Source organism: Leptospira weilii serovar Ranarum str. ICFT (assembly GCF_000332415.1).
Taxonomy (GTDB): Bacteria; Spirochaetota; Leptospiria; order Leptospirales; family Leptospiraceae; genus Leptospira; species Leptospira weilii_A.
The window spans coordinates 145,001-202,671 of record NZ_AOHC02000026.1 but is presented as its reverse complement, the minus strand read 5'-3'; the positions used below and the strand labels follow the sequence as shown (position 1 = coordinate 202,671).

The 57,671-nt window shown below is 44.6% G+C and carries 52 protein-coding genes and 2 pseudogenes (2 of these 54 running past the window's edge); 41 read left to right on the top strand and 13 right to left on the bottom strand.

What is annotated here, in order from left to right; translation table 11 throughout:
• Positions 1–148: the beginning of a glycine--tRNA ligase gene (locus LEP1GSC060_RS08765; protein WP_003001215.1), read on the bottom strand. 1,247 nt of this gene lie to the left of the window's left edge; 148 of the gene's 1,395 nt are visible here — the first part of the coding sequence; the start codon lies at positions 146–148; its stop codon lies off the left edge, out of view.
• A gap of 114 nt (positions 149–262) precedes the next feature.
• Here LEP1GSC060_RS08765 and LEP1GSC060_RS08760 point away from each other — a divergent pair, with 114 nt between their 5' ends.
• From LEP1GSC060_RS08760 to LEP1GSC060_RS08745, 4 genes are read left to right on the top strand one after another with little or no spacing between them, the layout of a single operon-like run.
• Positions 263–1,945, top strand: a complete 1,683-nt coding sequence (locus tag LEP1GSC060_RS08760) for an energy transducer TonB family protein (RefSeq protein WP_003001213.1) — start codon at positions 263–265, stop codon at positions 1,943–1,945.
• Positions 1,942–2,712, top strand: coding sequence for a PrsW family glutamic-type intramembrane protease (locus LEP1GSC060_RS08755; protein ID WP_003000945.1), 771 nt, complete (start codon positions 1,942–1,944; stop codon positions 2,710–2,712). Before LEP1GSC060_RS08760 ends, LEP1GSC060_RS08755 begins: the two co-directional genes overlap by 4 nt.
• Positions 2,709–3,611 carry a 50S ribosomal protein L11 methyltransferase gene (locus LEP1GSC060_RS08750; protein WP_003000767.1) on the top strand — a complete coding sequence of 301 codons (903 nt, stop codon included), beginning with the start codon at positions 2,709–2,711 and terminating at the stop codon, positions 3,609–3,611. The genes LEP1GSC060_RS08755 and LEP1GSC060_RS08750 overlap by 4 nt, the downstream gene beginning before the upstream one ends.
• 4 nt (positions 3,612–3,615) lie before the next feature.
• Entirely contained in the window at positions 3,616–4,602 is a 987-nt protein-coding gene (locus LEP1GSC060_RS08745; RefSeq protein WP_003000981.1) for an adenosine kinase, read from the top strand.
• Between the two features lie 136 nt (positions 4,603–4,738).
• On the opposite strand, the gene LEP1GSC060_RS08740 is transcribed toward LEP1GSC060_RS08745, so the two are convergent.
• From LEP1GSC060_RS08740 to LEP1GSC060_RS08725, 4 genes and pseudogenes are all read right to left on the bottom strand, one after another.
• Positions 4,739–5,317 carry an MXAN_6521/LA_1396 family lipoprotein gene (locus tag LEP1GSC060_RS08740; protein ID WP_003000888.1) on the bottom strand — a complete coding sequence of 193 codons (579 nt, stop codon included), beginning with the start codon at positions 5,315–5,317 and terminating at the stop codon, positions 4,739–4,741.
• Between the two features lies 1 nt (position 5,318).
• Positions 5,319–8,269, bottom strand: a pseudogene (locus tag LEP1GSC060_RS08735) (efflux RND transporter permease subunit).
• Positions 8,270–8,275: 6 nt separating this feature from the next.
• Positions 8,276–8,890, bottom strand: a complete 615-nt coding sequence (locus LEP1GSC060_RS08730) for a hypothetical protein (protein WP_003001184.1) — start codon at positions 8,888–8,890, stop codon at positions 8,276–8,278.
• 294 nt (positions 8,891–9,184) lie between these two features.
• Complete coding sequence (locus tag LEP1GSC060_RS08725) at positions 9,185–9,787, bottom strand: TIGR04282 family arsenosugar biosynthesis glycosyltransferase (protein WP_003000828.1); 603 nt, start codon at positions 9,785–9,787, stop codon at positions 9,185–9,187.
• 385 nt (positions 9,788–10,172) lie between these two features.
• Between LEP1GSC060_RS08725 and LEP1GSC060_RS08720 the strand changes: the two genes are divergently transcribed.
• Complete coding sequence (locus LEP1GSC060_RS08720; RefSeq protein ID WP_003000934.1) at positions 10,173–10,376, top strand: LIC12338 family lipoprotein; 204 nt, start codon at positions 10,173–10,175, stop codon at positions 10,374–10,376.
• Between the two features lie 11 nt (positions 10,377–10,387).
• Entirely contained in the window at positions 10,388–11,566 is a 1,179-nt protein-coding gene (locus LEP1GSC060_RS08715) for an LIC_12337 family protein (RefSeq protein WP_003001103.1), read from the top strand.
• Positions 11,567–11,997: 431 nt separating this feature from the next.
• Here LEP1GSC060_RS08715 and LEP1GSC060_RS08710 read toward each other — a convergent pair whose 3' ends face one another.
• Both LEP1GSC060_RS08710 and LEP1GSC060_RS08700 read right to left on the bottom strand, forming a co-directional pair.
• The gene (locus LEP1GSC060_RS08710; RefSeq protein ID WP_003001017.1) at positions 11,998–13,326 is read right to left on the bottom strand and encodes a sterol desaturase family protein; all 1,329 of its coding nucleotides are present in this window, start codon (positions 13,324–13,326) and stop codon (positions 11,998–12,000) included.
• Between the two features lie 540 nt (positions 13,327–13,866).
• A complete protein-coding gene (locus LEP1GSC060_RS08700) occupies positions 13,867–14,430 on the bottom strand; it encodes a hypothetical protein (RefSeq protein ID WP_003001023.1) in 564 nt (187 codons plus the stop codon).
• 338 nt (positions 14,431–14,768) lie between these two features.
• On the opposite strand from LEP1GSC060_RS08700, the gene LEP1GSC060_RS08695 reads away from it, so the two are divergent.
• The 6 genes from LEP1GSC060_RS08695 to LEP1GSC060_RS08665 all read left to right on the top strand — a co-directional run bounded on the left by LEP1GSC060_RS08695 (position 14,769) and on the right by LEP1GSC060_RS08665 (position 21,528).
• Positions 14,769–15,368, top strand: a complete 600-nt coding sequence (locus LEP1GSC060_RS08695; protein WP_003001262.1) for a GNAT family N-acetyltransferase — start codon at positions 14,769–14,771, stop codon at positions 15,366–15,368.
• 111 nt (positions 15,369–15,479) lie between these two features.
• A complete protein-coding gene (locus LEP1GSC060_RS08690; RefSeq protein ID WP_003000961.1) occupies positions 15,480–16,463 on the top strand; it encodes a lipoate--protein ligase family protein in 984 nt (327 codons plus the stop codon).
• Positions 16,464–16,501: 38 nt separating this feature from the next.
• On the top strand, positions 16,502–17,749 hold the full coding sequence (glyA, locus tag LEP1GSC060_RS08685; protein WP_003001206.1) for a serine hydroxymethyltransferase: 1,248 nt from the start codon (positions 16,502–16,504) through the stop codon (positions 17,747–17,749).
• A gap of 177 nt (positions 17,750–17,926) precedes the next feature.
• Positions 17,927–18,568: a hypothetical protein gene (locus LEP1GSC060_RS08680; RefSeq protein ID WP_003000941.1), complete on the top strand. Its 642-nt coding sequence runs from the start codon at positions 17,927–17,929 to the stop codon at positions 18,566–18,568.
• A 10-nt stretch (positions 18,569–18,578) separates the two neighbouring features.
• The gene (locus LEP1GSC060_RS08675; RefSeq protein WP_003001077.1) at positions 18,579–18,875 is read left to right on the top strand and encodes a DUF8156 family protein; all 297 of its coding nucleotides are present in this window, start codon (positions 18,579–18,581) and stop codon (positions 18,873–18,875) included.
• A 223-nt stretch (positions 18,876–19,098) separates the two neighbouring features.
• Positions 19,099–21,528, top strand: a complete 2,430-nt coding sequence (locus LEP1GSC060_RS08665; RefSeq protein WP_003001123.1) for a DNA polymerase domain-containing protein — start codon at positions 19,099–19,101, stop codon at positions 21,526–21,528.
• 124 nt (positions 21,529–21,652) lie between these two features.
• Here LEP1GSC060_RS08665 and LEP1GSC060_RS08660 read toward each other — a convergent pair whose 3' ends face one another.
• The gene (locus LEP1GSC060_RS08660; protein WP_003000868.1) at positions 21,653–23,110 is read right to left on the bottom strand and encodes an AAA family ATPase; all 1,458 of its coding nucleotides are present in this window, start codon (positions 23,108–23,110) and stop codon (positions 21,653–21,655) included.
• 119 nt (positions 23,111–23,229) lie between these two features.
• Positions 23,230–24,048, bottom strand: coding sequence for a rhomboid family intramembrane serine protease (locus tag LEP1GSC060_RS08655; RefSeq protein WP_003000936.1), 819 nt, complete (start codon positions 24,046–24,048; stop codon positions 23,230–23,232).
• Between the two features lie 106 nt (positions 24,049–24,154).
• On the opposite strand from LEP1GSC060_RS08655, the gene LEP1GSC060_RS08650 reads away from it, so the two are divergent.
• From LEP1GSC060_RS08650 to LEP1GSC060_RS08630, 5 genes are all read left to right on the top strand, one after another.
• Complete coding sequence (locus LEP1GSC060_RS08650; RefSeq protein ID WP_003000999.1) at positions 24,155–25,111, top strand: MBL fold metallo-hydrolase; 957 nt, start codon at positions 24,155–24,157, stop codon at positions 25,109–25,111.
• Complete coding sequence (locus LEP1GSC060_RS08645) at positions 25,108–27,546, top strand: penicillin-binding protein 1A (protein WP_003001080.1); 2,439 nt, start codon at positions 25,108–25,110, stop codon at positions 27,544–27,546. The genes LEP1GSC060_RS08650 and LEP1GSC060_RS08645 overlap by 4 nt, the downstream gene beginning before the upstream one ends.
• Before the next feature lie 102 nt (positions 27,547–27,648).
• Positions 27,649–28,899 (top strand): 2-oxoglutarate dehydrogenase complex dihydrolipoyllysine-residue succinyltransferase, encoded by a 1,251-nt coding sequence (gene odhB, locus LEP1GSC060_RS08640; RefSeq protein ID WP_003001280.1) that lies wholly within the window; start codon positions 27,649–27,651, stop codon positions 28,897–28,899.
• 13 nt (positions 28,900–28,912) lie between these two features.
• Positions 28,913–30,316 (top strand): dihydrolipoyl dehydrogenase, encoded by a 1,404-nt coding sequence (gene lpdA / locus LEP1GSC060_RS08635; protein WP_003000939.1) that lies wholly within the window; start codon positions 28,913–28,915, stop codon positions 30,314–30,316.
• A gap of 23 nt (positions 30,317–30,339) precedes the next feature.
• A complete protein-coding gene (locus LEP1GSC060_RS08630) occupies positions 30,340–33,105 on the top strand; it encodes a 2-oxoglutarate dehydrogenase E1 component (RefSeq protein ID WP_003001143.1) in 2,766 nt (921 codons plus the stop codon).
• Between the two features lie 332 nt (positions 33,106–33,437).
• Here LEP1GSC060_RS08630 and LEP1GSC060_RS08625 read toward each other — a convergent pair whose 3' ends face one another.
• Positions 33,438–34,571 (bottom strand): hypothetical protein, encoded by a 1,134-nt coding sequence (locus LEP1GSC060_RS08625; RefSeq protein ID WP_036095872.1) that lies wholly within the window; start codon positions 34,569–34,571, stop codon positions 33,438–33,440.
• Between the two features lie 72 nt (positions 34,572–34,643).
• Positions 34,644–36,454 (bottom strand): annotated as a pseudogene (locus LEP1GSC060_RS08620) (HSP90 family protein).
• Positions 36,455–36,549: 95 nt separating this feature from the next.
• Here LEP1GSC060_RS08620 and LEP1GSC060_RS08615 point away from each other — a divergent pair.
• The 7 genes from LEP1GSC060_RS08615 to LEP1GSC060_RS08585 all read left to right on the top strand — a co-directional run bounded on the left by LEP1GSC060_RS08615 (position 36,550) and on the right by LEP1GSC060_RS08585 (position 40,142).
• The gene (locus LEP1GSC060_RS08615; protein WP_003001097.1) at positions 36,550–36,756 is read left to right on the top strand and encodes a hypothetical protein; all 207 of its coding nucleotides are present in this window, start codon (positions 36,550–36,552) and stop codon (positions 36,754–36,756) included.
• Positions 36,757–36,819: 63 nt separating this feature from the next.
• Positions 36,820–37,026 (top strand): integrase core domain-containing protein, encoded by a 207-nt coding sequence (locus tag LEP1GSC060_RS08610; protein WP_003001020.1) that lies wholly within the window; start codon positions 36,820–36,822, stop codon positions 37,024–37,026.
• A gap of 295 nt (positions 37,027–37,321) precedes the next feature.
• A complete protein-coding gene (locus LEP1GSC060_RS08605; protein WP_003001060.1) occupies positions 37,322–37,594 on the top strand; it encodes a hypothetical protein in 273 nt (90 codons plus the stop codon).
• An 87-nt stretch (positions 37,595–37,681) separates the two neighbouring features.
• Entirely contained in the window at positions 37,682–37,951 is a 270-nt protein-coding gene (locus LEP1GSC060_RS08600; protein ID WP_036095870.1) for a hypothetical protein, read from the top strand.
• Positions 37,948–38,499, top strand: a complete 552-nt coding sequence (locus LEP1GSC060_RS08595; RefSeq protein ID WP_003000775.1) for a hypothetical protein — start codon at positions 37,948–37,950, stop codon at positions 38,497–38,499. The genes LEP1GSC060_RS08600 and LEP1GSC060_RS08595 overlap by 4 nt, the downstream gene beginning before the upstream one ends.
• 112 nt (positions 38,500–38,611) lie before the next feature.
• Positions 38,612–39,235, top strand: coding sequence for a class I SAM-dependent methyltransferase (locus tag LEP1GSC060_RS08590; protein WP_003000846.1), 624 nt, complete (start codon positions 38,612–38,614; stop codon positions 39,233–39,235).
• A 322-nt stretch (positions 39,236–39,557) separates the two neighbouring features.
• On the top strand, positions 39,558–40,142 hold the full coding sequence (locus LEP1GSC060_RS08585) for a class I SAM-dependent methyltransferase (RefSeq protein ID WP_003001117.1): 585 nt from the start codon (positions 39,558–39,560) through the stop codon (positions 40,140–40,142).
• A 385-nt stretch (positions 40,143–40,527) separates the two neighbouring features.
• Here LEP1GSC060_RS08585 and LEP1GSC060_RS08580 read toward each other — a convergent pair whose 3' ends face one another.
• Together LEP1GSC060_RS08580 and carA are read right to left on the bottom strand one after the other, a co-directional pair.
• A complete protein-coding gene (locus LEP1GSC060_RS08580) occupies positions 40,528–40,716 on the bottom strand; it encodes a hypothetical protein (RefSeq protein WP_003001179.1) in 189 nt (62 codons plus the stop codon).
• A 2-nt stretch (positions 40,717–40,718) separates the two neighbouring features.
• Positions 40,719–41,810, bottom strand: coding sequence for a glutamine-hydrolyzing carbamoyl-phosphate synthase small subunit (gene carA / locus LEP1GSC060_RS08575; protein WP_003001009.1), 1,092 nt, complete (start codon positions 41,808–41,810; stop codon positions 40,719–40,721).
• A 193-nt stretch (positions 41,811–42,003) separates the two neighbouring features.
• On the opposite strand from carA, the gene thrS reads away from it, so the two are divergent.
• The 17 genes from thrS to cmk all read left to right on the top strand — a co-directional run.
• On the top strand, positions 42,004–43,920 hold the full coding sequence (gene thrS / locus LEP1GSC060_RS08570; protein WP_036095921.1) for a threonine--tRNA ligase: 1,917 nt from the start codon (positions 42,004–42,006) through the stop codon (positions 43,918–43,920).
• Between the two features lie 364 nt (positions 43,921–44,284).
• On the top strand, positions 44,285–44,824 hold the full coding sequence (infC, locus tag LEP1GSC060_RS08565) for a translation initiation factor IF-3 (RefSeq protein WP_003001187.1): 540 nt from the start codon (positions 44,285–44,287) through the stop codon (positions 44,822–44,824).
• A 32-nt stretch (positions 44,825–44,856) separates the two neighbouring features.
• The gene (gene rpmI / locus LEP1GSC060_RS08560; protein WP_002765180.1) at positions 44,857–45,060 is read left to right on the top strand and encodes a 50S ribosomal protein L35; all 204 of its coding nucleotides are present in this window, start codon (positions 44,857–44,859) and stop codon (positions 45,058–45,060) included.
• Positions 45,060–45,413: a 50S ribosomal protein L20 gene (rplT, locus tag LEP1GSC060_RS08555; protein WP_003001225.1), complete on the top strand. Its 354-nt coding sequence runs from the start codon at positions 45,060–45,062 to the stop codon at positions 45,411–45,413. Before rpmI ends, rplT begins: the two co-directional genes overlap by 1 nt.
• Positions 45,414–45,504: 91 nt before the next feature.
• Positions 45,505–46,143 carry a coiled-coil domain-containing protein gene (locus LEP1GSC060_RS08550; RefSeq protein ID WP_003001192.1) on the top strand — a complete coding sequence of 213 codons (639 nt, stop codon included), beginning with the start codon at positions 45,505–45,507 and terminating at the stop codon, positions 46,141–46,143.
• Between the two features lie 7 nt (positions 46,144–46,150).
• Positions 46,151–46,462 carry a cell division protein ZapA gene (locus LEP1GSC060_RS08545; protein WP_003001235.1) on the top strand — a complete coding sequence of 104 codons (312 nt, stop codon included), beginning with the start codon at positions 46,151–46,153 and terminating at the stop codon, positions 46,460–46,462.
• A gap of 120 nt (positions 46,463–46,582) precedes the next feature.
• Positions 46,583–47,113 (top strand): 5-formyltetrahydrofolate cyclo-ligase, encoded by a 531-nt coding sequence (locus LEP1GSC060_RS08540; RefSeq protein ID WP_003000811.1) that lies wholly within the window; start codon positions 46,583–46,585, stop codon positions 47,111–47,113.
• Positions 47,114–47,533: 420 nt separating this feature from the next.
• The gene (locus LEP1GSC060_RS08535; RefSeq protein WP_003001270.1) at positions 47,534–48,028 is read left to right on the top strand and encodes a chemotaxis protein CheW; all 495 of its coding nucleotides are present in this window, start codon (positions 47,534–47,536) and stop codon (positions 48,026–48,028) included.
• Positions 48,029–51,325 carry a chemotaxis protein CheW gene (locus LEP1GSC060_RS08530; RefSeq protein ID WP_003001137.1) on the top strand — a complete coding sequence of 1,099 codons (3,297 nt, stop codon included), beginning with the start codon at positions 48,029–48,031 and terminating at the stop codon, positions 51,323–51,325.
• Positions 51,326–51,330: 5 nt separating this feature from the next.
• Positions 51,331–52,407 carry a protein-glutamate methylesterase/protein-glutamine glutaminase gene (locus LEP1GSC060_RS08525; protein WP_003001306.1) on the top strand — a complete coding sequence of 359 codons (1,077 nt, stop codon included), beginning with the start codon at positions 51,331–51,333 and terminating at the stop codon, positions 52,405–52,407.
• A gap of 1 nt (position 52,408) precedes the next feature.
• Positions 52,409–52,771, top strand: a complete 363-nt coding sequence (locus tag LEP1GSC060_RS08520) for a response regulator (RefSeq protein WP_002632024.1) — start codon at positions 52,409–52,411, stop codon at positions 52,769–52,771.
• Between the two features lie 17 nt (positions 52,772–52,788).
• Complete coding sequence (locus tag LEP1GSC060_RS08515; protein ID WP_003000803.1) at positions 52,789–53,574, top strand: segregation and condensation protein A; 786 nt, start codon at positions 52,789–52,791, stop codon at positions 53,572–53,574.
• On the top strand, positions 53,541–54,104 hold the full coding sequence (scpB, locus tag LEP1GSC060_RS08510) for an SMC-Scp complex subunit ScpB (RefSeq protein WP_003001227.1): 564 nt from the start codon (positions 53,541–53,543) through the stop codon (positions 54,102–54,104). Before LEP1GSC060_RS08515 ends, scpB begins: the two co-directional genes overlap by 34 nt.
• Complete coding sequence (pheA, locus tag LEP1GSC060_RS08505; RefSeq protein ID WP_003001065.1) at positions 54,097–55,188, top strand: prephenate dehydratase; 1,092 nt, start codon at positions 54,097–54,099, stop codon at positions 55,186–55,188. Before scpB ends, pheA begins: the two co-directional genes overlap by 8 nt.
• Positions 55,185–56,102, top strand: a complete 918-nt coding sequence (locus LEP1GSC060_RS08500) for a prephenate dehydrogenase (RefSeq protein WP_003000874.1) — start codon at positions 55,185–55,187, stop codon at positions 56,100–56,102. Before pheA ends, LEP1GSC060_RS08500 begins: the two co-directional genes overlap by 4 nt.
• Positions 56,083–57,405 (top strand): 3-phosphoshikimate 1-carboxyvinyltransferase, encoded by a 1,323-nt coding sequence (aroA, locus tag LEP1GSC060_RS08495; protein ID WP_003001135.1) that lies wholly within the window; start codon positions 56,083–56,085, stop codon positions 57,403–57,405. Before LEP1GSC060_RS08500 ends, aroA begins: the two co-directional genes overlap by 20 nt.
• Positions 57,398–57,671, top strand: the 5' end (the start) of a protein-coding gene (gene cmk, locus LEP1GSC060_RS08490; RefSeq protein ID WP_003000791.1) for a (d)CMP kinase. 419 nt of this gene lie beyond the right edge of the window; only the first 274 of its 693 coding nucleotides appear in the window; its start codon is at positions 57,398–57,400; the stop codon falls past the right edge of the window. The genes aroA and cmk overlap by 8 nt, the downstream gene beginning before the upstream one ends.

The following is a 57,671-nucleotide window of genomic DNA, read 5'->3' as shown; positions in this document are numbered from 1 at the left end:
TTTGGAGAAGTTCGACGCCGTAAGGACCGTAGTCGAATGTATTGGAAAGTCCTCCGTAAATTTCGGAGCCGGGATAAACGAACCCTCTGCGTTTACAGACGGATACAATTTCCTTCAAAGAGGAATCGAGGCTTTCTTTCTTTTCCATGCGTCCAGAATTTCGTTCGGGACTTCGGAATAAAGTATTTTAATTCTTCACTTCGAAGGATTTCTTGTTTGCCTACGCTCCTTGTTCGGGTCCAATGGTTGATAGAAATCCGTTTTGCAACGTCCAAGGAGACCTTGCCTGAAAAAGAAACTAGTCATCTTCGGAATCAATTTTTTATCCTGGAGTTCTCCTTTCCTGGGTCTGGGAATTTTTTTCCCACTCGGCGTACTCTTTGCCTTTCCCAAAGGCAGAGAGGTTCGTTCCTCCGCTTTCGGTTCCCTGCTCTTTCAAATTTTTTGTTGGGGTATTCTGTATCCTTTGGAAGTCTCCGTCATTTTATTTCCGGTAGTGGAAGCCTTTGTCCGCGCGCTCGTTATGGACTTGGGAGAATGGCTGATCGGATTTTACGTTCTTGTCGGGCTTTTGATTCTTGTAGCGCATTCCGTTTATCTTAGAAAACAAAGGAAACGTAAGTCGACGCTTCGCTTTAACGTTTTTGTTCCGGAAGAAAAGATCGAAAGAATTCATTATAAGATTCTCGTCCTACTCGTCGCGGGTTATCTGACGTCGAGGCTCGTCTTTCAAGATGCCTATCGGTTGGAATACGGACAACTCGGGATCTTAGAGGACAGTTTTTTGTATTTCTTTTCCGTTTTGATCGCGGGGGATACGCTTTTAAGCAGAGGAAAACAATTCTTTCTTTTTAGAAGACCTTGGAAACTTTTTGAACGTCAGGCTCGGGTCGCGCGTCATTCCGGTTTTCAAGGAGAATGGGGCCGACACAAACAGAAATACACAAAAGTCAGAGATTGGATCCTTCCGGGATGGGGATATATCTATCTCGGAAATTTATGGAAAGGATTTTCGATTCTATTTTTATACCTTCTTCTTTTGCTCTTCTTCGCCACTTCGTTTTTTTCCTGGCTCGAACCCGCGGATGGAATTCGTTTTCTCATGTCGATGGGACTCAAACCCGGAATCGCCGATAAAAAATTCTTTGCGATCACTTCGAGTGTCGTTCCGATTCTTGTGTTCTTGGGCGGAATGATCGGAATTCACATCATTTCCAAGTTTCTTCTCGGTAGAACCTTTCGTTCGGAACCGGACGACTCCACTCCTAGAAATACATTTATTAGTAATTTATCATATAGTATTCTTCTCCATTTCATTTTACTTTCTTTGATCCTGATCATACCGGTAACTCTTCAGAGAAAAAATAAACAAAAGGAAATGGAAAGACAAAGAACTCATTTTACTCCGGAGAATTTGGAATTTTATTTTATAGATCCCAATCTTCCCAACGAAGTGGAGGGCCTAAACGGAGGCGTTGTATCCGGAACGGAAACTCCGACTCAAAAAGAAGGAGAGAAAGTCCCCGACGATAAACCCGCGGAAGAAGGAAGGGTGAAGGGAGAAGTCAAACAGGTCAGAGGAAAAAAATTACCTTCCACGTATTCGAATTATATCTCCGCAAAGATGCGCGGCCCCGAGTCCTTTATGGAATATTGGAGGCGGGCGCCTCGCAATTATTCCTCCGTGGTCGCGTATACGGTGACTCCGGACGGAGAGGTTGTGGACGTGGATTTGGTCGAAGCCTCCGGATATCCCGAACAGGATCAGATGACTTTGGAACTCATCGAAAGCCTTTCACCGCTCATGCCTCCACCCGGAACGAAAGGTTATGTTCGAGTGACGGAACTTTTTTGGAACGGAAGTATCGATCCGGAAGCGATGCCGACTTCGTTGCAGAAAGAACTCGTAACGATGTATGACGGGCGTTATATGGAGGAGTTATGAGTTTCGACGTAGCGTTACTCGGATTTCTCTCCGTTTTGCCTTGGGGATTTTTTTTGATCCTACTCTTTCCGGAAAAGAATACGAGGCAAAGGATCTTTCTCATACTTCTCGCTCTTTTTTTGGGTTATCTTTCCACGGAGATCGTTTTGAAATTACATCCGATCTTTTGGCCGGACGTAAAAATCGCGGCGCCCAAACGCAGCGGACACATTCTCACACAAACGGCGCATATCGCGTTCATCCAAGCGGGGATGATGGAAGAGTTTTGCAAGGGGATCTTGATTCTTTTATGCGGACTTCTTTTTGCCTTTGATTGGAAGACTTATACGTTCAAAAAAGAAATGGTTCTCATCGGAGGATTTGTAGCGCTCGGATTTGCCGGAATCGAAAACGCAAACTACATCTTTAACGCCAAGGAAGAGGATCGAATCGCGATGTTTGTGGGAAGGACGATTCGGTCTTCGAACGCGCACTTCCTCATCAATTTATGTTTCGCACTCGCGTTTGTAAAATCCAATCGAAAGGAACCGAAGGACAGACCTCTTGTTTTGTTTTTAGCGTTTTTACTCGCGGTCTCTCAACACGGGTTATTTAACTTTTTCGTTCTTCCGCAGTCGAGGTTCGGCGGCTGGCTTTCCACGGCGCTTTTTGTGGGAATCTGGGTTTGGATCGTAAAGGACTTTCGGACTTACGTCCTAACGAATGAAATCAGAGATGACGTACCCGTTGACGCGGAAATTTTGGATCAGACCCGAGAGCCGATTTGAGATACAGAGAAATCATATTAAACATTCCGAAAGAAATCTCGGAGGACTTCACTTCTTTTTTGGACGAGTTGGGAGTTGCTGGATATTACGAAATCCTGTTTGACCGAGAGGTGCCGCGCGCCCCTCACGAAGAAATCATCTCGGACGATACGAAGTTCCGCGTTTATCTCGCGGAAGAAGATCGCGAAAACGAAACCAAAATTCTCATCTATCTAAAAGCAAACGCGGGCGAAACCTTTTTTTCGGAATCCAGATGGATCGAAACCAAAGAGTACGAAGAAGCGTATAAAGAATTTTATAAACCTTTTATCGTAGGTTCGTACCGAGTTATACCCACTTGGGAAAAGGAAACCGCGTTAGGCACAACACCGGAAGGGATTTTTCCCTTGCTCATCAATCCGGGGCTTGCGTTCGGAACGGGGCATCACGAAACGACCCGACTCGTTTTGGGAAGAATGGGAAACCTCGGACTTTCCGGAAAAAGAGTCGCGGACGTCGGTACCGGCTCCGGGATTTTGAGCGTCGCAGCCGCGAAGTCGGGAGCGACTTTGGTCCTTGCGGTGGACGTGGATCCGAACAGCGTACGATCGGCTTCCTTCAATCGGGACGAAAACGATATTTCCTCCGATGTTTTGGTCGTGGAAGAGGGCGGTTTCGATCACGAGAAGGTTCAGGAGCGAACCTGGGATCTTTTGATCGCCAACATCACATTCGCGGTATTAAAAGCGAATATTCAAAAAATTGCATCTATTAAAACCGATCATTTTTTATTCAGCGGAGTTATCACCGAACGGTTGGAAGAATTTTTGGAACTTCTGAAAAACGCGTTGGGTGGAGAATGCGTTTTTTTTAGGGAAGACACCGGCTGGGAATTGATCGAATGGAAAAGAAAAGGATAAATCGATGAAACACTACGACGTATTCGGAGTCGGCAACGCACTCGTGGATATTTTAGTCCCGACGGAAGACGGATTGATCAAACGTTTGGGATTTGAAAAGGGAATCATGACCTTGGTCGACGCGGAAAAACAAGGCGAAGTTTTAACCGCATTGGAAGGGCGCAAAAAAGAACTTCGTTCCGGAGGAAGCGCGGCGAACACGATGATCGCACTCGCCAATTCCGGAGGAACCGGAACTTATACCGGAAAAGTATCGAAAGATACTTACGGAGAATTTTATAAACAAGATATGGAGAACTCGGGTATTCTCTTTGAAGTGGCTCCGGAAGATCAGGGTCATACGGGAACCTGCGTGGTTCTCACCACACCCGACGCCGAAAGAACGATGCTCACTCACTTGGGAATTTCCATCACATTACAAAAATCGGATATAGATTTGCCCAAGCTCAAGGCTTCCGGCATTTCCTATATCGAAGGTTATCTCTGGGACGGACCGGGAACCAAAGAGGCTTCTCTTTTGACGATGGAAGAATCCAAAAAGAACGGGGTCAAAGTGGCTTACACATACAGCGATCCGTTTTGTGTGAATCGTTCGCGCGAAGACTTTGTTCGTTTAACAAAAGATTTCTTCGATATCGTATTCTGCAACGTGGAAGAGGCCAAAGCCCTTTCTCAAAAAGAAGACAAACTCGAAGCTCTGAAGTTCATCGCGGCTCTGTCCCCTCTTGTGTTTATGACCGATTCCGCAAACGGAGCGTATTTTGCGGAGAACGGAAACGTTTCTCACGTGGACGGATTTCCGGTAAAACCGATCGATACGACCGGCGCGGGAGATTGTTTTGCGGCGGGAGTTCTCTACGGACTCACTCACGGTTTCAGTTTGGAGAAGTCCGCTCGCTGGGGTAATTACATCGCTTCGAGGATCGTCCAAGAAATCGGTCCGAGGCTCGGGATCAAACTGATGGGACGACAGGACGAGATTTTAAAGTAATTTTTGAATTCCGGATTTTATGTTTTTGTAAATTAGTAATTTCTAATGGATTAACCGAATTCGGTAAATTACCTCTTTGCGAGTTTTGGACGAAAAATCAAACCGGAATTGTGTTCGGATCAAATGACGAAAAAAATCATCTCGCTTCCACTTCGATTTTTTCGTCTTTTTCCTCTTCCGTCAAAATCGGGCTGTCCAATTTATCCAAAAGACTCTGGAGCAGGAAAAAATACGCGTTCACTTTCGGAGCGATTTCTTTTCCGTAAAGTTGGGTATAAGTGTTGATGAGAGATTGGTTTTCTTCCGTGTTTTTGGAATAAGAATTTTCCGCCAAACCTTCCCAGAGAGTTTCGCCCTTTGTGCAGTGAATCACTTTTCCGAGCGCGCTTAACTCCACCTGATCGGCCGTTTCTTTTTCACGAATTTTTAACTGAAAAACTCCCTGCACTTTTTTATCGGAACCCCCGCAGGTTCCGTTTCCGGAGCGAAACGGATATATTATAAATTCCTTATGATGAGAAAGGTAATTCTCCGCGATTTTTGAAGCCAGTTTTTTCTCGGAGTTACCGGCTTCGCTTTCTATCCCAACGGATACGGCCAATCGTTTGAAGGCGGTCAGTTCCTTTTCCCAGGTCGGTCCCGTCTTTACGTATTTGATCGTACAATTCGCAATTGTGAAAATCAAAGAGAAGAGTAGTAAAGAATATCGTAACATTCTAATGGGATCCTTTTTTCTTTTTGGGGGCGGCTTTTTTGGAAACGGCCGCTTTTTTATCGGCGGTTTTCTTTTTGGGAGAAACGTTCCGCGAGTTTTCGGTCGTTTTCGGATTGGACGACGAGGTCGCTGACGTTTCGAAAACGTCCCGATCGGATTCTTCCTCGCCGAAACCGATCGGTTTGGATTCCTGTTCTTCTTCTTTTCTGGAACGATAAACGATTTCAAGAACCGCAGGGACGAGAGTGAGCGCGATGATCAAGGAAGAAGCGATTCCGATAGAAGCCACAACCCCGATCGATTTGAGTCCTTTTTGATCCGCGATCAAAAGAGAACTCCAACCTACAAGAGTGGTTAACGTGGATGCGATGATCGCCGGTCCGACCATGGACATGGCGCGGATCACGTCGTGATCCTCTCTGAATCGATAATAGATATAAATTCCGTTCTGAATTCCGTACCCTACGATTACCGGAAACACGAGAACGTTCATAAAGTTCAGTTGAATCCGAAACAGAGCCATGATTCCGAGTGTGACAAAAATCCCGAGAACGAGCGGAATCAAAGAGATCAAAGCGGGTACGATTCCCCTAAAGAAAAGAATGAGTACGACGACTACAAGAACCAAAGTGCTAAGGAAAGCCACCACACCTTCTCTTTGAACGATTTTGATGAGGTTCGCAAAAAGGATCAAACTTCCGGCCGTGTTGGAAACGTATTTATGGGATCTTGCCTGATTCAAATCCGAAAACGGTCTCGTTTTTAAAATGAAAGAGATCGTTCCGTCCAGAAGGCCCAGATTCTTAAATTGAGAAGTGGAATACGTGTTAAGCGCTTTTACGATGAGACGTTCCTCGGACGGATTCCATTTGTCTCGGATCGGATCGACGGCTTTGTGTCCGTTTCCGTCGTAAAGCAAAGTGTTCAAAACCCTTCTGGATAGTTTAGGATAATGTAATTCTCCCACGGCGTCGAAAAACTTGAGAAGTTTTTGTCCGTGCCAGAGGGCGACCTTAGGATAGATAAAAACCAAATGCCCTTTTTCCTTGGAGCCTTTCACTTCCTTAAACTGGGAACTGAAATACACGGGAACTTCCGAAAGTGAATATTCTTTCACGTTCAGATATTTTTTGACCACCGGAAGATACTTTCTCTGCTCCGGTTTTAAAAAACCCGCTTTGACCGGTTTCATATCCGACTGTAGTTGTTTTAAAACTTTTAAGTTCGCTCTTTGTTGTCCCTTGGGAGGAAGGAAGTTCCAGAGAGAAACCACTTGATCCACGGAACCGGCGATTTCGTCGGGAACGGGCGTCATATAATCGAAAACGGCCTCCGATTCTTCCAGAGTATCCACGACGATAACTTGAGGATCGGAGCTGATGTCGAATCTGTCTCCGATCTCGTCGTAGAGGTTGACCGAATCCAGGTTGTCCACCATCAGATCCCGTCCGTTGTAATTGAACTGGATACCCGGACTGAAATTGAAAATGGAAATCACGAATACGATGACAAGGACGACTAACGTCAATAGGCCGGGTTTTTTATAAAAGCGGTATAAAAGGGGAGAAGTTTTCTGTTCCTTTGCCGAAAGAAGAAATTTACTTTTGATGGAAGGGAACAAACGGAAAAGAAGCGTGATTTGAAGAGCGGTCACCCCGTACATCGAAACCGCAATGATCAAAATTCCGTACGTCGCGATGATTCCGAACTCGCTGAAACCGCGGAACTCCGAGAACGCAAGTACGACGAAAGCGGAGGTGGTAGTCAGCGCCGAGATAAAGGAAGCGATTCCGGTGTGATAGATCGTGTCCTTGATGGAACGAAGCGTATCCTGACTGCGGGTGAACTCTTCTCGGAAACGATATAAAAATTGAATCCCATAGTCGATCCCGAGACCCATCAAATGGACGCGATGATACTCGTCACCGAGTTGAGCTGACCGATCACGATCGTAGTCAACCCGAAAGAGAATAAAATTCCCGAAAGAAGAGAAACGAGAAGGATCAGGATAAACAGAGGATTTCTGAAAAAGAAAAGTAAAAGTAACGCGATACCGATAAACGAAGCGATCGCGATCGGTTTGAGCGCCGCCATCAAGGTTTCGTAGTCGTCCAAATGCAATCTGTAGGTTCCCGTATAACCGACTTGGATTCCCTTTTTGTCGAGTTCGAGTTCTGCCACGATTTCCTTGATTTTTTTGTCGAGGGCGATGTTGAATTCTATATTCGTGAAGGATCCCGCCGGTTTGATCAGAAAGATCAACATTCCCTTATCGGGAGAAATATTATATTCGTCGAATATATCTCTTTTTGCAAGTTTCTGATACTTGGAAAGGATATCGTTGAAGTCGGGGTTGTATTCTTCGTTCGAGAGTTTGATAAAAAACGGATTGGCCCTTTCCACTTCCTCGTCGATTTTTCTTTTGACCCGTTTGCGGACTTCGATCAAGTCCTCGGTTTTTAAGAATAAGGGAAGTCTGTCCTGTAAAAAGGAAACGTTATAACGATAGGAGATGTATTGAACGAATTCCTTTTCTTTCAAAAGTCTTTCGTTCAAAACGTCCGAAGCTTTTTTGATCGCATTCTCTCTTTCTTTATAGTAGGAAACGTTTTGTTGTTTGACCTTTTCGGCTTCTTTCAGTTCGTTTTCGACGATCGACGTTTGTCCTTTTTTCTTTGCGGCAAAGGCCCTAACCAGATGATCCGTCATTCCCTTCTCGTCTTTGAACTTGATGCTGAGGATGTAGAATCCGTTTCCGCCGATCATCTCGATCACTTTCTGAGTTTTGACGACCGAAGGGTTGTCTTTCGGAAGTAGGTCGAGGTTGTTGCTGTTTACCGTAAGTTTGGACGCTTGCCAGAAGGAAAGGCAAAGAACAACGGCAAGTACGCTACAAGAACGGATCGGGTTTAAGAGAATGGAGTCGGTAAGTCCGGATAGAAGTTGTCTCATCGATGTTTAATTTTTTGCTTCTTTTTTGATCAGGGCGATCGTTTGTTTGATCCCGTTCTTTTTGATGGAAGGGTCCACCGATTTCACTCGGTTGGTTTCGGAGGCGTATTTCCCTTCGCTTAAAAAATCCGTGACATACCAGGTTCCTTCGATCTTGGAAAGGATCCAAGAGAATGTGATTCTTTCCGAACCGCTCCAAATGATGGAGGAAGCAAGAGTCGCGTTATCTCCCTTGATGGCCGGTTTTTCGTAGTTGATGTCGATCTTGTCGAAGTATTTGTGTGCGATCGGAAAACTACGGTGAACGATAAACTCTCCGATCGCTTCCTCGAAATCTTTCCGATCGGAGTCGCCGATTTTACCCGCGGTTTTCAAGAGTTGATTGCTGAACTGTTTTACGTGTATGATCGCGATCGCCTTATCGTTCTTTTTATAACGAATAAAACCGATGAGTTTTTTGACGGTAGAGACGATTTGTTCTTCGTCCGAAGGAACGTTTTCGGCAGTTGTAGGACTACTTGCAGTTTCAGACGAAGGAGGATTGGACGTTTCCGTTTGCGCCGTTAAAAAGGAAGGGGATATCAAAGATAAAAGGAAAAGGATGAAAATTATTTTTTTCACAACACGTACCTGTAATTTAAATCGATCCGAAGTTTGTGTCTTATGTCTTAAGGAATAAGTCGGAACTCATACAATTTTTCGAATCTGTAGGGGGAAGTCAACGGAATAAAATTGCGTAGAGGGAAGTCGCGCCGTTCATTCCGAAACCGATTTATAGGATTTGCGGGAATCATCTTTGAATTTTGGAAAGTCGGCTAAAACCTTGAATTGATTTCGATCAAGAATCGATTGTGCCGTTTGGAAAGATCGCCTAACTCCAAAATTAAAAATTTACGTTCCAAAAAAAATCAAAAATCAGAGATATAACTTTCCCGAACGTAAATACGGTTCCAGATCGGAGGCATCGTCTATGTCGTTTAGTTTGGGCAGAATCCGAACGTTTTTGCCGGATAGTTGCAGCTTTTCTAATGTAATTTCGAACACACGATCCGTGCTCCAAGGAATTCCGTAAAAAATTTCCGGAAAATGAGATTTCAATCCCAAAAGATAATAACCTCCGTCGAAGGCGGGACCTACAACCGCGTCGGAACGATCCAAAACCGAGAAGGCTTCTAAGATATGTTCGGTTTTCAGATCGGGGCAATCGCTTCCGATGACGATCGTTTTTTTAGCTCCCGCCGAGAAGGTTTCCGAAAAGGCGCGGCACATTTTGATTCCCAGGTTTTCTCCGGTTTGGAGATGGGAGCTGACTTGATTTCCCCACGGAGAGGAAAACGATTCGGGGATGGAATCGAAATACAATCGAATTGGAATATTCAAAATGCTGACTTGTTTACGTGTGATTTCGATTAGTTGCTCGTAAACGTGGAGCGCCGCCTTGTCCCCCACGGTTCGGGCCAGTCTGGTTTTTACTTGGCCGGATATCGGGTTTTTTAAAAAAAGAACGAGAGTATTCATCAAAGTATTTTAAAGTTTAGGGCGAGTTCGAAACGATATCCCGATGATAGGATGAAATTATTTTCGAGATTTAGGTTACGACTCTTTTTTGGGGAAGAATGGAAGTTAAAGGGGCAGATAAATTTTTCTACTAGATGGATTGTGTTTTAACAAAGACTGATTTTCCAATTCCGTAAAATCTCTGAAATCTGAAATCTATCCGCTGACCGCTATAACTCGAACTTTTTACTTGCAAAAGTAGGATCTTATGGTATAGAAAGTCTCCCGAGAGTTGTGCGCGTTAGATTCGTATGAAAGCGGGTTGTCGGGAAGTCAAGGGTGTTTGAGTTTTAAAAAATGATCCATTGAATATTAAAAAAACCTCGGATTTTGAGGGAGGGAATGTATGAAAGTATTTCGAAATTTGTTTTCTGCGGGGATCCTTGCGGTCGTGCTTATGAGCGTGTTGATAGTCGGAGCTTGTAAGAAGAAAGAGAATAACGACGACACAACCAACGCGGTTCTACTCTGGTTGGCGACTCAGCAACCGTATGTGGAACAGAGTAAGACCGGTTTTTTTATCATCGTTCCCAAAGGGATCGCCGAGTGAGGAGAATTCAAATGAAAAAATCATGGAGCCTTTTTCTTTTTGTGTTATTCGTTTTTTTAGGCGCGGGACTTAGTTTTCGTTCGGACAGAGTTCCTTTTTTTGTGAGAGAGGATTCACCCAAACCGTTTCCGGTTCGTTTGGAGTTATTACAACCTTTGAAGGCGAACGCGGACAGCTGGGGATTTGTGCGTCAGTCCGCGACCTGGGCGAGAGGGAATTCACTTTTTATGGACGATTTGATCGCCGGGATTCGAAAATCTTTTCCCCTGGGAACGACGGCGAACATCACACTTGCCAATCAAAATTTCAACGGACAGTCTTATACGTTGCGTTTGAAACTGAACTCGGGTAACGTTTCGTATCAACCGAGCACTTTGGCAAGTCCCGCATCTTACACGAACTTTTTCGAACTTCGATCCACTTCCGACAATCAACCGGCGTTGCAACTTTTCTTCGACGATGATCCGAGAAACGTTTCCGGAGACGGGGCGGTTCTTGTGTATCAATTGAGTCGATTGGATCCGACTCGTTGGGCGGGAGCGACGGCGATTATCGAAAGTTACGTGGTTCAACCGGTGATCACCGGATTTCCAAACCAAGGATTGATACAAACGTATTCTTGGAAGGGAACACTCGGCTCCGATGCGATCGGGCAGGATGCGGATACGGGTAGGGTGATTCTGGAAGAAATGGACGATCGCACCGTGTTTTGTTTTAAGTCGGTGATAAGTTTTAACGGAACCACCGATCTTGTGCCGATCAACGCCGGAACACAGACTCTCGGTTACGCGCATAACCAAGGGCTTTGTCCGGGAGCGGGAAGGGAATATTACAAACTTGCGTACAGTCAAAAACTCGACGGAAGTTTGAACGTGACCGCAAAGGCGGGATTGGAACAAACCTCGATTACTTCCGGACAAGCGATTACTTGTAACTCGACCGTCAATCAGTTCATAAACTTTACTCCGGCCTACGGTCTTTTTAACTTCAACGGATTTGTAGCGGAAGGGGTGGCTGCAAGCGCAATTCCTACGGACTTTGTGCAAGCGACACGGGTGGACGGGTTGTATGATCGAGTGGGAACCGTCGGAAAGTCGGCTGCGACCACAAGTCCCGCAAGTTCCAGTTGGGACACTTTAACAAAAGCTTATATAGATTCGATCACCGTCAATTTCGCCAACGTTCCGTAATGGATGTTTGGTTAATATTAGAAATCAGAGCTCAGGGGAAAGCCTTCCCCTGAGCGGAGCCAAGGTCTCCGCTCACCCCTTCGCCGGGGAATTTTTTTGTAAGAAACCCCGGACCCAATCTCGCGATCCATAGCGAGCGAGATTGCCAACGAGCAGCAGAGCGTTGCGAGTGGCTCTCGGGCGAAGTTGGGAAATCTTGTTGAAACACAATGAAACCTGCATATTCAGAAAATCTCCTAACCCCTAGCTCCTAATCCCTAGCGACTTGAAACCCCCGGACCTGGTTTTGTTGAAACACAATGAAACCTGCATATTCAGAAAATCTCCTAATATCTAACCCCTAACCCCTATCGACTTGAAACCCCTAGCGACTTGAAACCCCTTGAAAAGTTCGAAGCGGGACCGGATCGAATTGTTGTTGAACTAAAAAACTAAGCGGTCCTTCTGAAAATTTCCCGAACCGGATCGATTTCCTGAGTGGAAGCGAAGAAATTTCTGTAACTCAAAAACCAGAACGTGGAAATCACAGCCAGAACAAGCGTACCTAACGTTACATTCATTTCACCCGAAAGCGCGTAGGCTCCGGCTATGAGGATCGCCAAACGGATCGGCTCCGCAAAAAGGACCCAGCGTTTTTTTTCCAAAATTCCTCCTATCGTCAGGAGGGAAATCAAAGTGACCGCGCTGATGACTCCGATATTGAACCAGGGAAGGGACTTTACTTTTACGAGCATACCGAACGCCAATACTAAGGAAAGAATAAACCACACGAAAGAGTAAAGACTTAAACCTTTGGGAAGATCTATATCAAATTTATGGAATGTTTTTGGGGAAACTTCCGGAATCGGATATTGACCTCCGAGTTCCTTCGGTCTCCAACCGGGAACGGCGAAAAAAACCTTGATCTTATCCGACCAACGAGGACAACTCCACGCGAGTTCGATCATTTCCCACCAATAATGAAGATTGGCCCAAATCGGATTGAAACTTTGCAGGGGTTTTACGGTTCCGTAAACCGGCTCTTCCGTTTCCGGTTCGAACGTGCCGAACCATTTGTCGAAAACGATCAAGGTTCCGCCGTGATTTCTGTCGATGTATTTCGGATTGATTCCGTGATGAACCCTATGATGAGAAGGAGTGTTGAAGATCGCTTCGAACCAACGAGGAAGTTTATCGATCGCCTTTGTGTGAATCCAGAATTGGTAGATCAGATTGAGTTGGCTGTTCAAAATCATTACGATCGGAGAAAAACCGATCAGAGCCAAAGGAAGATAAAACACCCAGGTAAAAATTCCGTGAAAACTCGCCTGTCTTAAGGCAACGGTGAGGTTGTATTCTTCGCTTTGATGGTGCACAACGTGTCCCGCCCAAAGAAAATTTACCTCGTGACTGAGACGATGATTCCAGTAATAAGCCAGGTCGTAACCGGTAAAACAAAGAACCCAAATTCCTACGACAAGGATCCAGGCCCAAGACGAAGCGCTCAGACCCAACAAACCGGCGGGAACGATGGAAAGAGCCTCACCCGGCCAAGAAGGGAGATTGAAAATACGAAAGTTATGATAGATGTAGATGTAAGCGGCTAAAGTAACCGTTTTCAAGAAAATTCCCACAACCTGGCTCGCGATTCCGGCCGAAAGATCGTTGATCGAATCGTTCAGTCGATAGAATTTGCGTTTGTGATACGCGGAAAATCCCATTTCCAGAAAGATCAGTAAAAAGAAAAATGGAATTGCGATCGTAACCAGATTGATTTCCATAAAACCGTCCCAAAAAGTTCTCGTTTAAGTTTATTCTTCCAATTCATTCTCGGTCAATTCAAAAACAAGTAAGGAGGATCATTTTAGCATTACGGTCGTTATGTGAAATCGGATCCTCCTAAATTGGAATGTCGTTTAACAAATCCGAGGAAACTTTGTTTGCGAAATTCGATTTTGGATCGTGGTTATTATTGGAAAAAGGTCTGAAAAAAAAATCTAGTTCAACACTCCGTTTCAAAAAAAGGGCAGGGGATCTTTTTCGAGCCGCCGATGAATTTAAGACGTTAGGTGTTCTTTTAGAAGTAAAATAGAGTTGTTGAAAAATTCAATCGTCGCGATTCACAAAACGGCTTCAATCGTCCCCTTCAATGAAACGGAAACCAATGGAGAATTGATTTTTCAACAATTCGAATGATGATTTCGTTTCTTGCGAATATCCAGTCATTCGAATTCAAAAACGGGAATGTACGAATTTTCTTAAATACCGAAAAGCCTTAGTTAGTCCGGAGGGATTTGAAAAGTAACTCCGAGATCCTCGGTTTATTCCTCAAATTCTTCGGGAAATTCTTTTCGAAACTTTTGGAACCACTTCTCCTCTTGCAAACCGCCGGAATCCGAGTCGAATTTGTTATCGTATTCCTCAAATGTCATATTCTTTCGGATGGCCAGAATTAGATACCGGGCTCCGAGTTGATCTTCGGGATTGCAGGAAAACAATTTCCGAAACAGATCCAATGCCATAACGAATTCAAGTTTGATCCATAAACCGATGGCTTTTTTATATACGATACGAAGAATATGTCGATTTTCCGTAAAACCCCATAAAAACTCGTCGGGCCAAGAGCCGTCGTCATCCAAAATCAAATTCAACGCAAGACCGAATCCATAATCGAGAAGTATTTCGGCTTCCTCGTACTGATCCTGTTCTTGTAATAATTGATAAAGATTCATGTAGGGATCGAAAAAATACGGATCTTTCAAAATCATTTTCCGTAATTTTTTTTCGATTTGTATTTCACTTAAGGTTTCCAATGCATCCAAAAAGTCGAAATATTCCATTTGTATCGGTCTGTCTTGATCGACAAAATCGCGGATTTTAGCCATATCTCGTTTCCCATTATCCTCTAAAATTTGATAAATTTTCAGCAAGTTTTGATCGAAACTTTTTCGATCCGCACAAGCTCGACTCGATTTTAAGATTTATTTTCTTTCTTTGAATTTTTTGAAAGTAACTTTTCAAAAAATTCCTCATTTGAACTTGAAGAACAAAATAAGAAGATGATTTTTGACCGAATAAAACGTAGGAGTCCGGATTTTACGGAGAACCTTTGTAAGTCCCCGTCTTAAATCCGAAATTGTAGGAACTCATACAAAAAATCCACTCCACAAATGAAACTCTTATTCAAAAACAATCGTATCTCGAAAAGGAATGTTTTAGAAGAATGAAATATTCTTATCCTCCCCAACCGATCTCGTTAATCGGAAATCGCGTAGAACTCCATCCGCTTCGGACGGAACACCTGGACGATTTAACCAAAGCGGTGTTAGACGGAGAATTGTGGAAACTCTGGTTTACCATGGTCCCTTCTCCCGAAGAAATGGAAGCGTGGATCCAAAAAGCCCTCTTGGAAGAAAAAGAAAAACTGTCTCTGCCCTTTGTCGTAAAACGCAAAAGCGATCAAAAAGTCATCGGAAGCACTCGTTATATGAACATCGAGAATTTCGCCAATCGTCTTGAAATCGGTTCTACTTGGTATTCCAAAGAATTTCAAAAAACTTCCGCAAACACCGAATGCAAACTTCTTCTTTTGGAACACGCGTTTGAGAATTTAGAATGTATCGCCGTCGAATTCAGAACGCACCGACTCAACGAAAATTCGAGAAGAGCGATCGAAAGATTGGGCGCGCTACAAGACGGCATCCTTCGAAATCACAGAATCATGCAGAACGGAACTCTGAGAGACACCGTGGTTTACAGCATTATCTCGAGTGAATGGCCGACGGTTAAAAGTCATCTTCTGTTTAAACTGCGGGAAATGTAGGAAGTTATACATTTAGGATTTTACGGAAACATCCTTGTTAATCGAGCGAGAGCGAGGCTTGAGTCTATTTCTTCCGCAAAAGTTTAACATTCATCCAATCATTCAGAAACCATGCGCACATTCTCCTTCTTTCAAAACTCAAAACGATCGGCCGCGTACAACCTCGCCATCGAAGAAGCGATCGGACTCCATCTTGTATCCTCCGGATACGGGGCCGGACTTAGAATCTGGAACAATCCATTCTCCATCGTACTCGGACTTTCCGAAAAAGCGGAGGATACGGTATTGCCGGAAGTGCTGCAGCGTTTTAAAGAAACTGCGAGAGACGAAAATCAAAACGAGATTCAAGGTCGGAACTTCGTCCGAAAAAATTCGACAAAGGTAACTCTCGAACCCGAAAAAGATCCGAAAAAAAATTCCGGATGGGAAAACAAAAGAGAAGATTCTTTCCAAAACGATAAAAACTCCGATTTTGCACGAGGCGGCGAAGATCAAAAAATTTTGGACGATGAATTTCCCTCCATCGTTCGAAGAGCCAGCGGAGGAGGCACGGTCGTTCATCATCCGGAGGAGAATCTAAACTTTACATTCTTCATATCCTTGGACGTAAAACCGGAACTCTATAAAGTCAAAGAATCTTACGATTACTTTTTGAGTTTGGTAGTAGCCGCGTTAAAGCGACAAACGTTAGACGCTTCTTTCCGAGGAAAATCCGATCTCGCAATTTTAGAAAAGGGACTCGAAAAAAAAATCTCGGGGAATGCACAGTTTCGAAAAAGAGGCGCCGTAGTGCATCACGGAACGTTGATTTTAAAACCTTCCCTCATTGAAAGGGTTTCCGGACTTCTCAAACATCCGCCGGAAGAACCCGAATACAGAAAGAATCGAAAACATTCCGATTTTGTAACCTCTCTTCCAGACGATTTTTCTTCCCTAAAATTCGGTCGGGACTTATCTCATGTATTTGCCGAATCTTTGGGCCTTTCCAGAATGGACACAGAGCCAGATCTCCGGTTTACGAAAACGGTCTTCCAAGAAGCAAAGCAGCTCTTGGAAAACAAATATTCGAGGATGGATTTCATCTTCAGAGATTAATCGGACTTCTACTCGGAATCATCAAAAAGAAGGGCCAGATGCAGTTTCTTCCGAAAGCGGATCCAGAGATATTCGCAGCGATAAAAAAAGAGGACGAAAGACAGGAAAATAACCTGGAAATGATCGCCTCCGAAAATTTTGTTTCCAGATCCGTTCTGGAAGCCTACACCTCCACACTCACAAACAAATACGCGGAAGGTTATCCGGGAAAAAGATATTACAACGGATGTCATAACGCGGACGTTGTGGAAACCCTCGCCATCGAAAGAGCGAAACAACTCTTCGGAGCGGAGTACGCAAACGTTCAACCGCATTCCGGCGCTCAAGCAAACATGGCGGTCTTTCTGGCTTGTTTGGAACCGGGAGATTCTTTTTTGGGAATGAATCTCGCACACGGAGGTCACTTGACCCACGGTTCTCCCGTCAACATAAGCGGCCGTATTTATAAACCGATTCCTTACGGCGTGGATCCAAAAACGGAAACCATCAACTACGACGAGATCGCAAAACTCGCAAGAGAACACAAACCGAAACTGATCGTTGCCGGTGCATCCGCTTATGCGAGAACGATCGACTTTTCCAAGTTTGCCGAAATCGCAAAAGAAGTAGGCGCCAAACTCATGGCGGATATCGCGCATATCTCCGGTCTCGTTTCCACGGGTTATCATCCGTCTCCGATCGGTCTTTTCGACTACGTGACTACGACCACTCACAAAACTCTGAGAGGACCGAGAGGCGGACTGATTTTATCTACATTAGAAAATGAGAAAGTACTCAACTCTCGCGTGTTCCCGGGAATCCAAGGCGGACCTTTGATGCACGTGATCGCCGCAAAAGCCGTGGCGTTCAAAGAGGCTCTTCAACCGGAATACAAAACATACATCGAGACCGTTCTCGCAAACGCGAAAACTCTCGCGGAGGTATTTGTAAAACGAGGTTACAGAGTTGTGAGCGGTGGAACGGACAATCACTTGGTTCTTTTGGACGTTTCCGTTAAAGGACTTACGGGCGCGCAAGCGGCCGACGGTCTCGACGAGGTCGGAGTGACCGTAAACAAAAACACGATTCCGTTTGATAAAAATCCTCCGGCTGTCGCTTCCGGAATCCGTCTGGGAACTCCCGCACTTACGACCCGCGGTCTAAAACCGGCGGATATAAATTTGGTTGGAAATCTGATCTGCGACTTCCTCGACAATCCGAACGACGAAAAAAACAGAACGAAGGTCAAAGGCGGAGTGAAAGAAATCACTCAAAAGTTTCCGATGGATCATTTCCGTTTAGATTGAAATTTTTTAAACCGACTTCGATTTTCAAAAAGGCGTCCTCAAACGAATTCCTCTGTTTGACGGCGCCTTTTTCTAGGACGCTACACTAACTCCTAACTCCTCGAAGCGTCGATCACCGATGAGGCATTTGATAAGAAAATACTTTACATTTATATACATATCATATAATAAGTAATCATGGAATTCCAAACCCTTTCAACGGCAACAACAGGAAGCGACAATCTCTACAATCCGATCTTGAGTTGGGAAAGAAAAGGTCTGGGAATGCTCACGGGAATGTCCGGAATCTACAACTTGGCGCTGCATTGGGAATACGCCTTCGCCGTCTCGGGATTCAAAATTTTCAACTTGGACTGCGCGATCCGATTCAATCCGTTTGTGATCACCGAAGAAACGAGGAGGAGAAGAGTTCCTCCCGAAACCTTACTCGAAAACATCTTCGTTCAAAGAGCCTTCACTCCGTATCAAATCCTGGACGCATTGCAATCGATCGCGCTTCGCAAAGAAACAGAGATGATTTTTTTTCTTTTGGCGCCTTGCAAACAATTCTTTGACGGGGACGTTCAGGAAGACGAGGGAAGATTTCTATTGGATAAGATGCTCTTGATACTGGAACGTCTTCACGCGATGGAAATGCCGGTTCTCGTCATCGAATCGATGAAATACACACACCCTACTTTCCAGGCATTTTTTCCGAGGTTGATCGAAACTTCCGCCGATCTCTGGGAACTCAAAATCGAAAACAAGTTCTCGTATCTCAAAGTGAGAAAGAAATCCTCCTCTTCCGTCCACGCAATCAATGAAAGAGGGGAAATATAAAGGTAAGAATATGGGAAGAACCGTCACACCTTATTCCAGACAGATGCAACAAGTAGAATCCGGTCTATTGGAATTTCGACGCGGACTTCGAAAACCGGATCAAGACATTTTCGACGATCTGATTCGAACCGCAAAGCTGCAAGTGCAAGCGGGAGTAATGGCATCGGGTCCGTATCCGATCGATACGATGCTCTTGACGATGATGATCGATCTCAAAAAAGAAATACGTAAACTGAGCCGGGAGATAAACGAACTCAAGGGAACTCCACTGTCTAAAACCAAGCCGAACGAAATCGGAACGAACTGAAAACGTATCGAACTGAAATTATGAAACCACTCATACGGAAAGGTAAAAAAATTATTTCTAAAAACAGGGCCAAACCCCGCGTAACGTTGGGATCGAAATTTCCCTTTCAAGCGTTTTTTCAGTCGAACGGTTTGTCGGAACAATTATTAAAAATAAGATCTTGCCAAAATGAAAACGAGATTTCGAGAACGAACGCCGCCGAGCGACAAAGGTTTAAAACGATATGTCCGAACCGATTTTCATAGAAGGGAGTCTATTCGATATTTATCATATTGAAGACAAGATCCATCTATGGTTACGAACTCAAAACGGAGAATCGGTTCTTTTTCACGATTTTTATCAACCCGTCATCTATGCAAGGGGAGAAGAATCCGTTCTCAAAAAACTCGTTCAAAGATTCTACGAACTGGACGCGTTAGCCGACATTCCGGTTTACGTTCCGAAAACTCTGTTTTACGAAAACGTTTCCGTTTCGGTTTTAAAACTTAAAATTTCCCGTCCTTCCATACTCTCCAGGGTTTCCAGAAAATTATACGCGCTCTACGGAAAATTCGACATCTATCATTCCGATATAGAGGTTTCCACGAGTTACATGGTGGAAAAGAAAATATTCCCTTTGTGTAAATTAAGGATTTCTTATACGGAAGGGAAGTTCGGCAAAAAAATCCGTACAATCGAGACCGATAAAGGCGACAAAATCGAAAAGTTGGAGTACGAGGTTCCGGACTTCAGGATCCTTTCGATGAAACTCGTAGAAAGCCATCGAATCGAGATGAAAAACAATTCCATTCTGTTCCATAACGGAGATCGTTTTTGGGAATTTTCGGGAAAAAATCCGAAAGACCTTCTGATCGGGATCGATCGACTTCTCAAAACCGAAGACCCGGACGTCATTCTTTCCTCTTTCGGAGATCAGGTGATCTTTCCGTATCTGTTCACTCAGGCTCAGAAGCTGAAAATTTTTCCAGCCTTTGACAGGGACAGAAGTTCTTTGATCCGAAGAAACATTCAAACCAAAGGAACCAGTTTTAATACGTATGGAACCATCGTGTATCGTGCGCCTTCGTATCCACTTTTCGGAAGATGGCATATCGACGCGGAAAATAGTTTCGTTCACAAGGAAGCGGATCTTTTGGGCATCGTGGAGTTGGCCCGACTTTCCAGACTTCCCATTCAGAAGATGGCTAGGGCTTCCACGGGAAAAGCTTTGACGAGTATCGAAACCGACGTCGCGCTTCGAAGAGGTTATCTCGTTCCTTGGCAAAAGAGCGCGATCGAATCTCCTAAAACCGCTCTTCAACTTTTGGAAGCGGACAAAGGAGGGCTCGTATTTCAACCGGATATTTCTTTCGGGATGACTGCGGAAAATGTGGCTCAACTCGATTTCGCGCAGATGTATCCGAGTACTATGGTGATTCATAATATCTCTCCCGAATGTGTGAACTGTCTTTGTTGTGCGGACGATCCGGACGCGCCGACCGTTCCCGGACTCGGATATAAAATATGCAAAAAACGTAAAGGAATCGTATCCGAAGCCTTGCAACACGTATTGGATCGCAGAGCGTATTACAAGGATAAGACGAAAGAAATCGAAAAAGCGAACCTGGGTAAGGACGTCTCTTACGCAAAAAAACTTTCCGAATACGATCTCAAACAATCCAGCTTAAAATGGATGCTCGTCACTTCTTTCGGTTATCTCGGTTATAGAAACGCGAAGTTCGGTAGATTGGAAAGCCACGAAAGCGTAAACGCGTTTGCTAGAGAAAAACTTCTCACGGCTAAAGAAATCGCGGAAGAAAGAGGATACGTTTTTATTCACGCGATCACGGACAGCATCTTTATCCGCAAAGAAAATTCTTCCTCGTTTTCCGAAGAGGAATTGGAATCTCTTTGTTCCGAGATCGGAAAAAATACGAACGTTAAAATCGACGTGGACGGTATTTATACCTGGCTTTTGTTTCCGGCTTCGAGTCAGGATCCGCAAATGCCCGTCGCCAATCGTTATATGGGAAGATTTACAACCGGAAAATTAAAATGCAGAGGAATCGGAGCCAGAAGAAAGGACCTGCCTATTTTTATCAGAAACGCTCAAAAAGAAATGTTGGAGTGGATGCAGAATCGGATTACGATCGCCGATCTGAAAAACTCGGAATATGAAATTTTACGAATATACGAACGTTACGATTCCGATCTCAAATCGGAAAAAGCTCCTTGGGAAGAACTTCTCATTCGCAAATCCACTTCCAAAGAACTGGAGGAATACGAGGTCGCCGGTCCCACCGCGGTTTCTCTTCATAATCTCAAAGAAATGGGAATTACGGTCCAAGCGGGAGAAAAGATCCGTTACTTGGTCCTCAATCGAAAGGGCAAGAGCAAGGATCGGTGGTATCTTCCCGAAGAAATGATCCGAGTTTTAAAACGGAAAAATCAAAAAATCCACTTGGATCGTACGTATTATCGAAAGTTGCTCATCGGCGTTTTTAAGGAAATTTGGTCCGAGTTTGCGTCCTTTCAAAATTTCGAATCCCTGATCGACGAACAAAGATGGCTTCCTTTCGAACGTTGTTATAAAACAGAATATGAAAAATTTCTAATGAACCGATGGGAAGTCGTCCGATCGAAGATGAATCCTTCCGTAAAATCCGGTCGATAAAAACGAAATTTTACGATCCTCTTCCGGACGAGGGCTTAAAAAAAGTCAAAACAATCTCGGCTTTTTCCTTGTTACTTTTAGTTCATTCACAAGTCGTTTACACACGCAAGCTGAAGCGCTATATTCAAATGTTCAGACAAGGAATTTTATCTTTATCGATTATATACCATTGATTTAGCAGTTTTTCGATGATCTTAGAATATACGAAACAATAGTCTAAGAGTTTTATAGGATGCCCATTTTGGATTTTGCTTTCATCCTCTTTGAGCCTGTTTAATAATTTTAGGAGATTTTCTCTTGATAGTCCGTCTAAAAATCCTTGAATGCTCGATTTCCGAAGATCTTTTAATTCAGGATCGTTTAGTTGTAATTTTTCGATCGTTAATTTCGCGGCCTTTTCGCTATTGATACCATCGACGGCCACCATACTACCGTCTTGGCGAAAATCAAAAGCAGTTTCACAATTTCCATCCGTTGGACTAATGAACAAATTACTTTCGCTCGGTTTTGGCCAATTTCCCTTTGAGTCCGCACCGTAAGCAATACTAGGATGAACTGGACCATTTTCCGTTAGTAAGATAACTTCCTCAATCGGAGTTTCACCAATGATTTGCGGGGAATGAGTAGACGCAAAAAATTGAATTTTGGGGAAAGTTTTCTTTAAATCATTGATCACATGTCTTTGCCACTTAGGGTGCAACAGTAAATCAATTTCATCAATGAGAACGATTCCCGGAGTTTCTTGAAGAACATTTTCTCCCAATTGTGGATTTAATTGGGCCGCTTTAAAACCGATATCGGCGGCCAATGCGATCATATTTCTCTGACCATCGCTTAACAAACGAAAGGGAAGAATTCCTTGTGGATCGATTTCTACCATAATGTCTTCTTCTTTCACACTATAATCGATCGATTTTCCATGATCTAAACAGCTAAGAATCGCATTCTTAACCGCGACATATTGTTTTCGCTCTTTTCCGTCTTGGAGTGAGATGTATTTTTCTTTTCGTATCCATTGAAAAAGGTCGGAAAAGTTAATCCTTGGGTCAAGACTGTATAGATAACCGTCAAGCCTGGAATTGTGAGTCTGCTTTTGATTGTAAAAGTCATTCATATCTCGAGGTTGGACCCAAAGTCTTCCGGCACCGTAATGAGCGATTAAAGGAAGAAGGCAAGGTTCGCCTTGTGATACGGCTTGAGCGGTTTGTTCTGAAATATCTTTGGCGCTTTGTGCACCAGTTCTTGTCGTTCTTCCACCAGGACCATTTAAAGTACGAGTCCACTCTACTTTGGAAGATTGAATGATACCTTCCGCTTTGATTGATACGGGATACTGTCCTTCGTAAGTGATTACGCCTTCAAATTCATTGCGTAAAACTCGAACTTCATCTTGTTTAATGGAACGAGAATCGTATCCTTGAATTCCTAAAAACCAGCTTCCAGTGGCTACGGCGATTGCATCTAAAAGAGATGTTTTTCCCGCTCCGTTTTCACCAACGATTAAGTTGAAACGATTGTTGAATGAAAAATTTTGATTTGCGAATCTTCGAAAATTTTCTATTTTTAAGCTATCGATTTGCATTAGGTTTTACTATTTGTAAAATTCTTAAAAAGTTCTTCATGCTATTTCTATTTTAAATACTTTCGCTCTGGGTAAACTGTAGGTTGTTTTATTCTTAAATTATTGATAAAACTTTATTTTCATTCTTCCGAATAATACTTACTCGAAGCGTCCTTTAGAAATTTCCTTTCCTTTTTCGAAAGGGAATCCATTCCCGATTTCGAAATCTTATCCAGAAGTTGATCGACTTCTTCCCGTACGTAAATCTTACGATTCATTTCTTCCTGCCATTTTCTCATTTTTCTTTTTTGAAAAAAACGATTGAGAGAAAACGAAGCCGGAATTTTAGACTTTAGTTTATTATAATATAGAAAATAAAGTCCTCCACCGATCGCTCCGCCCAAATGCGCCATGTGAGCGACGTTCCCGCCCGGGCCGGAAAAAGCGATGATGAGCATGAGAATCACCACCATATACTTCGCTTTGAGAGGAAAAAATCCCATAAACAAAAGTTCCTGATTGGGCCAGATCAAAGCGAACGCGATCAAAAGACCGTAAATTCCTCCGGAAGCTCCGATGATCGTGCCTTGGTGAAAACCCACGTTATGCAGAATCCAAGGGAAAAATCCTCCCATAAAACAAGAGAACAAATAGAACTTCAGAAAATTCCTTCCTCCCCAGTAACTCTCCAAAGTGGAACCGAACATCCAAAGAGAAAACATATTGAATAGAATGTGAAAGATATTCTGAACCGAATGTAAGAATGAATAGGTTATAAATTGCCAGACAAAAAAACGATGTGTGATTAAATCCGGCGTCATTCCTAAATAAAGAGTTAGGTAATCTCCGATCGTCCAGGAAAGTAGGAGTTGAACCGCAAAGATTCCCCCGTTTAAAATCAATAAGGTGCGGACTACGGGAGTCAGCTCCGGACCGATCCGATTGTAGATGCCTGTCATAGGAGAACATGATTTCTCTTTAGAATCCGACGACAACCGTAAAACGATTTTTCTTTTTTCTCTTCTCTTTGACAGAAAGTTTCAAAGGTAAAATCTTTGTTTCAAGATGATCGTTCAGTTATACGGAACCCGGGGTTCGGTTCCTTCCCCTCTACGCACCCGGGAATACATTCAGAAAGTGACTCAAATTTTGGAACTCGTTCGGGACGCGGGTCCGAACGCCCTTACGGATATTCAAAAATTTATTTCCAAACTTCCTCCCTACCTCAACCAGGTTGTCGGCGGGAATACGACCTGCGTTTCCGTGACCGCTTCCACCGGAAGAAGAATGGTTTTCGACGGCGGAACCGGTCTCAGAATCCTCGGAGACGAGTTGATGCGGAAAGAATTTCAAAACGGTTCGGGAAAAATCGCGTTATTCTTTTCTCATACACATTGGGATCATATCCAAGGAATTCCTTTTTTCAAACCCATCTATATACCCGGAAACGAACTCCATTTTTATTCTCCCTATCCGGATTTGGAGGCGCGCCTTGAAAAACAACAGACTTCCGAGTTTTTCCCCATTCCGTTTTCCGCCCTTGCCTCCACGAAACTCTTTACCTGCCTGAAACCCGGCGAAACTTTGGATTGGGAAGGAGGTTGTAAGATCGGCGTTTACCCTCTCAAACATCCCGGCGGATCGTTTGCTTACAGGGTGGAAGAGAACGGAAAGGTTTTTATATTTGCCACGGACGCCGAGTTTACGGGAGAGGATTTCGATTCCATCTCGGAAATGAAACCTTTCTTTGAAAATGCGGACCTGCTCGTTTTGGACGCTCAATATACCTTGGATGAATCCTTCCAAAAATTTGACTGGGGACACACATCCTACACGATGGCCGTAAACTGTGCGATCGCCTGGAACGTTAAACAACTCGTTCTGACCCATCACGAACCCGTTTACGCGGACGACGTGTTGGACATCATTCTTGAGGAAGCTCGGGCGCACGCGGTTTCGCTCGGCAATTCGTCCATCCGGATCGAACTCGCCGTCGAAGGGAACGTATATAAACTATCATGAAAAGTATCGGACTTCATAGAACCTCCAAAACCTTGCTCGTCATCGCCCTCTTAGGAGGTCTTTTTTTCGGTTATATCCTTTCGGAAGTGGACGAAGGCGGAGAACTCGCGATGCTCGCTTCTTACCAACCTACAACTCCGACAAGACTCTACGATATCAACGGAACCGTATTCGCGGAACTCTACAAACACAAACAACAACTTCTGAAATACCAGGACATTCCTCCTCACGTGGTGCAGGCGTTTTTATCCGTCGAGGACAACAACTTTTTCAATCACTTCGGAATCGATTTTATGGCGATCGTCCGCGCGGGGATCGTAAACGTAATTTCGGGTAGAATCAAACAGGGGGGTTCCACTCTCACGCAGCAGCTCGCCAAAACCGTTTTACAAAACAGAAAACGTTCCTTTGCGAGAAAGTTCATCGAGGCGTTGTTCACGCTTCAGATCGAACAAGAATATTCAAAAGAAGAAATATTAGAAATTTATTTTAATCTTATCTACCTCGGACACGGAACCACGGGGCTCGCTTCCGCGGCGGACGTGTATTTTCAAAAAGACGTGAGCGATTTGGACGTCGCCGAAGCCGCGCTTCTTGCCAGACTTCCCAAGGCTCCCGTAAAGTATTCTCCGTTTAAAAATCCCGCGATTTCCAAAGGAGCGCACCTGAGCGTTCTGAGACTCATGGCGGAACAAGGATATATTCCCGCGGACAAGGTTCAGTCCCTTCACGACGATTTCTGGAATAAATACTGGCCGGTCGTCATCACACAGTCTCCTTCTCAATCGACTTGGGGAAATCGTCTGAACAAGGCTCCTCACTTTACCGAATACGTTCGTCAAAAACTCGAAAAGGAACTCGGAGAAGACAAGGTTTATACGGGCGGTTTGAAAGTTTATACGACTCTCGACGCCCGCAAACAGGAGATCGCTCAGGAAGAATTGTCCAAGGCGATCAAAAAACACGACGACCTCGTTTCCGGAATCACGGTCAATTATTCCGGAGGAGCCGATCGGGGCCTGGTCGGTTTGTATTATTTAATGGGTTCCGTCTTTCCCATCGGAATGCCTTACGTGAGCAAACTGGACGATAAGGCCAATTACAGAGTCGCACTCGAAAGAGAACTCATAGACGCCGCGGATATTCTTACGATTTTAACCCCGGGAGAAAACGAGTCCTCCGCGATTTCCGAATTTCAAAAACAGACCGCGGTTTTCGGTAAAAACCTACACGTAGAAGGGGCGGCGATCACGATCGAACCTTCCACCGGTTATATCCAAACCATGGTCGGTGGATATGAGTTCACTCCGAAGAATCAGTTCAACCGAGCTACGATGGCGAGACGTCAGACCGGTTCCGCGTTCAAACCGTTTGTCTACGGGGCCGCCATTCAGGAAAGAGTTGTTGGAAGTGGAACCGGAATCATGGACGCGCCTCTCACAACTCTTACGGAAGAAGGAGAGGGTTGGTCGCCTCAGGATTTTGACGGAGACTTTTTGGGAATGGTTCCTTTGTCGCGGGCCCTTTCCTTGTCGCTTAACATCGTTTCGGTGCAGGTTTTCCTCCGAACCGGACCCGACGCGGTTATCGATTTTTCCTCCAGACTTCTCGGAGTCGTTCCGACTCGTTTTCCTCCGAGCCCCGCGCTCGCACTCGGGATCGCGGAACTGACCCCTCTGGAGATGGCGCTCGGTTACGCGACCATCGCCAACAATGGGAGAAGGGTGATCCCGTTTGGAGTTCGTTATGTGATCGATCAGAGCGGAAACGTGATCTACAACGAAGAAGTGAAGATCCAAGAAGAACTGCAAAAACAGGCCAAGGACGGAAGTATCCAGGTGATCTCCGAAGGAACCGCCTACATTCTCAAAAAAATGCTGACCAACGTGGCGATGGCCGGAACTGCGGCCATGGGACTCAGAGATCCAGACAAAGGAAATTACAGAGGAACCGCCGCCGGAAAAACGGGTTCTACTTCTTCGTTCACAAACGCGTGGTACTGCGGATTCGATCCGAATTATACGACCGTCATCTGGTTGGGTTTTGATAAAAGTTCGATTTCATTGGGAAGAGGACAGGCGGCTTCGGTTCTTGCGGTTCCGATTTGGGGAAGAATGTACAATCGATTTTACGGAGGTCAGAATTATCCTTCCTTCGGTGTCGACGGAATGCCCGAAGAAGTGCAAGGGGGAGGCACCTGCGCTTACAACGGACTTTCTCCAAAACCGGGAGTATGTCCCGTAACACAGAACCTGTCTCTCAAACCGATCACCGTAGCCGGAGTGACCAAGGCAGTGATGGGAAATCGTCAGTGTGACGGAGAAAGGGATCATCATAAGTCTATGGATTTTAGAGAGTTCTTACAAAAGGAATATCAGATCAGCGACGAGGAATTGGGTAAAACGGATCGGAAGTTCAAACCAAGAACGGAATAATCGCGTTTTGGAGAATTTCGTTTACAGAATTTTTTCGTTTGGAAGGATTGAAACCGAGGTCCGCGCGAATGCGCATCCTAAACCTCTCGAAAGGAATCATTCATGTCTGTAGAAATTAAGGTCCCCGAAATGGGAGAATCGATTACGGAAGCTACCATTGCCAATTGGGTTAAGAAAGAAGGGGACGCAGTAAAACAAGACGAGATCCTGCTGGAACTGGAAACCGACAAGGCCACCATGGAAGTTCCGGCTCCTTCCTCCGGTGTTCTTCAAAAAATTCATAAGAAAGCCGGAGACACAGTCAAGGTGAAAGAGATCATCGGTCTCATCGACTCAAGCGCAACCGCCTCAGCTCCCTCACCTTCCTCTTCGTCACCGACAACTTCAACCCAAACAACTCAAATCTCCGGAAACGGCAATAGCAACGATACTCTTCCACCTGCGGTTCGTAAGTTGATCGACGACAACGGTCTCAATCCAGCTTCCATTTCCGGTTCCGGTAAGAACGGTCAGATCACAAAAGAAGACGTATTAAAAGCGATCGAATCCAAAACTTCAACGCCTGCGATGTCCGCAGCGACGGCGGTTGCGGCCAAAGCCGCACCTTCTCCGGAAATTCCAAAAGCGATTCCCGCGGCGAGAAGAACCGATCTTTCCAGAGAGAACACGGTTCCGATGTCTCGTCTACGCAAAGTGATCGCGGAACGTCTCGTGTCCGCACAACACAACGCGGCCATCTTAACCACGTTCAACGAAGTGGACATGAGTTACGTGATGGAACTCAGAAACCGCTACAAGGATAAGTTCAAAGAGACGCATAACGTGGGTCTCGGTTTTATGAGTTTTTTCACAAAGGCCGCCATCCACGCACTCAAAACGATTCCCGCGATCAACGCGGAGATCCGTGGAAACGATATCGTTTATAAAAATTACTTCGATATCGGTGTCGCCGTCGGAGGACCGAAGGGACTTGTGGTTCCGATCCTCAGAGACGCGGATCTTTTGAGTTTTGCGGGAATCGAACAGGAAATCGGAAGACTTGCGAACCGAGTCAAAGACGGAAAGATCGAACTTTCCGAAATGGAAGGTGGAACGTTTACGATTTCCAACGGCGGGGTTTACGGTTCCATGATGTCGACTCCGATTCTAAATCCTCCTCAGAGTGGAATTTTAGGACTTCATAATATAGTAAAACGTGCGGTGGTGGTAAACGATCAAATCGTAATCCGTCCGATGATGTATCTCGCTCTTTCCTACGATCACAGGATCGTGGACGGAAAGGAAGCGGTTACGTTTCTCGTGAAGGTGAAGGAAGCGATCGAAGATCCGGCCCGACTTTTACTCGAACTTTAAGGAAAAAGATATCATGTCAGCAGAATATGACGTAGTCGTGATCGGGGCGGGACCTGGGGGCTACGTTTGTGCCATCCGGGCCGCACAACTCGGTTTCAAAACCGCAATCATCGAAAAAAGAAAAACCCTCGGAGGCGCCTGTCTCAACGTGGGTTGTATTCCCTCCAAAGCGCTTCTGGATTCCTCCGAAGAATATCACAAAACCCAACACAAACTCGAAGTCCACGGGATTACCGTCGGTAAAGTCGAAGTTGATATCAACAAACTCATGAACCGAAAGGACAAAATCGTAAAGGAAGTCACCGACGGCGTGGACTTCCTCATGAACAAAAATAAGATCCAACGATACGAAGGTTTCGGAAAGGTTTTATCCGCGGGAAAAGTGGAAGTCGCATTGACGGACGGAAACAAAGAAACCATCCAGGCCAAACATATCGTAGTCGCCACCGGATCGGTTCCGATCGACATTCCCGGTTTGACCGTGGACGGTAAAAATATCATCACCTCCGATCACGCGATCGATCTTCGCAAAATTCCTAAAAAGATGATCATCATCGGAGCCGGAGTGATCGGACTCGAACTCGGATCCGTTTGGTCGAGGCTCGGAACCGCGGTGACCGTCGTCGAATTTTTACCCGGACTCATTTCCAACGTAGACCGTCAGATGGGCGCGTTGTTGGAACGTTCTCTCACTTCTCAAGGAATGGAATTCTTATTCGAACACAAAGTAAAAGGCGCTACGACCGCAAAGGGCGGAGTCAAAGTTCAGATCGAAGATTCTAAGGGAGAATCCAAAGAACTGGAAGCAGACGTAGTGCTTGTCGCTGTCGGTAGAAGACCTTTTATCGAAGGTGTCGGTTTGGAAGAGGCGGGAGTTGTTTTGACTCCTCGCAAACGAATTCAAGTGGACGGACATTTTAAAACGTCGGTTCCGGGCATCTATGCGATCGGAGACGCGGTGGATGGGCCGATGCTCGCGCACAAAGCGGAAGAAGAAGGTGTGGCGCTCGCCGAACTTCTCGCGGGACAATCGGGGCACGTCAATTACGACGCGGTTCCTTACGTTATCTACACTTGGCCGGAAATGGCTTGGGTGGGAAAAGGCGAAGAAGAATTGAAAGCAGCCGGAATCGAATATAAAACCGGAAAATCGCTCTTTCGTCCGAACGCTCGCGCCAAAGCGATGAACGAAGCCGAAGGACAAGTCAAAATATTAGCGGATAAAAAAACGGATAAACTCTTGGGCGCCTTTGTATTTGGACCAAGGGCTTCCGATATGGTGGCCGAGTTGGCGGTTGCGATGGAATTCGGAGCCTCGTCGGAAGACATCGCGAGAAGTTTCCACGCGCATCCGACCTTGGCGGAAGTGATCAAAGAAGCGGCAATGGCGGTGGATAAATGGGCGATTCACGCGTGAATCGTATAGGTAGGTTTTAGATAATGAAAATAGAAAAACTCATGGCGCTTTACGGAGAGAACGGCGCTCTCCTCGAAGAACTTTATAATCAATACAAACTCAATCCGGATGCGGTAAACGGGGAGTGGAAATTATTCTTTCAGGAAGTGGACACCAACGGTCTCGCAAATGGGAACGGATATACAAACGGCAATGGAAGTAAGTCTGCGGTTGCGACTTCTTTTACGGACGCACAAGCGGGTTCCATCCGAGAGATGGGGGTCATCAACCTTCTCAACGCCTACAGAAGGCAGGGTCACCTCGCCGCAAAATTGGATCCTCTCGGAATTCAAAAACCGAATCGCACGTTCATCGATTCCAAACTGCATAGTATTTCTCCCTCCGATTTGGAAACGATCGTAGACAGCGATACTTTGGGAAGAGTGAAACTCCGGGAGATCGTGGATCTTTTCGAAAAGGTTTACTGCAACACGATCGGAGCGGAACATTTCTATCTCGTGGACGACGTGGAAAGGGAATGGTTGCAGAAAAAGATGGAGTCTCCCGAGTTTTTGGCGCCTCTACCGAGAGGAATCAAACTCAGACTTTTTGAAAAATTATTCCAAGCCGATTATTTCGAAACCTTCCTCGCAAAAAAATACGTGGGTAAAAAAAGATTCTCTCTCGAAGGGGGAGAATCCTTCATTCCGCTTCTCGACACGATCGTGGAAGAAGCCGGTCATCATCTGATGGACGGACTCGTGATCGCGATGGCGCACAGAGGAAGACTCAACGTTCTCGTGAACATCATCGAAAAACCCGCGTCACTCATCTTTGCCGAGTTCGAAGAAAAAACCGACAAGGATAACCTGAGTTATGCGGACGTTAAGTATCACTTGGGTTATTCCAATAGCAGAATGACAACCGCGGGCAAGGAAGTAAAACTTTCTCTCGCGTTCAATCCGAGTCACTTGGAATGTGTGGGTCCGGTTGTAACGGGTTCGGTTCGCGCACGCCAGGAACTCATCGGGGATAAGGATCGCGCAAAATACATGCCGATTCTGATTCACGGGGACGCGGCGTTTGCGGGTCAGGGTGTGGTCGCGGAAACTCTCAACCTGATGAACCTCGAAGGTTATACAACCGGTGGAACGTTTCATATCGTGGTCAACAACCAAATCGGTTTCACCACTCTTCCGGACGAATCCAGATCCACATTGTATGCAACCGATCTTGCAAAAGGATTTCAAATTCCGATCATCCACGTAAACGGAGACGATCCCGAAGCTGTGTACCGAGTCGTAAAACTCGGGATGGAATACCGCCAAAAGTTCAAAAAAGATTTTATCATCGATCTCGTATGTTATAGGAGACTCGGTCACAACGAAACCGACGAACCCGCGTTCACACAACCGAAGATGTATTCTACGATTAAAACCCATCCTCCGACCGTGAATCTATATGAGAAAAGACTCATAGAAGAAGGCGATCTCGCACAGGAAGACATCGACTTTATCAAAAACGGTTCGATGCACGGACTGGAAGATTCTTTTCAAAGAGCCAAGGAACAGGACGTAAAGATCCGTGTCGATACCATGCAGGGAGTTTGGTCCAAGTTTTCCAAGATGTCCTTGGATTCGGAACCCGCCACAAAACTTCTCGCGGAACAGATGCACGGAATCGTTCAGGCTTTGACTTCCGTTCCAAAAGGATTTACTCCGAATTCCAAACTCGTAAAACTTCTACAGAGCCGAAAGGAAATGGCCGAGGGAAAAATTCCGGTGGATTGGGGTTTTGCGGAAGCTCTTTCTTTCGGATCGATTTTGGAAAGCGGATTTAGAATCCGTCTTTCCGGTCAGGATTCTCAGAGAGGCACTTTTTCCCACCGTCACGCGGTGCTTGTGGATACGAATACGAACGAGAAATACGTTCCGCTCAATCACATCTCGTCTAAACAGGCAAAGGCGGAGATCATCAATTCTTCCCTTTCCGAGTTTTCGGTTTTGGGTTTTGAATACGGATATTCGCTCGCGGATCCGAACGCGCTCGTGATGTGGGAGGCTCAGTTCGGAGATTTTGCGAACAGCGCGCAGGTGATCTTTGATCAGTTCATTTCCAGTTCGGAAGTGAAATGGCAAAGACTTTCCGGACTTACGATGCTTCTTCCGCACGGATACGAAGGTCAGGGTCCGGAACATTCTTCCGCGAGATTGGAAAGATTTTTACAACTCAGTGCGCTCGATAACATGCAGGTTTGTAACCTCACGACCGCGGCTCAGTATTTCCATTTGTTAAGAAGGCAGATGCTTAGAAATTATCGCAAACCTCTCGTGATCGTAACTCCGAAAAGTTTACTTCGTTTTCCGGCGTCTCTTTCTCCTGTGGAAGACATTTTGCAGGGAGCGTTTAAGGAACTTTTGATCGACGACAGCGGTTCCAAACCGGATAAGATCGACAAGGTGATTTTTTCCGCCGGTAAAGTATATTACGATTTAATGAAATACCGAGACGAGAATAAGGTCAAAAACGTCGCTCTCGTTCGAGTGGAACAGATCTATCCGTTTGCTTCGAAAGAATTCGAGAATGTGGTCAAAACTTTCAAAAACGCGAAGCAGTTTGTATGGTGTCAGGAAGAACCCAAAAACCAAGGAGCTTGGTTTTTTGTTCGGGAAAGGATCGAAGAGATTCTCCCCGGAAACGCGCGTCTTTTTTACGCGGGAAGACACGAGTCTCCGAGCCCCGCCGCCGGTCACATGAAACTACATCTTCAAGAACAGGACCAACTCGTTCTGGAGGCGTTTCAGGCGTAGGATTTTTTTTGAAAAATTCTTTCGGCAGAAAGTTTTCAAGAGCGGAAAAATTATCTTTGATTCTTTTTCAGTGAAGAATCAAGAACGACTTACAAAAAACCCGGATCGGATCCGGGTTTTTTTTATTAACGTGAGTTTGACTTAAAAATGTTCGAGTTAGAATCGATAGAGAATTTAAGAACTGAACGTTTCGCTCGTACCGAAAGAAGTATGCTCTGTATAATAATGGGCTTCCTAAGACGGAATTTCTTTGTATAAACCCGATTGGGATTTTGTATGAGTTCCTACTTTTTTTTCGCGATACAAATTACGTCGAACTCACGTTCCATATTCTAATTATTTTCCTGAGAATGTTTTTGTCTTTCTTGCGCCAGTTCATGAAGAGCTTTTAGGTCTTTGAGATTTTCTGAGTACGAATCGTTTCCGTTTCGGCTATCAAATCTGGATGCCAGTTGAGACACTTCTTTGCCGAACCAAAAATCCAATTCGGAAACGGCGTAGTTCCCCTTTTCTTTGTAGTTTGGAAACGTTTTAGGCAATCTGATTTTTACCGATTCTAAGTTCAATAGCAGAAGCCGTTCCGTTAAGAATTTGGCGGCTTTATAAAATTGAAAACGATTATCCAGATCGGGAGTCCCGAAAGCCGATCCGAAATGTTTTTCCAACAGTTTGATTGCTTTGGCAATTTCTCCGGTTACGCCTAAAAATAAGAGATGGTCCGCGACCGTCCCGAGCAAGGCGGCCGATTTCGCGGCCAATTTGTATCCGATCGTATGAAGTCGGGCCGCTTCTTCCGGTTGGTTGAGACGGAGGAGAGGCAATAAGAGATAACCATAGGTTAGATGTGGTACTTTGGCGCAGCGCAATTTGCCCGAGACGATCGGCTTGGCTTTTTCGAGTACGGTTTCATACTGACCCAATCGATACGCATAGTCTACTTCCGAATTTTGCACACAGGCCGCACAATCCGAAAGGTGTCCCCTTTGTGTTTGTTTGAGTAACGAGTGATACTTTTTACTTTCTTCCTGATTCCCCATTCGGATTGTGATACTGCGCTGGAGCATCAAAACGGGATATTTGCTTCCGCCGTTTTTTTCATAACGTTTCTCCAAGTCCTCGAGCATTCCCTGGATCTGTTCTTTTTTGATTTGAGGAAACGAAGGAAGAAAGTCTACGATCCATTTGTATTCCCACATCAAGTCGGCTTCGTTGAATTTTTCGGGATCTTGATCCGCCTGAGAAAGGCACCAAGAGAAGGATACCAACGCCTTATCGATCGCCCCGGAAAAAATTCCCGCTTGGACTAAAGCAAGTCGAGCTTCGAAACCTAATTTTTTATTTTTCCGTATATCCGCCAAACGGATGATTTCTTCTAAAACCGCACACTTTGCGGAATCGTCTTTCATGAATTCTGTTTCCCACAATGCGGGAAATAAATCTTCAGTGTTCGTATCTAAGTTCATCATTGTTTTCTCCCGGCGCTCCGATTCCCATCTGAAAATAGAATTTTGCAAAAAAGTAAAATCGTATCTATCGTGTTATAGATGATCGTTTATACATCCTTCGATTAAATCGGAAAGTCCCTCCGTGAGCAGAGACAACTCCTTACTGTGAAGCGGATGGTGTCCCATCAATAGCGCTTGTATGTAAAGCATCTGAACGGCTCGACTTAACAATCGGCCGTCTTTTAGTTTCACGAGTTTTTGAATCAAAGGATTGCGTAGATTGAAAAAAAGATGCGCGTTGATTCCGTTCGAATCGGAATCCGAGAGATTGCTCAAAATGTCGGACCACATCTTGTTCGCAATTTCTTTGGAATGTTCCACGGAACGTAGAAAGTCTCCTTCTTGACTCAGGTGATACAACATAGGCATTTCGATCGGAAGAAATTTTTTTATGTCGGTCGCACACTGAAAAGTGCGTAGAACTTGATCCGCCGCTCTCAAAAGATCGAATGTGGATTCTCGTTCTTCGAGAGTGATATCTTGGAATGTTTGTGCGAATCCGGCCGCATCCACCGGTTCCACGAAAACATTTGGATTGAGTTCGCTAAAACGTTCGAGTAGTTCGCTGTCGTACACATATCCACCGTTGATGATCGCTTCTCCTTGTGCCGCCGCAACTCCTGAAATCTGTCGGTATTGATCGTGACTGGATACGTAACGCAGGACCGGATTTTTTTTCCGAAATTCTTTCAACGTCATTCTTCCGAACGTGGTTTCAAACGGAAGAAAGTCGATGATCAATCGGAAAAAATCGGCATCCTGAACCGCGAGAGCGCTTTCATGGATAGGTGATGAAGACCGATCAGATGACGAAGACGTTCCGGCTCGTCTTCGGAGAGTGCGATCAAATAATCTCGAAGGCATTGCCCCAATGTTTCTCTCGCTTTTTCTAGGGACTCGTCTTCGTAAAAATCTTCCCGGGATGCGGTCGGTCTGAGTTCGTCCGCGTTGACTACACATTTGACGAAGAAGGCCCAATCCGGTAGAAGTAATTCGGCCGACTCGGATAAAAGCATATTCTTGAGATAAACGCGATGTACGTTTTTCTGAGCGAGGCTCGGAGAATAGGGTAAGACGAAGGCGATCCCCTGTACTTTTCCTGCGTCGGAAATCAAAGGAATCGCGTCGAAAAAAGAAGTTTCAAATAAACCTTTACCGAAATCAAGATACGCCTTACGTTCCTGCGCTTTACTGCGGTAGGTCCGGTTCCAGGGTGCGGGTTCCGGATTCAAAAGTTCGGCGGATTCTCCTTCTAAAAACCGAAGAGGGACGGGTAACAGACCTCCGAATTTTTTTACAAGGTTACAAAGGATTTCTCGTTCAAAGTATTCTTCAAAGCCCGGTTTACAGAGAAGATAGACCTGAGTCCCGAAGGGCAAATCGCTTCCGAGGGTTTTGACGGCGTAGGTTCCGTCCTGTTTTCCGCGCCATTCGAATGCGGGTTGTGTTCTGTCTTTGGCGGAACGAGTGACGACTACGACTTCATCGCTGACGATAAAACACGCGAGTAAACCGACTCCGAATTGACCGATAAATCCTCCCGGAGGTTGGAACTCTCCCCGTTTCGAACTTTGCCCGATGGTCGCCAGGAATTCATGGATTTCGGATTCCATCAAGCCGACTCCGTTGTCCGTAAAGATCAGAGTCGGAGGTGTTCCGTCTTTTCCGGGAATGATTTCAAGATGGATTTCCCCGTTGTTTTCCGGTTCGAGATACGCTCGAGCTTGGATCGCATCCACTCCGTTTTGTAAAAGTTCGCGAACGAATACTTGAGGCCCGCTGTAAAGATGTTGCGAAAGTAAATGGATGATTCCGCGTAAATTGACTTGGAATTTATGACTCACAAAGATGGCCCTTTTCTCATTGGATTTCAGGGAGATATAAGAATGTAGGATAGGATTGGGTCAAGTAGGATTCGCATTCACACGTATGCCGAAATATGACTCACGCCATTGTGAATTCGAATGCGGCAGTTCCCACATTTACGAAAGGGTCGCACGAAGAATCGAGAACGACTTACAAAAAAGGCCGGGTTACACTTGGGCTTTTTTATTTTTGTTTCTATGGAAAATGTTATATCCATGCTTTGAATATGGCTCTGGATCAGATTCCAAAAGACAAAAAGATCATCCATCATTCGGATTGAGGCATTCAATTTTGTTCGAAGGATTACACGGACATTTTACTTAACGCAGGCCACAGGATCAGTATGACCGAAGAAAATCATTGTTATGAAAATGCTGTCGCTGAAAGAGTTAATAAAACTCTTAAATACGAATTCGGGTTCGTCAATTCTTTTGCTTCTTTTAAAGAAGCCATAGTCGCCGTCAAACGAGTCGTTTCTCTTTACAACAAAGTTAGGCTTCACCGACATTTAGGTTTTTTAACTCCTGAATTCGTTCTTCGAGCATCATGATTTCCGTCAACCTGATTTTAGGACTTTACACTCCGTCTTAGAAGTTCTAAAACATCCGAACAGGGAAAAATATCGAAATCAAATTTTGATTATAATTGAAATTGACGATTACGTTTCGGTTGTACCTGCAATTGAAAGGAAAGATACGTATTTTTTTTAAAACCGCGTATCCATCAAGAAAATATACGAGTATTTAGAGTTTGTCCGCCAACCGTCCGATTTTATCGGAATGGCCGTCAATCTCTGCGATTGTTTTGAGTTTTGGGACAGGCTCTGATTTACCGGAGGTAAATCTATGAAATATAAACTTAGTCAAGAAGAGAAAAGTTTAGAATCCTCTATTAAAAAAAATGAATGGAAGCCGGTTGATAACAAAGCACAATATTTAAAGAAATTTAAATCTGCCGCAAAGAATACGCTGTTAAAAGATAAAAGGATGAATATTGGAATTGCCGGCAAAGATATTCAATTATTGAAAACAAAGGCTTTAGAAATTGGAATTCCATATCGGACTTTAGTTTCAAGCATATTACATCGGTATGTAACTGGAAAATTAAGAGAACGTTAAAACGGATCCCGCACTTCGCCTAACGTCGACGATTATCTTTCGTTAGGCGAAATTGTTCACAAATATTCATCGGAAGAGAGGACTCATATGAAAAATCAAATAACTAAAATCCTTTATGCGACAATCATTATTAATATATTAAGCTTTAATGTTGTATTGTCAGGTAAGCCTTTTTCAGAATTGGATCGATATTTGAAAAAGCTTAAAGAGAAAGGAACCAAATCCGACAATAAGACAAAACATAATGATTCTATTAAGAGGTCCGATCCGGATTTATGTGAAAAATATCTCAACTTATCGATTTGTACAAGATTTACAGTGAATCCGGATAACGAAGGTTTGGAGAAACAAAAATGAAGTTTAATTGGAAAGACATAAATGAAAAGCTTACGGGACTAACGTTAGTAACTAGCCTTACCGCCGGAATTGTCGGCGGACTCTTTAGTTTGAATGAATACCGAGAAGGAAGAAGGGCGGAGAGAATAAAATCAACCTTAGAGTATGTAACGAATTATTCTACGGGTCAAGTTTCGGTTTCAAATCAACGGCTTTTTGAGATGTGGGAAAAGGATTATTCGATTTTAGAAGCCGCTTTGGAATCAAATAAAGACGACCCGAACAAATTGGATCATGCTTACAAATTAACGTCGCTTTCGATTATTAGGGAAAATAAGGCCGGAAAAGACATAGACGTTTTAATCGGATTTTACACTTCTTTAATTCATTGTGTTCAAAGTAATATCTGCGATGAGCCGACTGCAAAGACTTTTTTTAATTCTGAAATGAATCGATTCGCGAAATTACATTTGTCTTATATCGATTATTTGCGAGTAACGTGGGATAAAAATATTGGAAAAGAAATTGAAAATTACTTAAGAAAACAAAAAAGAAACAACGATTTTTAACGCCGCAGCCTGACTTCGACTTCTCGTTTTGTGCGTCATTTATACTCGCTTCGGGTTTCGCAACATCGGTTGTTAGGAGTAATTTAGCCAGGACAACAAATCGGGAGAAAATATGAATGAATCATGGATTGACAGATGGAATGATAGATATAGTAAAGATGAGTTTGCTTTCGGTGAAAAACCTAACAACTATTTAAAAGAACAATTAGAGAAGTTGAATGTTGGAACGATACTTTTTCCGGCGGAAGGCGAAGGACGGAATGCGGTTTTTGCGGCTAAACTTGGTTGGAAAGTTTCGGCGTTTGACATCAGTGTTGAGGGAAAAAAGAAAGCCTTTCGGCTGGCGGAAGTGAATCAAGTGGCAATTGACTATCAAGTAGGTGAATTGCAGGCGTTGAATTATAACGCCGAACAATTCGACGTCATTGCGCTGATTTATGCGCACTTCCCGGCGGATATTAAATCATCATACCATAAAACATTGGATCGATATTTGCGAAAGAACGGATTCGTTATCTTTGAAGCGTTTAGTAAAAGACACATCGACTACGTCTCTAAAAACGAAAGTGTCGGCGGACCAAGAGAAATTGCGATGTTATTCTCAATCGACGAATTAAAATCGGACTTTGTAAATTATGAAATTATAGAGTTAGTGGAAAAGGAAATTGAATTGAGCGAAGGTTTGTTCCATAACGGAAAAGGTTCGGTAATCAGGTTTGTCGGACGAAAAAAATAAAATGTCTTACTTTGTCTCCGTAGTGTGCAAGACGTTTTGCTAAGATTGTCTCGCCCCCGGTTTTGCAAAGTGATTCAACGGAATATACGAACAAAGAGTTGCCCGAAAAATTAATTTTCCATCCGTTTCTGTTTCATTAAAATTTACGATTGAAGCAGTTTTGTTAAACCCACTATGGAATATTTCAACGATTCCACTGATCCCTATAAAATCGAGTACCGTTAATTTTTATCGCAAAACACCGATTCCATGCAAAATAGTCGGTGTTTATTATATAGTTATGAGTAATAATTAACTTCCTAAAAATACCGAGGAATATTCAATGACTTTAATGTCAAAAGTCAGAGATAGCGGAATGCCCGGCGAAGAATATTGGGAATCGCTTTTTTCCGTGGACGATATCATACACAAAATGAGAATAAACTCGGAAATTTTCAATTTGGTGGAAATCGGATTCGGTTACGGAACGTTTACCGTGCCTATGGCTAAAATGATTAAAGGTAAATTATTTGCCTTTGACATAGAAGGCGAATTGTCGGAAAACTTCTCCAAAAGATTAAATTCAAATAATATAAAAAATACGGAATATAAAATTCAAGACGTCTTAACGCAGGGAACGGGACTGGGCGACTCGGACGTTGATTATTTCGCGCTTTTTAATATAATGCATCACGAACATCCGGAACAATTCTTAAAGGAAGCTTTTAGAGTATTGAAACCGGGAGCTCTTTGCGGCATTATTCACTGGAGATCCGACATTACGACTCCTCGCGGTCCTTCTTTAGATATAAGGCCCAAACCCGAATTTATTGAATTTCTACTTGTAAACAACGGTTTCGAAATAGAAGAAAATAAGATATTGCTTGAACCTTATCATTTCGGAATCATTGGAAGAAAAAAACTTTAAGAAAAAGATTTTTCAAAATAAAAATGCCCGATCGGCGCTTAACGCGAGACAAACGGCCTCGTTCTCGGAACCCGCGTTTCTAAAAAATCCCCGCGATAGCGATTGTAACGGAAATTCTCGCCGAACTTTACGGAGGTATTCGGTAGAATCATAGCAGGATTGAATTGTGTCGGAATCGTTTTTCGGCGAGAATTGAAGTGAAAAGCGCGGTCGCTCGCGGTCGTTTCGGAAGAACTTCGCGAGCGAATCGCCCCGAAATTTAACACGTTAGAATATTTGAATATTCTAACGTGAGTTCGCCCTAAGGAAACGTTTGTAATCCTTGGATCGAGTTCCGGGATCGAAGTAAAAATTTACTTCTCCGAAAGTCGAGGATTGTTTGGTTTTAAAGAAGTCCGGTCTTCCTCGCGATCGCGTAGAAGTTTACTCCGTAGCCGAGACCGAGAAAATTTTTAGGCGGAAACAGATCGTCGGTTTCCGGATTCCAAACGTCTTTAACGAGAGCCTCTACGGAAAAATCCTTTCCAACGGGGAGACCCAGAATTCTATCGGGGAGTTGCGGAAATTCAGTCATGTTCATTCACCTCTTTTTGTTTTTTCAACCAGATCGTAAAATTTTTGAAATAGATAACGGGAATCGTTCGGCCCCGGCGCGCTTTCGGGATGATACTGAACGGTCAATAAAGGATAACCGGATTTTAAAATTCCTTCCACGGTGTTGTCGTTTAAGTTGATAAAAGAAACCGGTTCGTTCGGATTGGCGTCGTCGATCACCGCAAAACCGTGGTTTTGCGAAGTGATTTCCACTTGTCCGGTTGATAAATTCTGAACCGGTTGATTTCCGCCTCGATGACCGAACTTCATCTTCTCCGTTTTTTTTCCTAAAGTAAGTCCGATGATCTGATGACCGAGACAGATCCCGAAAAGCGGATATCCTTTTTCCATAATTTTCCGGGTCGCGGAGATTGCGTAGTTTAAAGGCGCCGGATCCCCGGGACCGTTGGAAAGAAAAAATGCGTCGATTCCTTCTTTCATAATTTCCTCCGCGGGGGTTTCCGCCGGATAAACCGTGACCGCAAAACCGGTCGCGTCCAAAAGACGGAGTATGTTGGTCTTCACTCCGTAATCGTAGACGGCGAGTTTGTATTTTTTACCGGTATGGGTTCCGAAGATATATTTCGCGGATGTAGTTACGACCTTTGCAAGATCCGCATTGACGATCCCCGGAAATGTTTTTACCTTCTCCAAAAATTTAGGAGAATATTCCGGAGCCACAAAGATCCCACCGTTCGGAGAACCGTTCGTGCGGATATACCGAGTCAGTTTGCGCGTATCGATTCCCTGGATCGCGGGAATCTTATATTCTTTTAAAAATTGTGATAAGGTCTTTTGAGATTTGAAGTTGGACGGCCGATCCACGTATTCTTTAACGATCAGTCCGCTCGCTTGGATCTTGGAAGATTCCATATTGTCCGGATGGATTCCGTAGTTCCCGATCATCGGATAAGTCAGTGTTATGATTTGATTGCAATAGGAAGGATCCGTTAGGATTTCTTGATAACCCGCCATGGAAGTATTAAAAACGACTTCTCCGACGGATTCCGTTTCATATCCGAAAGATTCTCCCTCTAAGATCGTGCCGTTATCAAAAACTAAAAACGCTTTCATCTTCTGCAAAGATGATGAGGTGTTGGCTAGAGTCAACACTAAACGGATGTAGAAAAGCGGACAAAGAGGAATGGACAACGATTGGAGTTGGCTCAGGTTTTTCTCTGGTCAATACAAATCGATTGAAAAATATGTCCGATTTTTGCGAATGGAAAGCGGAAAACCCAATTTAGTTCCTGGAAAACAATACAATATGCATAGGCTTACATTGCCGGACAAATCCGTAAAGGAAGTCGCACAAGGCTCCACTTTCCGCGACTTCATCGAAAAAGAATTACCCTTTTTAAAAAATAAGGCCCTCGCCGTACGTCTCGACGGCACGGATATCCGGGACTTATCTCGAACGGTGGAAGCCGATGCAAACATAGAAGTATTGACATACTCCGAAAAAGACGGTTGGGAGACGTTTCAACATTCCGCGGCGCATTTGCTCGGAATGGCGGTTCAGAATTTATATAAAAACGCAAATCTCACCGTGGGTCCCGTGATCGATAACGGACCGGGATTTTTTTATTACGACATCGACTTTACCGGAACCGTGATCACTCCGGATGATTTTCCCAAGATAGAAGCGGAGATGGAGAAGATCGTAAAAGCCGATTACTCGGTTTGGAGAAAGGTCGTATCTAAAAAAGAGGCGATCGAAACGTTTCAAAAACTCGGAGAAAAATATAAGATCGAAATCATCAGCGGAATTCCGGGCGAAGAAGTTTCCATCTACGGAATGGGGGAATGGTTCGATCTTTGTAGAGGACCACACGTTCCGAATTCGGGAATATTAAAATCTTTTAAACTAACGGCGATATCGGGCGCGTATTGGAAGGCCGATAAAAACAACTCGATGCTCACTCGGATTTACGGGGTCGCGTTTCCCACTAAAAAAGAATTGGATCAGTATCTTTTTCAAATCGAAGAAGCGAAAAAAAGAGATCACAGAAAGATCGGAAAAGAAATGGATCTGTTTTCCTTTCAAAAGGAAGGTCCCGGTTTTCCGTTTTGGCATCCGAAAGGAACCATTCTCTGGAATTCACTCGCGGATTATCTCAGATCGGAATGTAACAAAAGAGGCTATCAGGAAATCAAAACCCCCGCCGTCCTTTCCTCCGAACTTTGGAAAAAATCCGGACACTGGGACAACTTTCACGAGAACATGTATTTTACGGACATCGACGAAGAGGACTACGCTCTTAAGCCGATGAACTGTCCGGGATGTTCCTTAATCTACAAACATCATTTGCATTCGTATCGGGAACTTCCTTTACGTTTTGCGGAATTCGGAAGCGTTCATCGTCACGAGTTGCACGGAGTTCTGCACGGGCTCTTTCGAGTGAGAGCGTTCACACAAGACGATTCTCATATCTACGCTCCTTTGGATCACTTGGAATCCGAGGTGACGGACATCATCGACTTTACGTTTACCGTATATAAGAAATTTGGATTTTCCGAATTCAAAACGTTCATCGCAACCCGTCCCGAAAAATCGCAAGGCAAGGACGAGGATTGGGAATTTGCGACGAACACTTTAAAACTTTCTCTCGAAAAAAAAGGAATTCCGTACGGAATCAAAGAAGGCGAGGGCGCTTTTTACGGACCCAAGATAGAATTCAACATTCAGGATTCGATCGGTAGACTCTGGCAATGTGGAACGATCCAAGTGGATTTTTCTATGCCCGAACGTTTTGATCTGGATTATACGGACAGCGACGGTCAGAAAAAAAGACCGGTTATGATTCACAGAGCGATTTACGGTTCTCTGGAGCGATTCATCGGAATTTTAATCGAACACTACGAGGGAAAATTTCCTCTTTGGATTTCCCCCAATCAGATAAGAATTTTGACCGTAACCGAAAAGGTAACCGATTATGCGAAAATCGTCTATCGGGAGTTAGTCGACGCGGGCTTTCGAGTGGAATTGGATACTCGGAATGAAAAAATCGGAGCGAAAATTCGGGATTCTATATTAAAAAAGACGAATTATCTTTTGATATTGGGTGAAAAAGAAATGGAGTCCGGAACGATTGCGGTGAGGATGCGAGGTCAGGAAGACACAAAAACTTTGACCCGAAACGGATTCATTTCCAATCTTCAGGAAGAAATTAAGGCGAGTTGATCCGACTGTGGGAACTCCCGCGTTTTGGTGGATAGGGATCGGAAATCAGATTTCAGGTGACCTTGCCTGCCCGACGTTGACCTTGTATGTAAAGTCCCACTCTTATCCACTAACTCCTAGTCACTCGAAGCGTAGGAACTCCCACATTTTTGAAAAACCTCGATGAGATTTTGCGCAGGTCGTAACTACATCCGGGCTTACCTCGAGCGAGTAGAGCATAGCTCGTATCGAGGGAAAATTCAGAGGATTTCTTTCCCACCTGAAAATGGACTTGAAATAAAAGACCGATTCCGCCGGAATAGAGTCAAAAATCACTTGAAAACACACTTAAGAATAAAATCTTGGAAATCTAGCCGGAGAATGAATGCAGAGGAAACCGAGTCAAAAATCAGCAACGGACAAGCTTTTTAATCATCGAATCAATGAGAAAATTACGGGCGTTTCCAGAGTTCGCCTCGTTTCGGATGACGGAGTGGCAATCGTACCTTTTGAAGAAGCCCTCAGAAAAGCAAGAGAAGAAAATCTGGATCTTGTGGAAGTGTCCGGAGATCAGGAACTTCATGTTTGTAAGATCATCGACTACGGTAAGTATAAATTCGAGCTGCTCAAAAAGAGCAAAGAAGCAAAGAAGAAACAACACGTAATCAACGTTAAAGAAATTAAGATTCGACCTCGAATCGAAAGTCACGATTACGATATCAAAAAGAAACACGCACAGGAGTTTCTAGGCAAGGGAGACAAAGTAAAAGTAAGTCTCCGGTTCCGCGGTCGAGAAATGATGCATTCGGATCTCGGGATGAAAGTCGTGTATAGAATGGTGGAAGACCTGAAAGAATACGGATCGGCGGAAAGAGATCCGGTTCAAGACGGAAAACAGATCGTTGTAATTATTAATCCGAAATAATTTCCGGAAATAGAACCTTAAAGGTAGATAAGATGCCAAAGTTGAAAACGAACAGAGCCGCTGCAAAACGTTTTAAGTTCACAAAGAACAATAAAATCAAACGCAAGAGTATGAATACCCGTCACATCTTGACCAAAAAGGGACCGAAAAGAAGAAGACGTCTTCGCGGTTTGACCCTGGTCAACAATTCTGATTGGAAATCCATCGTTAGATTAATGCCTTATGGAGTAAGATAATGCCGAGAGCGGTCAACGGAACCATCCACAAAAATAGAAGAAGAAGAGTCCTCAAAGACGCAAAGGGATTCCGCGGAGCTCGTTCTAAACTTTACAGAACGGCAAAAAGTGCGGTGATGAAAGCGGGGCAGTGGGCTTACCGCGATCGTAGAGCGAAAAAAAGAGATTTTCGTAAACTTTGGATCATTAGAATTAACGCCGCTGCAAGAGAAAATGGTTTGTCTTATTCCGTATTTATGAATTCTCTTAAGAAATTGGGAATCCATATGGATCGTAAATCCCTGGCAGATTTGGCTTTCAACGATAAGGAAGTGTTTAACGCTCTGGTTGAAAAAATCAAAGTAGCGGGATAAACATCCAACCTGACTCAAATCGACAGCCCTGTGCATTGTGCTACAGGGCTTTTTTTCGTTTTTCGAGAATGTTTTTAAGGGAGAATCAGATATGCTCACGATGGAGACCATTGAGGAATTAGAAAGCAAGGTCGTAAAAGCCCTCGAACTCATCACAGATCTTCGCGCAGAAAATGGTCGCTTAGAATCCGAAAACGAAACTCTCCGAGCGGAAAACGACCAGATGAAACTGGCGATGGAAGAGAAGGAAAAAGAACTTTCCTCTCTCCGCGATCAACTGCAAAAAACCACGAACGAACTGAACGAACTCAAAGAAAGAGAACGGAAACTCGAAGGGAAAATCAACCAGCTTCTGGGAAGATTGGATTCTCTTCCCGTAAGCGGAGGCCCCGCTGTGTCGTCTTCTGCATCTGCATCTCCTTCCGGCCCGGCGGCCGCTGCGTCAACGGCGTCTAACGTTGTTAAAGAAAACGCTTCTGCGGAAGACGAATTCGGAGAAGACGATGAGATCATTCTTCTGGACGAGGACGACGACGATATATCCCTGATTACAGAGGTTCCTGAAAAAGACGAAGACATCATCGAAATTGCGGATGAAAGTGAAATTGCGGAAGATTTGGCCCTGGACGATGACGATATTATCATCGAAGACGACGAGGACTCAATTAGCGTATTCGACGCGGATGAAGACGATGATTTCCTAATCATCGAGGACGATCCTAAATCTTGAATTTCAGATGGATCTCCGTAGGGTAAAAGTCCGAATCCTCGGAGAGGAATATACGATTCTCAGCGAAGCGGGGGCCGATTACATCCATTCCCTGGCGGAAGACGTGGATCGTAAACTCAGGGAGCTCGGAGTCGGAATGCCCGGAGCTTCCAGACAAAAACTGGCTATCTTAGCCGCGCTCAACTTTGCCGACGAACTACAACAAGCGAAAGAAATCAAAAACGAACCGTCGCCCGTTTCTATAAAAACCGGAGAAATGGAAGAAAAAACCCGCAAGCTAATTACGATGTTGGAAGAAGGAATTATCGGAGAACTTTGATTTTTTTTGAATCTGTCCGCCAACCATCCGGTTTTATCGGAATGGCCGCAAATCTCTGCGATCGTTTTTAAGTTTTGGGATAAGCACTTTGTTTAAAATTGGACCCTTTTAGTAATCTCGTTGAAACTTCAGTCTAGAAACGCACTCAGAACTCTGCTTACCCTTTTAGAAGAAAGGAAAAAAAAAGACCTCGCTATTCTCGAATTTTTAAAAGAAATCACGATCGGCGCACGAAAGATGATCGCATACTCTCCCGATAAATGGGAAGTAAAGATCGATCCGAAAGTTTTGGGTTGGACCGATTCAGATAAGGAAATTTATTTCCCGAAGATCATAGATCGGAAATTGGAGTTTATTTTTCCGGAAGCCTGGGAAGAGGGCCCGTTTGGGATTTTGGAACCCAAGGGAACAAAAACCTTGAATTTTCACGATGCGGAATGGATTGTCGTGCCTGCTTTAGGTTACGACGAGTTCGGTTATCGTCTCGGACGCGGTGGAGGTTTTTATGACAGAACTCTTTCCGAAGCGGATCCGACTCGTTTGATCGGACTTACTTACGAGGAACTTTTTCCCGCCAGCTTTCCAAAGGAAAAGCACGACATAAGAGTAGGCCGAATCATTACGGAGAAAAAAATTTATCGAATCGTCTGAAAAAACGTTAAAATACTGTCTATTTGAAATAGCGAGCGATCTGTGTGTACGTTTTGTCGGAATGGTTACTTCAGAGCGGATTCTAAAGTTGTAAGTCTCAAAAACTCAATGTTTCGTTCCTAAATTCAAACACAATCCAGCAAGGATCGTGCGATAGAATTTACACGCGCGTTATTTGTGGTTGTTAGGTCCGTAACAGAAATTGAAGACCGATACAAAACCGTCGATTTTATTTCGGAATCCATTCGTGCGGTTTGTGGATATGTAACTTTGATCGGATCGAAAAAAGGTTTCTCTTTGGAAAAGTGCGAGAATTTTTAGATTTGGGAAATTCTTTCATTCTATTGTTCTTGAAAAACAAATTACAATTTGTTCTATAGATTGATCCCGGATTTTATGGAGCACCGTTAGGTAATAATCATGGCCTCATTCGATAATCGACAATATCTTGAATCCCTGGAAGCGGATAAAACTACGGAGTCTCAGAAGGAATATTTAACTTTCAACGTGAACGAGGAAATTTTCGGAATCGACATCCTGAAAATCCACGAAATTCTCAAACCCGTACCGATTACAAGAATTCCGAACGGAGACGATTATATTTTAGGAGTTATTAATCTTAGAGGAGAGATTATTCCGATATTAGATCTGAAGCAGGTTTTCGGAATCGGTTATAGCGAGATCATTCCTTCCACGAGGATTATCGTCGTTGTACACGACGAAAAACGCGCGGGAATTCTCGTAGATACGGTAAGACAAGTGATCAAAATTCAATTCGACAAAATCAGTAAGGCTACCGACGATCTCACTCTTAATTATAGTTCTTTGATAGAGTCGGTCAGCCAAGCGGACGAAACGTTGATACTCAATTTAAACTTATCCGTCCTGATCAACTTTGAACAGGAGGTGATCTAAATGGCCGGAATTCTCGGAGAGTATACCGACCTCTTTTTGGAAGAGTCGGAAGATCAAATCGAGGAGTTAAACGCCAATCTCCTCAGACTCGAAACCGATCATAAAAATCTTTCGATCATCAACGATATCTTTCGCGCGGCGCATTCCTTAAAAAGTTCCGCCGCCTTCGTAGGTTTATACAACCTTTCCGATCTCGCTCATAAAATGGAGAATCTGCTTCAGATGACGAGGGACGGTAAACTTGACGTTAGACTTCCTTTAGTCAATCTTCTCTTTCAATGTTTCGATTTGATCAAATACGTGATTCGAAACGTGGGCGAAGGAAAAAAAATCGATACTCCGTTTACGGAGATGATTCAAAAGTTGGATGTTTACGAAAAGGATCCATCTTCTTTTTCCGGCGCAGCGGCTTCTCCCCCGCCTACAGTTCCCGTAGCCAAAACGGTTCCCACAACGTCGGCTCCCGCGACAAAATCGGAGGAAACCTCGTCCAAAGCGGTTCCCACAACGTCGGCTCCCGCGACGAAATCGGAGGAAACCTCAGCCAAAGCGGCTTCCGCGACAAAACCGGCGCAAACTCCGGTTCGGGCAAGCGGATTGGAAATTCGTCTCGAAGCGGATGAAGTCAAAGAACTCGAAGATGAAATCCGTAAGTCGGGCGGCCGGTGTTGGAAAATTTCGGTGACTCTTGGTAAGGATTCTCCGATGAAAGGGCTTCGTTTTTCCTTAATTCTTCAAAACCTAAAGAACTTAGGGATCGTATTTAAGTCCGTTCCGGATCTGGACGAATTGGAAAAAGGAGTCGATGCGACTTCCATCGCTTTGTTATTCGTTTCCTCCGAGTCTTTCGAACAAATCCGCACCGCGGCTAACGTCGATATGGTGGAGTCCTTGGACGTTGACGAATACGTTCCCGTCGTCCACGAAACGGCCGCCGAGAATTTCAAGATCGAAGACGATATGACGGCGTCCGAATCCAGGGTTACATTAAAAAGTATTAAAGTATCCTCCGATAAACTGGATCAGTTGATGAACAACGTGGGGGAACTCATCATCACGAACTCGGGCTTTCAAAGAATTTACGACGACCTCGTTCGGATTTTCGGAGAGGATCAGTTATTTAACGATCTCAAATCCAGAATCGATCTCATCAATCGGATCTCCAAAGAACTTCAATCCGGAATCATGAACATCCGGATGGTACAAATTTCGACCGTGTTCCGAAGATTTTCCAGACTCGTGAGAGATCTTTCCTTGGAAACCGGTAAAAAGGTGAATCTGGTTCTCTTGGGAGAATCGACCGAGCTCGATAAAAAAGTCATAGACGCGTTAGGCGAACCTCTGCTTCATCTCATTCGCAACTCCGTGGATCATGGAATCGAAACCCCCGCGGAAAGATTGAGCGCCGGAAAACCGGAAACCGGAACTTTGGAACTGAATTCTTATCAAGGTGGAAGTAATATCATGGTCGAGATCCGCGACGACGGACGCGGTCTGGACTCCGATAAAATCCTAAATAAGGCGATCGAAAAAGGTCTCGTGAACGCGACCGAGGCGTCCAATCTTTCCGAGCAGGAGATTTTTCAATTCATCTTTCAAGCCGGATTTTCCACCGCGGAAAAAATCACCGATATTTCCGGCCGCGGCGTGGGAATGAACGTCGTAAACAATCTGATCCAGGAATTCAAAGGTAAGATCATCATCAACAGCGCCAGAGGTCAGGGAACTTCTTTTATTCTTTCTTTTCCTCAAGCTCTTGCGATCATTCCTTCCATTCTGGTTCTTATGGAAGAAGAAGTGTACGCCTTTCCTCTTTCCGAAGTCAACGAAACGATTAAAATCCACAACGATCAGATCACGACTCTCGAAGGAAACGAGATCATCAATCTCCGAGGCGAGGTGCTTCCGATCTACAGACTCAACCGAATCATCGGTCTTCAGGACAAAACGGATCGAGATGAATTTCCGGTCGTCATCGTTCAGTACAAAGGACGTAAGATCGGATTTATGGTCGATGAACTCGTGGGCAAACACGAGACGGTGATCAAATCTTTGGAAAAGAACTTTAAAAATATACGAGGTCTTACCGGAGCTTCCATTATGGGAGACGGAACCATCATCATGGTTTTGGACATCCCCGGCATTGTGGAAATCGCCTCCGAACTCGAGGATGCGGACGCAGTCGTACACTACCATCTCGAAACGATGAAAAGAATCGGTTCCATCCATTCCGCAGAAAGGGAAGAAGAACTTTATATTCAAAAAACGACGAATCCTACGAACGTCTACAACTATAAACTGCACGACATCACGAATCGGGAACGTCTCAAAAAGAAAAAGGTCGATCGAACCCGCGATACAAAACGAATCGTCGTGGAAAAAGAAGAGGTTTTCCGAGAAGAAAAAGAATTGGCCGCAGCCGTAGCCCTGGAGATGAAAGCTCCTAAGGAAATTCAACTTCCGGAATCTACGGAACCTACAACGCAGGATCCGCAAATTACAAATCTTCCGCCTTCGATTACTTCGTATTCCTCCGAAGGTCCTAAAAAACCGTTCGTATCTTCCGAAGAGGAATACCGTTCTCATATCACGGATATCGCATTGGATCAAACTGCGAGTGAAGAGGAACAAAAACGCGCGAAGGCGATCATAGAAAGTTTTTTAACTCAAAAGAAAGAACGTACAATGTCGGTCACTCCTTCCAAGGATTTTAAAGGGGCGTTGTCCAAAGAGGAACTCAAAAAACTGGAGAACGTAGTCAACACCGGTATGATGAACGCCGGTATGGTTCTTTCCCAACTTTTGAAAAAGAACATCGATCTTTTTATTCCGGAAATCATCATGAACGACCGGGACGGTCTTGCGGAAGAAATTCGTTTTTCCGAAAATCATTTTTACGGTTTGAGGATCCGAATGAACGGGGATTTGAACGGAAACCTTTTGATGATGTTCTCCCGTGAGAACGCGGCCAATCTCGCCAAGGAACTTCTGGGTTCGGAAACCGTTCTCGGCGAACAATTAACGGACGACGCCAAATCGGTGTTAAGCGAAATTTCCAACATCGTTTGTTCTTCCGTGATGAACTCGATATCCAACAAGGCGAAAGCGAGTGTGACACCTTCCGTTCCCGAATTTTTGGAAGGAACCTTCATGCAGGTCTTGGACGTCGTCAAACCGGAACGGACCAAGTTTTTAAGTATGTTAACCGAATTCAATCACGAGGGCAACGATCTCTTAGGAGTTTTATTATTCCTTCCGGATTTTGACGAATTACTCCAACTGATTCCGAGGTTTTGATTTCGATGGTTCCCAATCCGGTTCGAGCCGTTATTATCGATGATTCTCTATTAGTCAGAAATATCATCTCCGATCAGATCCAAAAAGATTCCAATATTCAAGTGGTGGCAACTGGGAAAACCGGATTGGATTGTATCGATCTCGCGCAAAAGATGAACCCCGACGTGATCATTCTCGACGTGGAAATGCCGGTTATGGACGGTCTTACCGCACTTCACGAACTTCAAAAAAAGAAACTGGGAATTCCGGTGATTATGCTTTCGGTGCTCACTCAGAACGGCGCCGAAGCGACCTTCAAAGCCCTGGAATACGGAGCCATCGACTTCGTACCCAAACCTTCCAGCGTGTTTCAATTTGATCCGGAAGAAATCGGAAACATTTTGAAATTCAAAATTCTCGCGTACTTTGAAAGTAGAATTCGAATTCCTTCCCGAGACCTTTTAAAAAAAGTTCCCGTTCGTTCCAAGGTTCCTGCGGGAGAAACACATATAAAAAAATCTCCGATTCAGGCGATTTGTATCGGCACTTCCACAGGCGGACCCCGGGCTCTTCAGGAGGTATTCTCCAGAATTCCGGGGGATATTTCCGTACCTATTTTTGTCGTACAACATATGCCTGCGGGTTTTACCAAAGCGTTTGCGATGCGACTTAACGATCACGCAAAAATCAAAGTTAAGGAAGCCGAAGACGGCGAGCCGATTGAACCAAACACGGGTTATGTGGCTCCGGGTGACGCGCATCTGTCCATTCAATCCCGAGGCGGGAGGAAATGGATTGCCCTGAACAGGGAAGCCCCTGTAAATGGACACAGGCCTTCCATTGAAGTTCTCCTAAACAGTGCGGTTGAAGAATATAAAAGCGGAATGATCGGCGTTATTATGACCGGCATGGGTAAGGACGGCTCGGCGGCCATGGTAAAAGTCAAAGAAGTAGGCGGCTCTACCATCGCGCAGGACGAACAAACTTCCGTAATTTATGGAATGAACCGTCAGGCAGTTGAAATGGGAGGCGTCGAATATATCGAGCCTGTCACTGAAATCATCAATAGGATCCAAATCATTTTGAAAGAGAGAGGAATTTAATATGGCCAGAATTCTCGTTGTGGATGATGCCAAATTTATGAGAACCATGGTAAAAGACGCCCTTACCCAAACCGGTCACGAGATCGTGGGAGAAGCGGAAAACGGTAATATCGCGATAGAGCAATACAAATCTCTGAAACCGGACCTGGTCACGATGGACATTACCATGCGTGAAAAGGACGGAATCGAAGCCGCTCAGGAAATATTTAAGTTGGACGCGAAGGCGAGAATCATCATGGTAACCGCGCTCGGACAGGAAGACCTGCTCGCAAAAGCGATCAAAATGGGAGTGAAGGATTTTGTCGTAAAACCGTTTTCTCCGGAAAGACTGCAACAAGCGGCGGACAAAGCCCTCAATTCCTAAAGGTAGATTTCTTTTGAATGGAGAATGAAGAACCCGGTAAGTCCTTTGTAGTTCAATGGAACAATGGCGAAGGCGGTTTGTCGGAAGGGCCTCTGTCCGTCCTCTGGAGTTTGATTGAAAGTTACAAAGTCGATATCTTTGATGTTTCTCTCTCTCGCATCACCCGGGATTTTTTAAGTTTCCTGCGCATTTCCGAAACTCTCTCTTTGGAACTGAGCGCGGAATACGCCTTGATGGCCGCCAATCTGATCTATCTCAAATCCAAGGCCTTGTTACCTGACCCCGGATTTGAGGAAGAAGACTACGAACCTCCTCTCCCTCCCGAACTTGTAGAAAAACTTTTAGAACATAAGAAGTTTCAACTCACCGCCAAAAAACTTTCGGAAATGGATCAGAACCAAACCGGAGTTTTTAGAAGAGAATCCAACGCCACTCTGGACGAAGACGAGAATTGGCTCGACGTTTCCCTTCTGGATCTGATTTCCGCCTTTCATGAAATTTTGGAATCCCAATCGGAGGAGCCCGAAATTCCGACCTTACTCACCGCGCCGCATCGTTTCACCGTGGAGGAAAAAATGGAAAAAATCCTTTCTTCTCTCCGGGAAAAAAAGGAAGTCTCTTTTCCGGAATTATTCCAACGGGAACGGCCTGAAAAAGCGGAAATCGTTGCCACTTTTCTGGCATTGCTGGAACTAAGTAAGCAGAGGATTCTCCGCGCCAAACAGCATAAACTGTTCGGGGAAATCCGTTTATTTCTGAACGAGGGACATTGGAACGGGACAGAACAGCAATCAAAGGATTGATCGAAGCCTTACTTTTCGTTTCCGGTGAACCCTTAAAATTGGCGAGTATCGCCAAATCTGCGGAAATCGAAAAAACCGAAGCTCGCGAAATTCTGGACGAACTCGTTCTGGATTACTCCGAAAAAAACGGGGGATTTCTTCTGAAAGAAATCGCAGGAGCGTATCAATTCGTAACCAACGGAAGTTTTGCGGAATTACTCGGAAATATCTTTAAGGAAAAAAGAAGAGAACAACTTTCCAAGTCCAGCTTGGATACACTCGCCATCGTCGCTTACAAACAACCCATCACACTTCCGGAGATCGACGAGATCCGGGGAGTTTCTTCCCGCGCGATGGTCACTTCTTTGATTTCTAAAAAGCTGATCAAACCGATCGGGAACAAAGAGGTTCCGGGAAGACCGGCCTTGTACGGAACCACCAAAGAATTCTTGATTCATTTCGGTTTGAATAAACTATCGGATCTTCCGGCTCCCGTGGAAGTTAAAGAGCTGAAATTTGAAAACCTGGACGATTTGCTCGAAGATGAGTGACTTGGATCAACAACTGAAAATTTTTCGGGATCAGATCGATTCTTTGGATCGGGAAATCGTAAAGTCGATCCAGACCCGCGCCGAATTTGCGTCCAAGATCGGAGAAATCAAACGAGAACGAAACGAACCCGTTTTTAGGCCGGACCGAGAAAAGGAAGTTTACGAAAAGATAAAGTCTTTGAGTGAGGGACCGCTTCCCGACAAAGTGTTGCTCGCGATCTATCGAGAGATCATGTCCGGTTCCATCTCCGTGGAAAAAGGATTGGAAGTGGGTTATCTCGGGCCTGCGGGTTCTTTTTCCAATCAGGCGGTCCGCGCCCGTTTCGGAGCTTCCATCAACGCGTTGGAATTCAATTCGATCCCGGATGTGTTCCGCGCGGTGGAAACCGATAAGATCGACTACGGAGTCGTCCCGGTGGAAAATTCCAGCGAAGGATTGGTCAACTCCACACTCGATCAGTTTTTGATCTCGGATCTTCTCATCTATTCGGAACATTATCTTCGTATCAACATCAGTCTCTTAGGTTTCGAACACGATCTTTCCAAGATCAAAACGTTATACGGAATTAAGATCGCCAATTCCCAATGCAAAAATTGGCTCGCGGCCAATCTGCCTCACGTAGAGATTGTGGAGACTTCCTCCACCGCCAAAGCGGCTCAGATCGTAGCGGAAAAAAAGGAAGCTTGTGCGGCCGTCGCTTCTTCCATCGCCGCCGAAATTTACGGCCTGAGTCTGATTCGGGAATCCATCGAAGATCTCGCGGACAATACGACCCGATTTTTGATCCTAGGAAAAAATCAATGTCCTCCCACCGGAAACGACAAAACATCCGTTGTTTTCTCTTGTCCCGATAAACCGGGAGCCTTGTACCGTGTGTTAAAACCTTTTTTCGATCATCGGTTGAATTTGACCAAAATCGAATCCAGACCCACGAGAAGAAATTCCTGGGAATACAACTTCTTCATCGACTTTCACGGTCATCAAAAGGACGAATCGATCCAAAACGTCCTCGCAAGTTTGAAGGAGAATACGATTTTTATGAGAGTGCTCGGGTCTTATCCGATGTCCCCGCAAAGCCTGTGAAATTAGAATTTTCGAATATTCTCATATACGGATTGGGGCTCATGGGGGCCTCGCTCTCCCTGGCCCTCAAAAAAAAAGGAATTTTAACACACGTCACTGGGGTGGTAAGTTCCTCCGCGAGCAAGTCCAAGGGGGAATCCTTGAAATCCGCGGATACGATTTTGACGGCGGAGGAATTTCATTCCACAAAACAATGGAAGGATTACGATTTTATCATATTCGGGGTGCCGGTCGATCTTACGGCAAGGTTGATCTCCGAGCTGCCCTCGGATTTTTCGGGGATCATCACGGACGTAGGTTCGACTAAAAAAGAGATCATCCGGGCCGTGGAAACACATTTTCCGCAGGCCCACAATTATGTTTCTTCGCATCCGATGTGCGGCTCGGAGGAATCCGGGCTCGAGTTCGCAAACGTTTCCTTGTATGAAGGACGGCTTTGTATTTTGACTTCTCCCAAAAACGCAAAACCGGAAATCAAAGATAGGCTGGAACTTTTTTGGAAAACGATCGGAGCCGAAACGATCGAAATTTCCGCCGAGGAACACGATTCGATATTGTCGTATCTATCACATTCTCCTCATATACTTTCTTCGATCATGGCGGACTGGGCGGCCAATCAAAAAATCGTAAAACGATACACGGATCTTTCCCCCATTCCTTTGAACGGAGGAGGTTTTCGGGATATGACCCGGATCGCGGGTTCCAACCCTAAGATGTGGGCGGCGATTTTTTCCTCAAACCAGAACGAGATTTACAAATCCCTTATGGACTTTCGGGAGCGGCTCGATATTATATTAGAAAAATTGAATCCAAAAAACACTCTGAATCGTCAAGAGTGGGAAGGTTTTATGGAAACTTCCCGCAGATCCAGGGATTTTATTTTGAAGAACCAGGATGATTCCAAAAAAAGTTAAACTCAAATCCAGGGAAATCACGGTCCCCGGAGACAAATCCCTTTCCCATCGATCCGTTTTGTTTGCCGCACTTTCCAAGGGCAATTCCAAGGTGACCGGCTTTCTCGAAGCGGAAGATCCGCTCAACACCATGTCCGCGTTCTCCAAACTCGGTTTAAAGTTTAAAAAGATCAAACCGGGAGAATATGAATTTACAAGTCCCGGCAAAGACGCACTCGTTTCGCCTAACGTGGAACTCGATTTCGGAAACGCGGGGACGGGGATTCGATTGTCCGCCGGACTGATCTGCGGACTTGATAGAGTGAACGCGGTTTTGACGGGAGACGATTCCCTAAAAAAACGTCCGATGGGTAGAATTATCAATCCCTTAAACGCAATGGGGGCGTCGATCGTGGGCCTGGGGGAAAAAGAAACAGCCCCTCTGAAAATCGAAGGAAAAAAACTGAAAAGTTTCCGTTACGAAAGCCCGATCGCCAGCGCGCAGATCAAATCCTGTCTGATGCTTGCGGCCATCGCGTCCGAAACGGATTTGGAATATTCGGAAAACAACCTATCCCGCGATCACACGGAAAATATGTTTCGATTTCTCGGAAACAAGATCGAACGTTTGACGCCGCTTCATTTTAAAATCAAACCTCCCTACGTTTTGAACGGGGGTGAGTTTAAGGTTCCCGGAGACATTTCCTCCGCGGCGTTTTTTTTGGCGCTTGGAGTTTTGGCAAAGGAAGGAAACCTATTGATTCGGAACATAGGACTCAATCCGGCCCGGACGGGGATTTTGACCGCGCTCGAACTGATGGGCGCCAAGATCGAAATCCTCAATCAAAGAATCGAATGCGGGGAACCGGTGGGGGATCTCAAAACCTATCCTTCTACTTTAAAAAAATCGAATATTCCGGAATCTTTAATTCCTGCGATCATCGACGAGATCCCGGTTCTGTCGGTCGCGGGACTTTTTGCCGAAGGCGGTTTCGAGATCCGTCACGCCGAGGAGTTGCGCGCCAAGGAATCGGATCGGATTCATACGATGGTTTCCAATTTCCGAGCGCTCGGAATCGAAGTGGAGGAATATCCGGACGGATACGCGTTAGACGGAACATCGCCTCATTCTTCGGAGGTTTGGAAATCCCTTTCTTCCGGAAAAAAAATCCCCGTTCTTTCGTATATGGATCATCGAATCGCTATGAGTTTTTTGATCTTCAAAGCGCTTTCCGGATTCTCCCTCGAAATCGACGAAACTTCCTGGATCGAAACTTCTTTTCCCGGTTTTGAAACCTTACTGGAGAGTTGTTTGTATGAATGAAAACGTAATCGCCTTGGACGGTCCGGCCGGTTCGGGCAAAAGCACCGTGGCTCGGCAAATCGCCGAAAGGATCGGTTTCAATTATTTGGATACGGGAGCGTTTTACAGGGCATTGACCCTATATCTGTTTCGGCTGCACGGCGGTTCGCCTAACACGGCTTCGTTTGCGGAATGGGTACAAACTTCTCCCGCGGAAAAAAGTTTGTCCGAGGTTCGGATTTTTTGCGAGTTTTCTGCGGGAAATGAAAACAGAATTTTATTAAACG

Coding starts and splice junctions, on each gene's coding strand:
- LEP1GSC060_RS08755 (WP_003000945.1), top strand. CDS start 1,942: ATGAGTTTCGACGTAGCGTTACTCGGATTTCTCTCCGTTTTGCCTTGG.
- LEP1GSC060_RS08745 (WP_003000981.1), top strand. CDS start 3,616: ATGAAACACTACGACGTATTCGGAGTCGGCAACGCACTCGTGGATATT.
- LEP1GSC060_RS08740 (WP_003000888.1), bottom strand. CDS start 5,317: ATGTTACGATATTCTTTACTACTCTTCTCTTTGATTTTCACAATTGCG.
- LEP1GSC060_RS08725 (WP_003000828.1), bottom strand. CDS start 9,787: ATGAATACTCTCGTTCTTTTTTTAAAAAACCCGATATCCGGCCAAGTA.
- LEP1GSC060_RS08720 (WP_003000934.1), top strand. CDS start 10,173: ATGAAAGTATTTCGAAATTTGTTTTCTGCGGGGATCCTTGCGGTCGTG.
- LEP1GSC060_RS08715 (WP_003001103.1), top strand. CDS start 10,388: ATGAAAAAATCATGGAGCCTTTTTCTTTTTGTGTTATTCGTTTTTTTA.
- LEP1GSC060_RS08710 (WP_003001017.1), bottom strand. CDS start 13,326: ATGGAAATCAATCTGGTTACGATCGCAATTCCATTTTTCTTTTTACTG.
- LEP1GSC060_RS08700 (WP_003001023.1), bottom strand. CDS start 14,430: ATGGCTAAAATCCGCGATTTTGTCGATCAAGACAGACCGATACAAATG.
- LEP1GSC060_RS08695 (WP_003001262.1), top strand. CDS start 14,769: ATGAAATATTCTTATCCTCCCCAACCGATCTCGTTAATCGGAAATCGC.
- LEP1GSC060_RS08690 (WP_003000961.1), top strand. CDS start 15,480: ATGCGCACATTCTCCTTCTTTCAAAACTCAAAACGATCGGCCGCGTAC.
- glyA (WP_003001206.1), top strand. CDS start 16,502: ATGCAGTTTCTTCCGAAAGCGGATCCAGAGATATTCGCAGCGATAAAA.
- LEP1GSC060_RS08680 (WP_003000941.1), top strand. CDS start 17,927: ATGGAATTCCAAACCCTTTCAACGGCAACAACAGGAAGCGACAATCTC.
- LEP1GSC060_RS08675 (WP_003001077.1), top strand. CDS start 18,579: ATGGGAAGAACCGTCACACCTTATTCCAGACAGATGCAACAAGTAGAA.
- LEP1GSC060_RS08665 (WP_003001123.1), top strand. CDS start 19,099: ATGTCCGAACCGATTTTCATAGAAGGGAGTCTATTCGATATTTATCAT.
- LEP1GSC060_RS08660 (WP_003000868.1), bottom strand. CDS start 23,110: ATGCAAATCGATAGCTTAAAAATAGAAAATTTTCGAAGATTCGCAAAT.
- LEP1GSC060_RS08655 (WP_003000936.1), bottom strand. CDS start 24,048: ATGACAGGCATCTACAATCGGATCGGTCCGGAGCTGACTCCCGTAGTC.
- LEP1GSC060_RS08650 (WP_003000999.1), top strand. CDS start 24,155: ATGATCGTTCAGTTATACGGAACCCGGGGTTCGGTTCCTTCCCCTCTA.
- LEP1GSC060_RS08645 (WP_003001080.1), top strand. CDS start 25,108: ATGAAAAGTATCGGACTTCATAGAACCTCCAAAACCTTGCTCGTCATC.
- odhB (WP_003001280.1), top strand. CDS start 27,649: ATGTCTGTAGAAATTAAGGTCCCCGAAATGGGAGAATCGATTACGGAA.
- lpdA (WP_003000939.1), top strand. CDS start 28,913: ATGTCAGCAGAATATGACGTAGTCGTGATCGGGGCGGGACCTGGGGGC.
- LEP1GSC060_RS08630 (WP_003001143.1), top strand. CDS start 30,340: ATGAAAATAGAAAAACTCATGGCGCTTTACGGAGAGAACGGCGCTCTC.
- LEP1GSC060_RS08625 (WP_036095872.1), bottom strand. CDS start 34,571: ATGATGAACTTAGATACGAACACTGAAGATTTATTTCCCGCATTGTGG.
- LEP1GSC060_RS08615 (WP_003001097.1), top strand. CDS start 36,550: ATGACTCACGCCATTGTGAATTCGAATGCGGCAGTTCCCACATTTACG.
- LEP1GSC060_RS08610 (WP_003001020.1), top strand. CDS start 36,820: ATGACCGAAGAAAATCATTGTTATGAAAATGCTGTCGCTGAAAGAGTT.
- LEP1GSC060_RS08605 (WP_003001060.1), top strand. CDS start 37,322: ATGAAATATAAACTTAGTCAAGAAGAGAAAAGTTTAGAATCCTCTATT.
- LEP1GSC060_RS08600 (WP_036095870.1), top strand. CDS start 37,682: ATGAAAAATCAAATAACTAAAATCCTTTATGCGACAATCATTATTAAT.
- LEP1GSC060_RS08595 (WP_003000775.1), top strand. CDS start 37,948: ATGAAGTTTAATTGGAAAGACATAAATGAAAAGCTTACGGGACTAACG.
- LEP1GSC060_RS08590 (WP_003000846.1), top strand. CDS start 38,612: ATGAATGAATCATGGATTGACAGATGGAATGATAGATATAGTAAAGAT.
- LEP1GSC060_RS08585 (WP_003001117.1), top strand. CDS start 39,558: ATGACTTTAATGTCAAAAGTCAGAGATAGCGGAATGCCCGGCGAAGAA.
- LEP1GSC060_RS08580 (WP_003001179.1), bottom strand. CDS start 40,716: ATGACTGAATTTCCGCAACTCCCCGATAGAATTCTGGGTCTCCCCGTT.
- carA (WP_003001009.1), bottom strand. CDS start 41,810: ATGAAAGCGTTTTTAGTTTTTGATAACGGCACGATCTTAGAGGGAGAA.
- thrS (WP_036095921.1), top strand. CDS start 42,004: ATGCATAGGCTTACATTGCCGGACAAATCCGTAAAGGAAGTCGCACAA.
- infC (WP_003001187.1), top strand. CDS start 44,285: ATGCAGAGGAAACCGAGTCAAAAATCAGCAACGGACAAGCTTTTTAAT.
- rpmI (WP_002765180.1), top strand. CDS start 44,857: ATGCCAAAGTTGAAAACGAACAGAGCCGCTGCAAAACGTTTTAAGTTC.
- rplT (WP_003001225.1), top strand. CDS start 45,060: ATGCCGAGAGCGGTCAACGGAACCATCCACAAAAATAGAAGAAGAAGA.
- LEP1GSC060_RS08550 (WP_003001192.1), top strand. CDS start 45,505: ATGCTCACGATGGAGACCATTGAGGAATTAGAAAGCAAGGTCGTAAAA.
- LEP1GSC060_RS08545 (WP_003001235.1), top strand. CDS start 46,151: ATGGATCTCCGTAGGGTAAAAGTCCGAATCCTCGGAGAGGAATATACG.
- LEP1GSC060_RS08535 (WP_003001270.1), top strand. CDS start 47,534: ATGGCCTCATTCGATAATCGACAATATCTTGAATCCCTGGAAGCGGAT.
- LEP1GSC060_RS08530 (WP_003001137.1), top strand. CDS start 48,029: ATGGCCGGAATTCTCGGAGAGTATACCGACCTCTTTTTGGAAGAGTCG.
- LEP1GSC060_RS08525 (WP_003001306.1), top strand. CDS start 51,331: ATGGTTCCCAATCCGGTTCGAGCCGTTATTATCGATGATTCTCTATTA.
- LEP1GSC060_RS08520 (WP_002632024.1), top strand. CDS start 52,409: ATGGCCAGAATTCTCGTTGTGGATGATGCCAAATTTATGAGAACCATG.
- LEP1GSC060_RS08515 (WP_003000803.1), top strand. CDS start 52,789: ATGGAGAATGAAGAACCCGGTAAGTCCTTTGTAGTTCAATGGAACAAT.
- pheA (WP_003001065.1), top strand. CDS start 54,097: ATGAGTGACTTGGATCAACAACTGAAAATTTTTCGGGATCAGATCGAT.
- aroA (WP_003001135.1), top strand. CDS start 56,083: ATGATTCCAAAAAAAGTTAAACTCAAATCCAGGGAAATCACGGTCCCC.